48 protein-coding genes and 2 riboswitches (2 of these 50 only partly in view) are annotated in these 57,671 nt (G+C 57.8%); of the genes, 15 read left to right on the top strand and 33 right to left on the bottom strand.

Translation table 11 applies throughout. The annotated features are described in order from the left end of the window. The 7 genes from C7123_RS11195 to ligA all read right to left on the bottom strand — a co-directional run. On the bottom strand, nucleotides 1-752 hold the 5' portion of the coding sequence (locus C7123_RS11195) for a bile acid:sodium symporter family protein (protein ID WP_069175090.1). Its footprint begins 100 nt before the window's first position; only the first 752 of its 852 coding nucleotides appear in the window; its start codon is at nucleotides 750-752; its stop codon lies off the left edge, out of view. After that, entirely contained in the window at nucleotides 749-1,789 is a 1,041-nt protein-coding gene (locus C7123_RS11190; protein WP_069175089.1) for an asparaginase, read from the bottom strand. The genes C7123_RS11195 and C7123_RS11190 overlap by 4 nt, the downstream gene beginning before the upstream one ends. 15 nt (nucleotides 1,790-1,804) lie before the next feature. Further along, nucleotides 1,805-2,926 carry a universal stress protein gene (locus C7123_RS11185; RefSeq protein ID WP_069175088.1) on the bottom strand — a complete coding sequence of 374 codons (1,122 nt, stop codon included), beginning with the start codon at nucleotides 2,924-2,926 and terminating at the stop codon, nucleotides 1,805-1,807. A gap of 896 nt (nucleotides 2,927-3,822) precedes the next feature. Continuing rightward, nucleotides 3,823-4,077, bottom strand: coding sequence for a hypothetical protein (locus C7123_RS11175; protein WP_037982754.1), 255 nt, complete (start codon nucleotides 4,075-4,077; stop codon nucleotides 3,823-3,825). 89 nt (nucleotides 4,078-4,166) lie between these two features. Then, complete coding sequence (dapA, locus tag C7123_RS11170) at nucleotides 4,167-5,057, bottom strand: 4-hydroxy-tetrahydrodipicolinate synthase (RefSeq protein ID WP_037982755.1); 891 nt, start codon at nucleotides 5,055-5,057, stop codon at nucleotides 4,167-4,169. A 27-nt stretch (nucleotides 5,058-5,084) separates the two neighbouring features. Further along, on the bottom strand, nucleotides 5,085-5,627 hold the full coding sequence (locus C7123_RS11165; RefSeq protein WP_037982756.1) for a DUF6913 domain-containing protein: 543 nt from the start codon (nucleotides 5,625-5,627) through the stop codon (nucleotides 5,085-5,087). Beyond that, nucleotides 5,624-7,624, bottom strand: coding sequence for an NAD-dependent DNA ligase LigA (ligA, locus tag C7123_RS11160; RefSeq protein ID WP_069175086.1), 2,001 nt, complete (start codon nucleotides 7,622-7,624; stop codon nucleotides 5,624-5,626). Before ligA ends, C7123_RS11165 begins: the two co-directional genes overlap by 4 nt. Nucleotides 7,625-7,998: 374 nt before the next feature. Between ligA and C7123_RS11150 the strand changes: the two genes are divergently transcribed. The 3 genes from C7123_RS11150 to obgE are packed head-to-tail and all read left to right on the top strand — an operon-like array spanning nucleotide 7,999 to nucleotide 10,273. Beyond that, nucleotides 7,999-8,541 carry a phosphoribosyltransferase gene (locus C7123_RS11150; protein ID WP_037982758.1) on the top strand — a complete coding sequence of 181 codons (543 nt, stop codon included), beginning with the start codon at nucleotides 7,999-8,001 and terminating at the stop codon, nucleotides 8,539-8,541. Between the two features lie 13 nt (nucleotides 8,542-8,554). Then, nucleotides 8,555-9,133 (top strand): adenylate kinase, encoded by a 579-nt coding sequence (locus tag C7123_RS11145; protein ID WP_037985344.1) that lies wholly within the window; start codon nucleotides 8,555-8,557, stop codon nucleotides 9,131-9,133. Continuing rightward, the gene (gene obgE, locus C7123_RS11140; RefSeq protein WP_069175084.1) at nucleotides 9,134-10,273 is read left to right on the top strand and encodes a GTPase ObgE; all 1,140 of its coding nucleotides are present in this window, start codon (nucleotides 9,134-9,136) and stop codon (nucleotides 10,271-10,273) included. Nucleotides 10,274-10,377: 104 nt separating this feature from the next. Here the strand turns inward: obgE and C7123_RS11135 are convergent, their stop codons facing one another. The 3 genes from C7123_RS11135 to C7123_RS11125 are packed head-to-tail and all read right to left on the bottom strand — an operon-like array spanning nucleotide 10,378 to nucleotide 13,381. After that, the gene (locus C7123_RS11135) at nucleotides 10,378-11,058 is read right to left on the bottom strand and encodes an ATP-binding cassette domain-containing protein (protein ID WP_069175083.1); all 681 of its coding nucleotides are present in this window, start codon (nucleotides 11,056-11,058) and stop codon (nucleotides 10,378-10,380) included. After that, nucleotides 11,043-12,050 (bottom strand): hypothetical protein, encoded by a 1,008-nt coding sequence (locus C7123_RS11130; RefSeq protein ID WP_069175082.1) that lies wholly within the window; start codon nucleotides 12,048-12,050, stop codon nucleotides 11,043-11,045. The genes C7123_RS11135 and C7123_RS11130 overlap by 16 nt, the downstream gene beginning before the upstream one ends. After that, nucleotides 12,047-13,381 (bottom strand): CPBP family intramembrane glutamic endopeptidase, encoded by a 1,335-nt coding sequence (locus C7123_RS11125; RefSeq protein ID WP_159049913.1) that lies wholly within the window; start codon nucleotides 13,379-13,381, stop codon nucleotides 12,047-12,049. The genes C7123_RS11130 and C7123_RS11125 overlap by 4 nt, the downstream gene beginning before the upstream one ends. 295 nt (nucleotides 13,382-13,676) lie before the next feature. On the opposite strand from C7123_RS11125, the gene lon reads away from it, so the two are divergent. Then, a complete protein-coding gene (gene lon / locus C7123_RS11120; RefSeq protein WP_069175078.1) occupies nucleotides 13,677-16,130 on the top strand; it encodes an endopeptidase La in 2,454 nt (817 codons plus the stop codon). Nucleotides 16,131-16,562: 432 nt separating this feature from the next. Here lon and mazG read toward each other — a convergent pair whose 3' ends face one another. The 6 genes from mazG to C7123_RS11090 all read right to left on the bottom strand — a co-directional run bounded on the left by mazG (nucleotide 16,563) and on the right by C7123_RS11090 (nucleotide 26,245). Next, nucleotides 16,563-17,351, bottom strand: a complete 789-nt coding sequence (mazG, locus tag C7123_RS11115; protein ID WP_069175077.1) for a nucleoside triphosphate pyrophosphohydrolase — start codon at nucleotides 17,349-17,351, stop codon at nucleotides 16,563-16,565. 113 nt (nucleotides 17,352-17,464) lie between these two features. Beyond that, nucleotides 17,465-19,579 carry a protein-disulfide reductase DsbD family protein gene (locus tag C7123_RS11110; protein ID WP_069175076.1) on the bottom strand — a complete coding sequence of 705 codons (2,115 nt, stop codon included), beginning with the start codon at nucleotides 19,577-19,579 and terminating at the stop codon, nucleotides 17,465-17,467. Between the two features lie 155 nt (nucleotides 19,580-19,734). After that, nucleotides 19,735-20,301, bottom strand: coding sequence for an alkyl hydroperoxide reductase subunit C (gene ahpC / locus C7123_RS11105; protein ID WP_069175075.1), 567 nt, complete (start codon nucleotides 20,299-20,301; stop codon nucleotides 19,735-19,737). A 1,121-nt stretch (nucleotides 20,302-21,422) separates the two neighbouring features. Then, nucleotides 21,423-22,607 carry a MalY/PatB family protein gene (locus C7123_RS11100; RefSeq protein ID WP_069175074.1) on the bottom strand — a complete coding sequence of 395 codons (1,185 nt, stop codon included), beginning with the start codon at nucleotides 22,605-22,607 and terminating at the stop codon, nucleotides 21,423-21,425. A 64-nt stretch (nucleotides 22,608-22,671) separates the two neighbouring features. Further along, nucleotides 22,672-23,847 (bottom strand): trans-sulfuration enzyme family protein, encoded by a 1,176-nt coding sequence (locus C7123_RS11095; RefSeq protein WP_069175073.1) that lies wholly within the window; start codon nucleotides 23,845-23,847, stop codon nucleotides 22,672-22,674. Nucleotides 23,848-24,076: 229 nt separating this feature from the next. After that, nucleotides 24,077-26,245 carry a tetratricopeptide repeat protein gene (locus C7123_RS11090; protein WP_069175072.1) on the bottom strand — a complete coding sequence of 723 codons (2,169 nt, stop codon included), beginning with the start codon at nucleotides 26,243-26,245 and terminating at the stop codon, nucleotides 24,077-24,079. Nucleotides 26,246-26,412: 167 nt separating this feature from the next. Here C7123_RS11090 and C7123_RS11085 point away from each other — a divergent pair, with 167 nt between their 5' ends. The 7 genes from C7123_RS11085 to C7123_RS11055 all read left to right on the top strand — a co-directional run bounded on the left by C7123_RS11085 (nucleotide 26,413) and on the right by C7123_RS11055 (nucleotide 32,438). After that, nucleotides 26,413-26,604 carry a hypothetical protein gene (locus tag C7123_RS11085; RefSeq protein WP_069175071.1) on the top strand — a complete coding sequence of 64 codons (192 nt, stop codon included), beginning with the start codon at nucleotides 26,413-26,415 and terminating at the stop codon, nucleotides 26,602-26,604. A gap of 6 nt (nucleotides 26,605-26,610) precedes the next feature. Continuing rightward, on the top strand, nucleotides 26,611-27,024 hold the full coding sequence (locus C7123_RS11080; protein ID WP_069175070.1) for a type II toxin-antitoxin system VapC family toxin: 414 nt from the start codon (nucleotides 26,611-26,613) through the stop codon (nucleotides 27,022-27,024). Between the two features lie 200 nt (nucleotides 27,025-27,224). Next, nucleotides 27,225-27,893: an inorganic pyrophosphatase gene (locus tag C7123_RS11075; protein ID WP_038000002.1), complete on the top strand. Its 669-nt coding sequence runs from the start codon at nucleotides 27,225-27,227 to the stop codon at nucleotides 27,891-27,893. A gap of 12 nt (nucleotides 27,894-27,905) precedes the next feature. Then, complete coding sequence (gene pncB / locus C7123_RS11070; protein ID WP_069175069.1) at nucleotides 27,906-29,066, top strand: nicotinate phosphoribosyltransferase; 1,161 nt, start codon at nucleotides 27,906-27,908, stop codon at nucleotides 29,064-29,066. 306 nt (nucleotides 29,067-29,372) lie between these two features. Continuing rightward, nucleotides 29,373-29,915, top strand: coding sequence for a DUF4924 family protein (locus tag C7123_RS11065; RefSeq protein WP_069175068.1), 543 nt, complete (start codon nucleotides 29,373-29,375; stop codon nucleotides 29,913-29,915). A gap of 27 nt (nucleotides 29,916-29,942) precedes the next feature. Further along, on the top strand, nucleotides 29,943-30,815 hold the full coding sequence (gene rfbD, locus C7123_RS11060; RefSeq protein ID WP_069176350.1) for a dTDP-4-dehydrorhamnose reductase: 873 nt from the start codon (nucleotides 29,943-29,945) through the stop codon (nucleotides 30,813-30,815). Between the two features lie 45 nt (nucleotides 30,816-30,860). Further along, a complete protein-coding gene (locus C7123_RS11055) occupies nucleotides 30,861-32,438 on the top strand; it encodes a peptide chain release factor 3 (protein WP_069175067.1) in 1,578 nt (525 codons plus the stop codon). Nucleotides 32,439-32,620: 182 nt separating this feature from the next. Here the strand turns inward: C7123_RS11055 and C7123_RS13020 are convergent, their stop codons facing one another. Further along, nucleotides 32,621-32,791 carry a hypothetical protein gene (locus tag C7123_RS13020; RefSeq protein ID WP_159049911.1) on the bottom strand — a complete coding sequence of 57 codons (171 nt, stop codon included), beginning with the start codon at nucleotides 32,789-32,791 and terminating at the stop codon, nucleotides 32,621-32,623. A gap of 935 nt (nucleotides 32,792-33,726) precedes the next feature. Next, nucleotides 33,727-33,952: riboswitch (cobalamin riboswitch) on the top strand. A 59-nt stretch (nucleotides 33,953-34,011) separates the two neighbouring features. Here C7123_RS13020 and C7123_RS11045 point away from each other — a divergent pair. Genes C7123_RS11045 through C7123_RS11035 form a run of 3 tightly spaced genes read left to right on the top strand, consistent with a single transcriptional unit; the run spans nucleotide 34,012 to nucleotide 39,468 of the window. Further along, complete coding sequence (locus C7123_RS11045; RefSeq protein ID WP_069175065.1) at nucleotides 34,012-36,186, top strand: TonB-dependent receptor; 2,175 nt, start codon at nucleotides 34,012-34,014, stop codon at nucleotides 36,184-36,186. Beyond that, on the top strand, nucleotides 36,183-38,387 hold the full coding sequence (locus C7123_RS11040) for a TonB-dependent receptor plug domain-containing protein (RefSeq protein WP_237269315.1): 2,205 nt from the start codon (nucleotides 36,183-36,185) through the stop codon (nucleotides 38,385-38,387). Before C7123_RS11045 ends, C7123_RS11040 begins: the two co-directional genes overlap by 4 nt. Further along, a complete protein-coding gene (locus C7123_RS11035) occupies nucleotides 38,374-39,468 on the top strand; it encodes a sirohydrochlorin cobaltochelatase (protein WP_069175064.1) in 1,095 nt (364 codons plus the stop codon). Before C7123_RS11040 ends, C7123_RS11035 begins: the two co-directional genes overlap by 14 nt. Nucleotides 39,469-40,666: 1,198 nt before the next feature. Here the strand turns inward: C7123_RS11035 and C7123_RS13015 are convergent. The 4 genes from C7123_RS13015 to C7123_RS11020 form a co-directional block, all read right to left on the bottom strand. After that, nucleotides 40,667-40,876 carry a hypothetical protein gene (locus C7123_RS13015; RefSeq protein ID WP_159049910.1) on the bottom strand — a complete coding sequence of 70 codons (210 nt, stop codon included), beginning with the start codon at nucleotides 40,874-40,876 and terminating at the stop codon, nucleotides 40,667-40,669. A gap of 410 nt (nucleotides 40,877-41,286) precedes the next feature. Beyond that, the gene (locus C7123_RS11030) at nucleotides 41,287-42,396 is read right to left on the bottom strand and encodes an ABC transporter substrate-binding protein (RefSeq protein WP_069175063.1); all 1,110 of its coding nucleotides are present in this window, start codon (nucleotides 42,394-42,396) and stop codon (nucleotides 41,287-41,289) included. A gap of 94 nt (nucleotides 42,397-42,490) precedes the next feature. Further along, complete coding sequence (locus tag C7123_RS11025) at nucleotides 42,491-43,579, bottom strand: YncE family protein (RefSeq protein ID WP_037985314.1); 1,089 nt, start codon at nucleotides 43,577-43,579, stop codon at nucleotides 42,491-42,493. A gap of 38 nt (nucleotides 43,580-43,617) precedes the next feature. Further along, nucleotides 43,618-45,636 carry a TonB-dependent receptor plug domain-containing protein gene (locus C7123_RS11020; RefSeq protein ID WP_069175062.1) on the bottom strand — a complete coding sequence of 673 codons (2,019 nt, stop codon included), beginning with the start codon at nucleotides 45,634-45,636 and terminating at the stop codon, nucleotides 43,618-43,620. Between the two features lie 47 nt (nucleotides 45,637-45,683). After that, a riboswitch (cobalamin riboswitch) is annotated at nucleotides 45,684-45,892 on the bottom strand. A 104-nt stretch (nucleotides 45,893-45,996) separates the two neighbouring features. On the opposite strand from C7123_RS11020, the gene C7123_RS11015 reads away from it, so the two are divergent. After that, the gene (locus C7123_RS11015) at nucleotides 45,997-46,755 is read left to right on the top strand and encodes an RNA methyltransferase (protein ID WP_069175061.1); all 759 of its coding nucleotides are present in this window, start codon (nucleotides 45,997-45,999) and stop codon (nucleotides 46,753-46,755) included. Nucleotides 46,756-46,875: 120 nt separating this feature from the next. Here C7123_RS11015 and eno read toward each other — a convergent pair whose 3' ends face one another. The 12 genes from eno to hutI form a co-directional block, all read right to left on the bottom strand. Beyond that, nucleotides 46,876-48,156: a phosphopyruvate hydratase gene (gene eno / locus C7123_RS11010; protein WP_037978732.1), complete on the bottom strand. Its 1,281-nt coding sequence runs from the start codon at nucleotides 48,154-48,156 to the stop codon at nucleotides 46,876-46,878. Nucleotides 48,157-48,740: 584 nt separating this feature from the next. Then, entirely contained in the window at nucleotides 48,741-49,109 is a 369-nt protein-coding gene (locus tag C7123_RS11005) for a DUF2023 family protein (protein WP_037978729.1), read from the bottom strand. A gap of 12 nt (nucleotides 49,110-49,121) precedes the next feature. Continuing rightward, nucleotides 49,122-49,613, bottom strand: coding sequence for a flavodoxin FldA (gene fldA / locus C7123_RS11000; protein WP_037978724.1), 492 nt, complete (start codon nucleotides 49,611-49,613; stop codon nucleotides 49,122-49,124). A gap of 123 nt (nucleotides 49,614-49,736) precedes the next feature. Further along, nucleotides 49,737-50,264 (bottom strand): alpha-ribazole phosphatase, encoded by a 528-nt coding sequence (gene cobC, locus C7123_RS10995; RefSeq protein ID WP_069175060.1) that lies wholly within the window; start codon nucleotides 50,262-50,264, stop codon nucleotides 49,737-49,739. Further along, nucleotides 50,249-51,046 (bottom strand): adenosylcobinamide-GDP ribazoletransferase, encoded by a 798-nt coding sequence (locus C7123_RS10990; RefSeq protein WP_069175059.1) that lies wholly within the window; start codon nucleotides 51,044-51,046, stop codon nucleotides 50,249-50,251. The genes cobC and C7123_RS10990 overlap by 16 nt, the downstream gene beginning before the upstream one ends. Before the next feature lie 140 nt (nucleotides 51,047-51,186). After that, nucleotides 51,187-51,591, bottom strand: a complete 405-nt coding sequence (locus C7123_RS10980) for a DoxX family protein (RefSeq protein ID WP_069175058.1) — start codon at nucleotides 51,589-51,591, stop codon at nucleotides 51,187-51,189. A gap of 58 nt (nucleotides 51,592-51,649) precedes the next feature. Next, nucleotides 51,650-52,696: a nicotinate-nucleotide--dimethylbenzimidazole phosphoribosyltransferase gene (cobT, locus tag C7123_RS10975; RefSeq protein WP_069175057.1), complete on the bottom strand. Its 1,047-nt coding sequence runs from the start codon at nucleotides 52,694-52,696 to the stop codon at nucleotides 51,650-51,652. 27 nt (nucleotides 52,697-52,723) lie between these two features. Beyond that, entirely contained in the window at nucleotides 52,724-53,233 is a 510-nt protein-coding gene (gene cobU / locus C7123_RS10970) for a bifunctional adenosylcobinamide kinase/adenosylcobinamide-phosphate guanylyltransferase (protein ID WP_069175056.1), read from the bottom strand. A 621-nt stretch (nucleotides 53,234-53,854) separates the two neighbouring features. Then, a complete protein-coding gene (gene hutH / locus C7123_RS10965) occupies nucleotides 53,855-55,354 on the bottom strand; it encodes a histidine ammonia-lyase (RefSeq protein WP_069176348.1) in 1,500 nt (499 codons plus the stop codon). A 13-nt stretch (nucleotides 55,355-55,367) separates the two neighbouring features. Next, entirely contained in the window at nucleotides 55,368-56,000 is a 633-nt protein-coding gene (locus tag C7123_RS10960) for a cyclodeaminase/cyclohydrolase family protein (RefSeq protein ID WP_069175055.1), read from the bottom strand. A gap of 47 nt (nucleotides 56,001-56,047) precedes the next feature. Continuing rightward, nucleotides 56,048-56,407 (bottom strand): four helix bundle protein, encoded by a 360-nt coding sequence (locus C7123_RS10955; protein ID WP_069175054.1) that lies wholly within the window; start codon nucleotides 56,405-56,407, stop codon nucleotides 56,048-56,050. 118 nt (nucleotides 56,408-56,525) lie between these two features. After that, a protein-coding gene (gene hutI / locus C7123_RS10950; RefSeq protein WP_069175053.1) for an imidazolonepropionase crosses the window boundary here: on the bottom strand, nucleotides 56,526-57,671 show its 3' portion. Its footprint extends 114 nt past the window's final position; 1,146 of the gene's 1,260 nt are visible here — the last part of the coding sequence; its start codon lies beyond the right edge, outside the window; the stop codon is at nucleotides 56,526-56,528.

Raw genomic sequence — 57,671 nt, 5'->3', positions numbered from 1 at the left:
ATGAGAGGGCTGGAGGCGACGGCGATGGCTTGCGCAGCGTTCTGCATGCCGACCTCGATGACGATCGTGCGCGTCTCGCGACGCTCAAGGTGCATCAGCCGCGAGAGGGCGGCACCGGCCAAGATAGCCGTGAGGATCATCGCCGTAATGCATGCGCCGAGGCCCGTGAAGTGCTCCATGATCGTGGCCCGGTGTTGAATAAAAAAGAGGACGGCCAGGAGGATGAGCGCAGGGAAGGCTACACGCGATAGGACACGGTCGATGGCCGCAGCGGCGCGCACAAAACGAAGGCGCACGAAGACACCCACCGCAATGGGCAGCAGCATCAGCAGCAGGTTTTGCACGAAGAGTCGGCCGACGGGCAGGTGGATGTCCGAGGCTTCGGCACCGGAGACTCCGACGGCCAACTGCATGATGGGCGGAATGGTCAGGAGCGTGATGACGCTGCTCAAAGCCGTGAGCGTGACGGACAGCGCTACGTCGCCACCGGCTAACTTGGAAAAGATGTTCGACGAGCTGCCACCGGGCGAGCAGGCGATAAGCACCAGTCCGACGAAGAAGACGGGCGGCAACGCAAAGGCCATGCCCAGCGCGAAAGCCACAGCCGGTAAAACGACAATCTGCCCCACCAATCCGACGGCCACTGCGCGCGGCCGCCGGCGGAAGAGCAGAAAGTCAGCGGGCTGGAGCGTCAGCCCGAGGTCGAACATCAGTAGGGTGAGTATCGGCAGTACGATCAGGATCGGGTTCATAGCGTCACCTCACCAATCAACGAGCACTGCATATGCTCCCGAATCTCCTTCGGCGTCAGCTCCTGCCCGAGCAGGAACATGAGCTTGGCCACGGCACACTCCGAGGTGCTGTCGAAGCCGCTCAGCACGCCACACTCCAACAGTTTACGGCCCACCTCGTAGCGGTGCATCTCGACGCAGCCACCGGTGCACTGCGTGACGTTAACCACGACTATGCCGCGCTCCGTGGCCTCGCGAAACTGCTTGAGGAACCACTCGTCAGTAGGAGCGTTGCCACTACCGAAGGTCTCAAGCACAACGCCGCGCAGGCCGGGTGTGTGAAGCACGGACGAGACGACGGCCTCGGTGATGCCGGGGAAGAGCTTGAGGATAACCACGTTCTTGTCGCACGCGTAGTGCGGCTTGAGTGGGCGGACAAGCTGCGGCCGATAGATGAGCTTCTCATCGTAGCGGATCGTGACGCCAGCGCGTGCCAGAGGCGGATAGTTGAAGGAGTGGAAGGCGTTGAAGTCGTCGGCATTGATCTTCGAGGTGCGGTTACCGCGCATGAGCTGGTTCTCGAAGAAGATGCAGACTTCAGGCACAATGGGCTTACCCGACCCATCCTTCGCGGCGGCTATCTCGACAGCGGTGATCAGGTTCTCCTTACCATCCGTCCGCAGCATGTTGATCGGCAGTTGCGACCCGGTCAGGATGACCGGCTTATTCAAGTTCTCGAGCATGAAGCTGAGGGCTGAGGCGGTGAAGGCCATCGTGTCCGTGCCGTGCAGGACGACGAAGCCGTCGTAGGCGTCGTAGTTGTCGGCAATGAGACGAACGATCTTGGCCCAGGAGTCGGGCCCGATGTCGGACGAATCCATCGGCGGATCGAAGGAGATGCTCGCCGTCTTATGCCCCAGCCGCTTCAGCTCGGGGATGTGCTCCTGAATATGCCGGAAATTGAAGGGCTCCAGCGCGCCCGTTTCGGGGTTTTCCACCATACCGATGGTGCCCCCGGTGTAAATCAACAGGACGGATGATTTGCTCTTAGATGCCATGTTGCGATGCGGTTATCAAATAGGAATCACCAGCAGGGGGGTGTTGCCGTGGAAGATCATCTTACGGGCTATGCTGGGGTTAAAGATGCGTGTGATCATGCTGCGACGGTAGGTGCTGAAGGCGATCATGTCGATGCGCTTCTCCTCGACGAACGTCTGGATGGAGTCGAGCAGATCGCCGTCGTGCAACACGGTGTGCTCGATATTGAGGCCCGGATGTTGCTTGGTGAGGTACTCGTCCATGCCGGCCAGACGGATCTCGTTCCACTCGTTGTGGCTGGTGGAGATGTTGAACAGCTCGATCTGCACGGGGTATTCCTTGAAAATGGTGACAAAGCGCCCAAAGGCTTCGATGTCGCGCTTGTTGAACGACGTGGCGAAGGCTACGCGGCGACACTCGCCCAGGTCGCTGTAAGGGACATGCTCCGGGATGGCCAAGAGCGGCGTCTGGGTCTGCTCGATCACTTCGCCCGTGACGCTACCGATCAGGTCGATATTCTTCTGGTTCTTGCCGCGCGTGCCCATCACCATGAGCGTCGGGCGATACTCCTTGGCGTACTCCAGGATCTCCTCCTCAGGCACGCCTTCCTTGAGGATGTAGTTGTACTTCACCCGGGGCCACTCGCCGCTTTCCATCTTGCGATTGATCAGCGTGCACATGTTTTCGATGTCGGTCTGGACGCGCTTATAGACGGCTTGGATGGACTCGTTGCCGGCCGTTCCGGTCACGATCGGATCACGCGTGGCGAAGGGTAGCGCCGAGGGGATGTAGGCGCTGAAGTAGGCGTGCAGGAGCATGACTTCGGCGTCAATGCGGGCGGCGTGGCGGATGCCCGTCTCGCAGGCCTTGATGGAGTAGTCCGAGAAGTCGATGGGGATAAGCACCTTCTTGGGAGCGTTCTCGTCGGCGCCCTGCTCGTCGGTCGCCTCGCTCAGACACTGCGTGTCCTCGATGATGCGTAGGGCGTGCGGCAGGTCTTTCTCGTTGATCCGCACACGCACACCGGCCGAGATGACGGGCTGGATCTGATTCACGTTGTGGATGTACGCCTCGATGCCTTCGGCCTCGAGCAGCGTCTTGAGGATTTGAGCCTTTTCATACGTATGAATGGCCAGGGTGACTAATTGCTTTTCCATGTCTATGGTCCTCCTTTTGAATGATTGATGCGTAGAGTAATGTGAGTGATTGGGGCGGGGTAGTCATTCGATCGTTGGCGCCCTTTCCTGACTCGGGAAATGACCTCTCCCGAAGGTTAGACCCATTTCCTGACTCGGGAAATGACCTCTCCCGAAGGTTAGACCCATTTCCTGACTCGGGAAATGGCCTCTCCCGAAGGTTAGACCCATTTCCTGACTCGGGAAATGGCCTCTCCCGAAGGTTAGACCCATTTCCTGACTCGGGAAATGACCTCTCCCGAAGGTTAGACCCATTTCCTGACTCGGGAAATGACCTCTCCCGAAGGTTGGCGTCATTTCCTGACTCGGGAAGTGGCCTCTCCCGAAGGTTGGACCCATTTCCTGACTCGGGAAATGGCCTCTCCCGAGGGTTGGGCCCATTTCCTGACTCGGGAAATGACCTCTCCCGAAGGTTGGACCCATTTCCTGACTCGGGAAATGGCCTCTCCCGAAGGTTGGATCCATTTCCGAGGCTCGGAAGTGACCTCTCCCGAGGGTTGGACCCATTTCCGAGGCTCGGGAGTGACCTCTCCCGAAGGTTGGGCCCATTTCCGAGGCTCGGAAGTGACCTCTCCCGAGGGTTGGACCCATTTCCGAGGCTCAGAAGTGACCTCTCCCGAAGGTTGGACCCATTTCCGAGGCTCGGAAATGACCTCTCCCGAAGGTTAGACCCATTTCCGAGGCTCGGAAGTGACCTCTCCCGAAGGTGGGACCCATTTCCGAGGCTCGGAAGGGGGATGGGCGAGGGGTAAAAAAGATCCCGGACATCGTGCTGACTTGCATTGCTGCCCGGGATCTTCGTGTCGTCATTCCGATCTCACTTTGGGTATGTGAGCATCTCAGGATCGTACGGCGATCTACACTTTCTGCATCCCGAGGATGTCCAGCGCGCGATCGAGAATGGCTGTGTCGTCGATCATGACGATGCCGCCATCAGGACCCGGCTCGATGTGCAGGCCGCAGCTCTTGCCGTCTTTGTAATTCTCACCACCGAAGTAGTTACGTACAGTCTCAACCGTCACGCCGAGATCTTCAGCGATGCGATGAATGGTACCATCAGGCAGACGGTCCTTGATTGACCGGAGCTCATTGAATGTGATTGTCCTTGTCATGGTTCGTTTCTGTTTTTATTAATCAATACTTGAATGAAATAACGGCCCGAAAATAGGGGCTATAATGGTTCTGGGCAAATCCCCGACGGCTATTTGTCTTGCAGTCGGTTCAGGATCTCTCGAATCTTCTCGTAAGTGGTCAGTCGCGTAGGTACGAGGGGCAGTCGTAAGCGATTCTCAATGAAGCCCATCATGTTGAGCATACTCTTGACACCGGCAGGGTTACCGTCGACGAAAAGCAGGTCGAAGAGCTCCATGAAACGCGAATGAATGACGCGCGCATTGTCATAATCGCCTTCGAGAGCCAGACGCACCATGCGACTAAATTCGCGAGGGAAGGCGTTGCCGATGACGGAGATGACGCCCACGGCACCAAGTGCAATAAGAGGATAGGTGATGCCGTCGTCACCGGAAATGACTTGGAAGTCGGCCGGCTTGTTTTTGATGATGTCGTTCATCTGTTTGATGTTCCCCGAGGCCTCCTTGACGGCGACGATGTTGCGAAAGGTGCGGGCCAGGCGTAGGGTCGTCTCGGCGGTCATGTTCGTGCCCGTACGTCCGGGGACGTTATAGAGGATCACGGGGCGCGTGGTGGCTTCGGCGATGGCTTCGTAGTGGCGGAAGATGCCCTCCTGCGAGGGTTTGTTGTAGTAGGGAACGACGGAGAGGATGGCGTCCACGTCCTGTAAGTCGGCCTGTCGGAGCGTATCGACAACGGCGCGTGTGCAGTTGCCACCCACGCCAAGGACGACGGGCACGCGTCGGCGCACTTGCGTCACGACCAGCCGCTTGATCTCCGCCTTTTCCGTCTCAGTCAGGGTGGGCGTCTCGGCCGTGGTGCCGAGCACGACGAGATAGTCCGTGCCGTTCTGCACCTGATATTCCACCAGCTTCACGAGCGCCTCATAATCCACACTGCCGTCCGCCTTGAACGGTGTCACCAGTGCGATCCCCATGCCTTTCAAATCAATCAGAGCCATGCCTTCTACGGTCTTTCAGTCCTTAGTTCATCCGGCCGATTTTGCCGATCGAATGGCCTCGAGGTAGGTCATAATGTGGCGGAAGAGGAAGGGAATGTCGTGCACATCGTCTTTCATAACGATGGAGAGGTCGAAGAGATCCATCCCCTGCTCGCGCTTGGCCCCGACCTTAAAGGCCGACGGGTGTTGGAGCATCAGGTAGCGCATGACGGGCACCTCCTCGCTCGTCAGGTCGAGCAGCAAGTCGACCGTGAGGTTGTTGAGCTGCGTACGCATGTTCTTGTCCGGGAAGCCCCACATGTCCACGTCCTTCCCCTCCTCGACGGGCAGGAAGGCGTAATCCCAGATCGGGGTGTCCTCGTCCTTGCGGGTGTAAACGCAGACGTGCACCGTCTTGCCCTTTTTCTTCAATGTATCAATGCACGGCTCGATGGCTTTCCAGTCGCGAGCCTCACACATGATGAGGACGTAGCGGATATCGTCCATCGAGCGATAGCAGTGCTCGCGTGTCGTGGCGTTCTTGGCCAGCGACCTTATTTTCTTGTTCAAAAAGTGTGTTGTAAGAATCATACCCCTATCAGTTTTAAGAATTCGTCTTCGTTGAGGAGTTTCACCCCTAATTTTTCGGCCTTAGCCAGTTTGGCCGGGCCCATATTTTCGCCTGCCAGCAGATAGTCCGTCTTGCCGGAGATGGACGATGCGTTCCGCCCGCCGTGACGCTCGATCAGCTGCTTGTACTCATCGCGCGAATGGAGGGCGAAGGTGCCACTGATCACGAACGTGAGTCCCTTCAGCTTGTCCGATCGGACGCCGTCGTCGTCGCTCTCAGCCACCGCCATTTGTAGGCCATGCGCCTTGAGCCGACTGACCATAGTCTGATTGCGCGCCTCGGCAAAGAAGTCCACCACACTGCGGGCGATCTTCTCGCCGATCTCGTCCGTCTGCATCAGCACCTCGACCGTGGCCTGCGCCAACGCGTCGATCGAGGGATGCGCGTAGGCCAACTTGGCCGCGATGTTCTCCCCCACGCCGCGTATCCCAAGGGCAAAAAGCACTCGGGCGTAAGGCACTTGCTTCGAGAGCTCCAGACTGTCACGATAGTTCTTCGCGCTCTTCTCGGCGAAGCGCTCGAGGCGCATCAGGTCGGCCGGAGTCACGTCGTACAGATCCGAGGCGTCGCGTACGAGGCCGGCGTCATAAAGTGCCTCGACCGTCTCGGGGCCGATGTTGATGTTCATGGCCCGACGGCTGACAAAGTGCACGATCCGCCCCTTCACCTGCGGCGGGCATCCCCACTCGTTCGGGCAGTAATGCGCCGCCTCACCCTCCACGCGCACCAACGGTGTACCGCACTCCGGACACTGGCTGATGAACGCGACCGGTGCGCCATCCATTGACTCCGACCGATCCACCCCGACGATCTTCGGAATGATCTCGCCACCCTTCTCCACATACACGCGGCAACCGAGATGCAGGTCAAGCCCCTCCATGATGTCAGCGTTATGTAGCGAGGCACGGCGGACGGTGGTCCCGGCCAGCAGCACCGGCTCGAGATTGGCCACCGGCGTCACCACGCCCGTACGGCCCACCTGATAGTCGACCGAAACGAGGCGCGTCTCCGCCCGCTCGGCCTGGAACTTATATGCGATGGCCCACCGCGGACTCTTCGCCGTGGCCCCGAGCGCACGCTGCTGCCGAAGGGCATTTACCTTGAGCACAATGCCGTCCGTAGCCACGGGCAGGCGGTGGCGCTCGGTGTCCCAATGCGCGATGTAAGCCATAATTTCCTCCGGCGTGTGGCAGACACGCATGGCGTCGGACGTTTTGAATCCCCACCGGCGTGCCGCTTGCAAATTGTCGTAATGATTGTCCGTGGGTAGGTTGTCGCCCAACATATAATATAGGTACGCATCGAGGCGTCGCAAAGCCACAATGCGCGGGTTCTGGAGCTTCAGTGTGCCCGAGGCGGCGTTACGCGGATTGGCAAAGAGGGGCTCCTCCTGCGCCTCACGCTCTCGATTGAGGCGCTCAAACTCGGCCCACGGCAGGAGCACCTCACCACGCATTTCGAGCCTTTCGGGCCACCCCTCGCCACGCAGTCGGAGGGGAATGGAGCGGATGGTGCGCACATTGGCCGTCACGTCGTCGCCACGCACGCCATCGCCGCGTGTCACGGCCGTCACGAGCCGCCCGCGTTCGTAAATGAGCGAGATCGATGTACCGTCATACTTCAGCTCGGCCACCACCTCGAAGGGCTCGCCGAGCGTGCGGGCGACGCGGTCGTAAAACTCCCGCACCTCGTCTTCGGAATACGTATTGCCCAGCGAAAGCATCGGGTATCGGTGCTCCACCTGCGTGAAGCCCTCCGTGAGGTCGCTGCCGACGCGCTGCGTAGGCGAATTGGGGTCGGCCAGCTCCGGGTGCGCAGCCTCAAGCTGTTGCAGCTCGCGCATCATCTCGTCATACGTATGATCGGAGATAATGGGCGCGGAAAGCACGTAGTAGGCATGGTTATGCTCATCCAGCGCCTCCCGCAGCCTCTCGATCCTGTTTTTTATGTCGTTCATTTACTCTAAAAAACCTTTGTCGGACGCAAAAGTAAACAGCCGGCCGAAATCTTTATCGGGCCTCTGCCCCGCAGCAATCCCTCTCTGCTCCCCCGAGAGTGCCTTTTGCGCCACCATAATGCCATCCTCAAAGCGCAACAACTTAGGGAAGGCAAACAGGCGCCTGTTTGGGGCACTCCAGTCTGCGCGAGAGTAAACAGGCAGCTGTTTAGGGCCCTGCATTTTGTGTAATGCCAAACAGGCGCCTGTTTGGTCAAGCTCCACTTTCCCCCAGCCTCGACAGAGGCCTTCCATGTCGCACTCACGCCTTATCTATCCAAAAAGCCCCTCGAATTATCGTCTATATTTGCCCGCCTTAACAACTGGATAACGTGATGAATAAACAGTTACGGCTAAAAGACAAAGCCTTCGAGCTTTATATCCCGGAGAGGGAAATTGTGGCGGCCATTGATCGTATGGCCGGAGAAATACGCCGCGATATGGAGGGTCGAGACCCGCTCTATGTGGGCATCCTCAACGGCGCATTCATGTTTGTATCTGAATTGGTGAGCCGACTCTCGCCCCAGTCTGAGCTGACGTTTGCCGCCTATTCGTCGTATCACGGCACCAAGTCCGACGGCATCGTCCGCGAACTGCTGCCCATACGCAACAAAGACACCGAGCGCCCGATTGTCCTCCTGGAGGACATCATCGACACGGGCTTGACCATGCAATACGTCACCCAGCGACTGCGCCAAGAGGGTGTCCGCGACGTACGCCTGGCCACCATGCTGCTTAAACCCGGATCGCTGCAGTGCGACCTCCGCCCGGATTACGTGGGTATGGAGATCGACAACGACTTCATCGTCGGCTTCGGGCTCGATTACGACGGGCGCGGACGCATGGCGCGTGACATCTATAAAATCGTAGAACTCTAATCTCTATAGCACTATGTTCAATATCGTAATATTCGGTGCACCCGGCTCAGGCAAAGGGACACAAAGCAAAATGATCGTCGAGCGTTACGGCTTCGACTATATCTCTACCGGCGACATGCTGCGCCAAGCCATCAGCCAGGGCAGCGAGCTGGGACGAACGGCTAAGGAATACATCGACCGCGGGCAACTCGTACCCGACGATCTGATCGTCCGTCTCATCGCTGACTTCCTCGATGGCAAGCACGGATCGAAGGGCGTCATCTTCGACGGCTTCCCCCGCACCCTGAAGCAGGCCGAGGCGCTCAAGACGATGCTCAACGAACGCGGCACAGACATCCACATCCTGCTCGACCTGCAGGTGGAGGACGACGAGCTGGTAGACCGACTCATCGAGCGCGGCAAGATCTCCGGCCGATCAGACGACAATCCGGAGACCATCAAGGCCCGACTCGACGTCTATCACACCCAGACGGCCCCCCTGGCTACGTATTACATCGGCGAAGGGAAGCACGTCGCCATCAAGGGCATCGGACGAATCGAGGAGATTTTCGAACGCATTGCTGAGGCCATCGACCGCGTCAAAGACAGATAAATGGCTGAATCGAATTTCGTTGACTACGTCAAGATCTATTGCCGCTCGGGCAAGGGCGGCGCCGGGTCGGCCCACTTCCGCCGCGAGAAGTACATCCCGCGCGGAGGGCCCGACGGCGGCGATGGCGGACGGGGCGGACACGTCTATCTGCGCGGCAATCGGAACTATTGGACGCTGCTGCACCTCAAGTTCGAGCGTCACGTGGTGGCCACCTCCGGCCGCAGCGGCGGCGCCAAACGCAGCACCGGGCGCGACGGCGAGGATCGCATCATCGAGGTGCCCTGCGGCACGGTGGCCTTCGACGCCGACACGGGCGAATACCTCTGCGACGTCACCGAGGACGGGCAGCAGGTGATGCTGCTCAAAGGCGGACGCGGCGGCGCTGGCAACACCCATTTCAAGACAGCCACGAATCAGGCGCCGCGCTACGCTCAGCCGGGCGAGCCGGCTCAGGAGCGTAAGGTGGTGCTGCAACTCAAACTCTTGGCCGACGTCGGGCTGGTGGGCTTCCCCAATGCAGGCAAATCGACGTTGCTGTCGGTCGTCTCAGCCGCCAAGCCGAAGATCGCCGACTATCCCTTTACCACGCTGGAGCCTAACCTGGGCATCGTCAGCTGGCGTGACAATCGCTCGTTCGTCATGGCCGACATCCCGGGGATTATCGAGGGCGCCAGCGACGGCCGCGGACTCGGGCTGCGCTTCCTCCGCCACATTGAACGCAACGCTTTGCTGCTGTTCATGGTGCCCGCCGATGCAGATGACATCCGTAAGGAGTACGAGATCTTGCTGCGAGAGCTGGAGCGCTACAACCCGGAGCTGATGGGCAAGAGTCGCATACTGGCCATCACCAAGAGCGACCTCCTCGACGAGGAGCTGACCGAGGCGCTGTCGGCCGACTTGCCGGACGACCTACCCTGTCGCTTCATCTCGTCCGTCACGGGGCAGGGCATCACCGAGCTGAAGGACCTGCTCTGGCAAGAGCTGAACCGCGAGACCTTCCACGACGCCGACGCCATCGTCCACCGCGACATGGATATGAGCCTCATGGCCGACGACGACGAAGCGTGGGACATCCCTCCCGAAGAGGAAGACGCCGACGACGCTGACGCCGATCTCGAGTTCGATTGGGAAGAAGAATAAGCCGCGGCCAACCGTAACATATACCGCAAGCGAAGAATGCCGGGTACATGTGGGAGAGAGTTCCCATCGTGTACCCGGCATTCTTTCTATTGATCGGCGACCATTCACAGCAGGTCGGCGCCTCGCACTCGCTCTGCGGCCTCACGGCGGATAGCCTGCCGTACGTCCTCAAACGCGGTGCGATCAGGATAGTACGTCATCGTGCCGCAGCGAAGCCAAGAGAGCGTGTCGGCGTAACTCAGCAGGTGATCCAGATCGTGCGAGGCCACGAAGACGGTCTGCCCCCGCCGCCGATACTCCGTGAGTAGGGCCGTGACGAAGGCCGAGGAGCGGAAGTCGAGACCGTTGAATGGCTCGTCAAGCAGCAGCACGGCGTTGTCCTGCAAAAGCAGCCCCATCAGATAGAGCTTTTTCAGCATCCCCGTGGAGTAGACTTCGGCGTACTCATCAAGCGGCAGCTCGAAGGCCGCATTGAGTCGCTCGAGCCGAGCGGCGTCATAGGGCAGGCCGCGAGCCGTGACGTAGAATCGCAGAAACTCCCGCCCAGTGATCATCGGATACATGTACAGCTCGGCAGGCAGGAACCCGACACGCGTCTCGGGCGAAAACATCGGCTCGCCCTCGAAGGGCAATCGGCCGGCCATGCACCGAAAGAGCGTCGTCTTGCCCGCGCCATTCTCGCCCAAGAAGCCGTGGATGCGGCCCGCGGCATAGTCTTGTCGGAGGTCGTGGAGTAAGGTCCGTCGGCCGTATTCCTGCCGGATGATGTTTAAGTGGTAGGACATAAGAAATGCTTCATATTATAGATGGACAATCCGTGCAGCCCCACGAGAATGACCGCCAACGAGGCGACGGCCACGCCGACAGGCACAACCGACAGCCACACGGCCGACCCCACGATCAACACGCCCGCCACTACAATAGACGTGAGCAGGTGAGGATAAAAGGCATAGGCGGCGTAAAGAAGCACCATCGCCACATAGACCGACAGGCCCGCAACGCCGGCCAACCATCCCGCGCGATCGGGGAAGGCTGCGACTGACAGCGGCAGACTCCAGCCGATCGGAATGAGCGTGCAGAGCGCACCCTCTGTGGCCTTGCGACGCACGAGGTACGCGGCGCTTCGGTAGACGCGCAGGAAGGGCGACGGATCCGGGTGCCTGTAATAGACCGTCAAGGCGGGTGCGCAAACCATCACGCCTATGGACACGCCGGCCATGTCTGCATTGCCATTCGCGAGAGCAAGGAGCAGCAGCGCACCCCCGATCAGGCCGGCCCACAGCGCCCCCGACCGATAGCCTGCGATCCACACGTAGGCCGCGGCAAGTGGCCCACCGAAACGCAGTCGCTGAAGGATCGCCCCTCCGTTCGCGGAAAGGTCGCGCAGACGATAGCACGACAGCATCGTCGTGACCGCCGTGCCCACCGTCGCAGCCAACAGCCCCGCCCACGCATCGAGCAGGAAGAAGGGCACGGACAGCAATAGGCAGCGACCGACGAAGACAAACGCGGGACGTATGCCCAGCTCGTCAAGCAGCGCCAGCTCCGTGCGCCCCATGCGACACACGCCCGTGCCAACGGCTACAAACACGCCTACCGCCCATCCCGCAGCCGACGCCTCATGAGGCAGCTCCGCCCGATGCAATCCGTAACCGACGGCTACGGCAATGGCCGCAAACAGCACCTTGGCCACCACAGGCAGCGCACCGAACAGCCGCGCCAAGGATCGCAGTCGCAGCCCGAGGTAGAGGCGGTAAGCCGTAAGAGCACGTTTCACAGGCTGAGGCTACACACGTAGAGTATCAACGACGCCACCGAATTATTCGCCGCATGAAACAGCCACGACGGTACGATGCTATTGCTCCTCACCGTCACATAGGCTCTGAACAGTCCGGAGACCACCTTGGGCACAATCGGCAACAGGTTGATCACTGCAAAGTGGTCGTGATTCATCAGATGTACGCAACCAAAGGCGATCGAGGAGGCATAGATCAACACACGCTTATGTCGGCCAATCAAGCCCAGCGTCCAATCGCGGGCTTTCCTGTTTACCAACATCGATCCGAGCCACAGCGCCACCAGTAGCATCAACGGATAACGCAACCACGGCAGCTCTCCGCACCAACTTTCTCCGAGCGAATAGGGAAGAAAGAGTATGGGCAGGGCGGCTATCACCACGTATTTCTTTTTGTGGAAAAGCAGGAAGCCTCGAAAGCCCAGCTCCTCAACTAAGGGGATCAGCAGGATGTACCGCAGCAGCTTCTCCGGGGTGAGCGCCACAAGGTTCGACGCATCGATCATTGGTTTTTGGGTAATCCACCCCTTCGAAAACACACACAGATAGGTCAGCAACTGGAGCACGGCAAACAGCCCGAGCGTCCCCCAGCGGTAAATGGTAGCACCCGCCGCATGCGGGTCTTTCAAAAACAGCAGGAAGTCCTGCCACACACTCCGCGCTACCGTCTGATTCAGTTGTTCATTATTCCTCATCTCTTTTTTGTTTGGGTTTAGTGGTCGCAAATGAACAACGCCCACGCCAAACGTTGCGCTGGGGACTCGCACGCCGTGCAAGGCCCCAAACTTGCCGGGTTTTACTACTCGCACGCCGTGCAAGGCCCAAAACTCGCCGGGTTTTACTACTCGCACGCCGTGCAAGGCCCAAAACTCGCCGGGTTTTACTACTCGCACGCCGTGCAAAGCCCCAAACTCGCCGGGTTTTACTACTCGCACGCCGTGCAAGGCCCAAAACTCACCGGGTTTTACTACTTGCACGCCGTGTAAAGCCCGAAACTCGCCGGGTTTTACTACTCGCACGCCGTGCAAGGCCCCAAACTCGCCGGGTTTTGCTACTTGCACGCCGTGCAAGGCCCAAAACTCATCGGGTTTTGCATCTCGCACACCGTGCAAGGCCCCAAACTCATCGGGTTTTGCATCTCGCACACCGTGCAAGGCCCCAAACTCGCCGGGTTTTACTACTCGCACGCCGTGCAAGCCCCGAAACTCGCCGGGTTTTACTACTCGCACGCCGTGCAAGGCCCCAAACTCGCCGGGTTTTGCATCTCGCATGCCGTGCAAGGCCCGAAACTTGCCGGGTTTTACTACTTGCACGCCGTGCAGGCCCCAAACTCGCCGGGTTTTACTACTCGCACGCCATGCAAGCCCCAAAACTCGCCGGGTTTTGCATCTCGCATGCCATGCAAGGGCAAAATGGGATCATCGAGAGAGATGGTTACCCGTGTTGCCCATAAAGATCTATCGCTGACATGAATCATGGCACGGGCTTTGTAATCCTCGCGGGCGCGCTGCGATGACATATAACTATATAATAGGTCGACGCTCCGGCCGTGATCGGGGCGCGGCGTTATCTTTGCCAGCCATTTTTACAGGAAAGAAAAGAACAAGGATGAGTAAGAAAGCAAGAGAGAGGTTATACATGTCGGACACGCACGACATAGACGAATCAATGGGCGCCGTGATGCCCATACTGATGGATTGCGATAAGGATGAAGATTTCTCGGAAGGTATGGACAAGGTGGGCGAGACGCTCCCCATCCTGCCGCTACGCAACATGGTGCTCTTCCCCGGCGTGGCCATGCCCATCTTCGTGGGGCGGCCGAAGTCGATGCGCCTGATCCGAGAGGCTTCACAGCGGAAGATCTTAGTCGGTGTCGTCTGCCAAAAAGATGCGGAGGTGGAGGAACCCGGCCTGGACGACCTCTACCCGATCGGCACCGTGGCCGAGGTGTTGCGTGTGCTGGAGATGCCCGACGGATCGACGACGGCCATCCTACAGGGACGCAAACGCATGGCCCTGCACAGCCTGGTCGACACGGAGCCTTACCTAAACGGCGCCATCTCGCTGCTCGACGATCAGCCCGCGGGCAAGGACGACCGCGAGTATGAAGCCCTCATCTCTACCATCAAGGATCTCACGATAAAGATGATCGAAGCGGCCGGCGATCCGCCCCGCGAGCTGGTCTTCTCCATCCGCAACATGCAGAACACGATGTACATGCTCGGCTTCGCCTGCTGCCACATCGTGGCTAACCCGGACGAGAAGCAGGAGCTGCTGGCCATCGGCGATGTGAAGAACCGCGCCTACCGCCTCCTTTTCATCCTCAACCGCGAATATCAGCTGATTGAACTCAAGACGTCGATCCAAATGAAGACGCATGAGGACATCAACAAGCAGCAGAAGGAGTACTTCCTGCAGCAGCAGATGAAGGCCATTCAGGAGGAGCTGGGCGGCAACATGAACGACATCGAGATCCGCGAGCTGCGCGCGCAAGCCAAGAAGAAAAAGTGGCCCAAGGAGGTCGGCGAGACATTCGAAAAGGAGCTGGCCAAGCTGGAGCGCATCCACCCACAGTCGCCCGACTACTCCATCCAGTCGCAATACGTGCAGACGATCGTCGGCCTGCCGTGGGGCACTTACAGCCGCGATAACTTCAGCCTCACGCACGCCCAACGTGTGCTCGACCGCGATCATTACGGCATGGAGAAGGTCAAGGAGCGCATCATCGAACATCTGGCTGTGCTCAAGCTCAAGCGCGACCTGCGCTCGCCCATCCTCTGCCTCTACGGCCCTCCGGGCGTCGGCAAGACGTCGCTCGGACGATCCGTGGCCGAAGCGCTGGGACGCAAATACGTGCGCGTCTCGCTGGGCGGCCTGCACGACGAGGCCGAGATCCGCGGCCACCGACGTACCTACATCGGCGCCATGATGGGCCGCATCCTGCAAAACCTGCAAAAGGCGGGCACCTCGAACCCCGTCTTCGTGCTCGACGAGGTGGACAAGGTGGGCAGCGACTTTAAGGGCGATCCGGCCTCGGCCCTCCTCGAGGTGCTCGACCCGGAGCAGAACACCACCTTCCACGACAACTATCTCGACATCGATTACGACCTGAGCAAGATCCTCTTCATCGCCACGGCCAACAACCTGAACACGATCTCGCAGCCCCTACTCGACCGCATGGAGCTGATCGAGGTCAGCGGCTACATCCTGGAGGAGAAGATCGAGATCGCCATGCGCCACCTGATCCCCAAACAGATGGAGGCACACGGCATCACGAAGGGCACCGTGCGCTTCCACCGAAACACGGTGCGCGCCATCATCGACTCCTACACGCGGGAGAGCGGCGTCAGGGCGTTGGAGAAGAAGATCGCCAAGATCATGCGGCGGCTGGCGCGCAAGATCGCCTCGGACGAGGCCGTGCCGGCGGTGCTCAAGGTGGACCACCTCCGGGAGTATCTCGGGCCGGTGGAGTACACCCGCGACAAGTATCAAGACAACCGTTACGCGGGCGTCGTCACGGGGTTGGCCTGGACAGCCGTCGGGGGCGAGATCCTCTTCGTGGAGTCGAGCTTGAGCCGCGGCAAAAGTGCCAAGCTCACCATCACGGGCAACCTGGGCGACGTGATGAAGGAGTCGGCCATCTTGGCCCTGGAATACGTCCACTCCCACGCCGCACAGCTCGGTATCGAGGAGTCGCTGTTTGAGAATTGGAACGTGCACATCCACGTACCCGAGGGCGCCATCCCGAAAGACGGCCCGAGCGCGGGAATCACCATGGTGACGTCGCTCGTCTCCACCTTCACGCGCCGCAAGGTGAAGAGTAACCTGGCCATGACGGGCGAGATCACGCTCCGCGGCAAGGTGCTACCCGTGGGCGGGATCAAGGAGAAGATCCTCGCAGCCAAGCGGGCCGGCATCCGCGAGATCGTGCTCTGCGAGGAGAATCGCAAAGACGTAGAGGAAATCAACCAGACCTACGTCGAGGGCTTGACGTTCCACTACGTGGCCGACATCATGCAAGTGATCGACACGGCACTGCTCGACGAGAAAGTGAAGGATTGATCAGGGTTTTCAGCCCCCTCCGCACTTTTGGAAATGCTTGCGGAACTTCCGCAAATCAAAAAACCACTTTTAATGGCTTGCGGAAGTTCCGCAAATCGAAAAAAGAATGTTTGGGCATTTGCGGAAGTTCCGCAAGCGAAAAAAAACGTTTTGGCATTTGCGGAAGTTCCGCAAATCGAAAAAAGAACGTTTTGGCATTTGCGGAAGTTCCGCAAGCGAAAAAAAAGCGTTTTGGCATTTGCGGAAGTTCCGCGGGGCATTTCCAAAACCTCTTCGGACACAAAAAAATCTCCGGGAGAGCCATTTATCGGTGCTCTCTCGGAGATTTTTTGGTTTCACGGGGTAAGGGTATGCCATACGCGCCCCGACCTTTCCTGTACTCGGTAAACTCTAAGGGGGGGCGGGGGCATTCCTGATACCCGTCCGGGGGACTTACATCCCCTGCCGCTTGGCCTCGTCCCAGATGGCGTCCATCTCGGCCAGCGTCATATCCTTGAGCGAGCGGCCGCGGCGGATGGTCTGCGCCTCGAGGTAGTCGAAGCGACGGCGGAACTTGGCGTTCGTGCGCTCCAGCGCATTGTCTGGGTTGATGCCGTAGAGGCGCGCGGCGTTGATGACGCTGAAGAGGAAGTCGCCCATCTCCGCCTCGGAGGCATCGGCGTCAGCGCGATCCAGCTCGGCGCGTAGCTCGCCCAGCTCCTCGCTGACCTTGTCCCACACCTGCTCGCGACGCTCCCAATCGAAGCCCACGTTGCGCGCCTTGTCCTGCATGCGGTAGGCCTTGATGAGCGCGGGCAGCGACGTCGGCACACCGTCCAGCACGGTGCGGTTGCCGTCCTTCTCCTTCAGCTTCAGCTGCTCCCAGTTCTGCTCCACGCGGTGCGTGCTGCCCTGGACGTCGGTCGTGCCATAGACGTGCGGATGGCGATAGATCAGCTTCTCGCAGAGTGCGTCGCAGACGTCCTTGATGTCGTACTGGCCTTTCTCCTGGCCGATCTTGGCGTAAAAAACGATGTGAAGCAGCAGGTCGCCCAGCTCCTTTTTGATCTCCTCGGGGTGATCTTTGAGGATGGCCTCGCTCAGTTCGAAGGTCTCCTCGATGGTGTTTGTGCGAAGGCTTTCGCGCGTCTGCTCGCGGTCCCACGGGCATTTCTCCCGCAGGTCGTCCATGATGTCGAGCAGGCGGCCGAAGGCCTCCATCTTTTCTTTTTTCGTATGCATGATGTGTGTGTCAATTGAAAATCTAAGAAGCTAAAAACGAAAAACGACCGGGTACCTGATGAGGTTGGTGGCGTGTACCCGGCCATTTTTCGTTGTTTGTTTTTAGCTGTTCGTTATTCGTTATTCGTTTCGCCTTGTTGTTTATACCGCGTCAGGCCGTCCTCAAGGAAGCGGACGTACTTCGAGGCATCCTCATCGAAGGCGTACGACGGGGCGAGCGGCCGACCCTCGTTGTCGAGGATCACGTAGAAAGGCTGCGCGTTGGCGCCAAACTTCGAGCGTTGCAGGTAGCTCCACTTGTCGCCGATCGTTTTCAGTCGGCGCTCCTTCTCGTTCTCCGTGATGGTGAGCGCTTCGGGCAGCTTCGTCTTGTCGTCCACCATGAGGGTGATCAAGACATACTTCTCTTCGAGCAACTTCTTCACCCGCGCATCCGTCCAGACGGCCGCCTCCATCTTCCGACAGTTCACACAGCCGTAGCCCGAGAAGTCAATCAGCACCGGCTTCTTCACGCGTTTGGCGTAAGCCATACCCGCCTCGTAATCCTCAAACACGGCGTGCACCTCATCCTTATACAAGTTGAAATCCTGCGTGTAGAGCGGTGGAGCAAAGGCGCTGACAGCCTTCAGCGGCGCGCCCCAGAGGCCGGGGATCATGTAGACGGAAAAGGCGAGCGAGACGATGGCCATGAAGAGCCGCGGCACAGACACGTGGCGCAACTCGCTGTCGTGACTGAAGCGGATCTTGCCCAAGAGGTAGAACCCGAGCAGGGCGAAGATGACGATCCACAGCACGAGGAACACCTCACGGTCGAGCAACCGCCAACCGTAAGCCAGGTCGGCCACGGAGAGGAACTTCAGCGCCAGCGCCAGCTCCAGGAAGCCTAGCACCACCTTCACCGAGTTCAACCAGCCGCCCGACTTGGGCATGTTTTGCAGCATGTTCGGGAAGATGGCAAACAGCGCAAAGGGAATGGCCAGCGCCAGCGCGAAGCCAAACATCCCGACGGCCGGCCCGATCGTCTTGCCCTGCGATGCAGCCTCGACGAGCAATGTGCCAATGATCGGTCCCGTGCACGAGAACGACACAAGCGCCAGCGTGAAGGCCATGAAGAAGATGCTCAGGATGCCCGACGTAGAGTCCGCCTTGCTGTCCATGCGGTTCGTCCACGACGCCGGCAGCACCAGCTCAAACGCCCCGAAAAACGACACGGCAAACAGCACCAGCAGCGCGAAGAAGAGGATGTTGAACACCGCGTTCGTCGACAAGTCGTTCAGCGCGCTCGCCCCGAACACACCCGTGATGAGCAGCCCCATCGCGACGTATATGATGATGATCGAGGCACCGTAGATCAGCGCGTCGGCAATGGCTTTGCGGCGACTCTTGTTACGCTTGAGGAAGAAGCTGACCGTCATCGGAATCATCGGCCATACGCACGGCGTGAGTAGTGCGATGAGTCCGCCCGCAAGGCCAGCCAAGAAGATGTAGATCCACGACGTATCCGCGGCCGAAACGGTCGCGTCGCCGAAGGATTTCAGGTTGTCGATCACCGGCGTCCACCATTCCGGGCGATCCGTCAGCATCCCCTTGGGCGTCGTCGACTGCGATCCGCCTGATACGCTCCCCTCGGAACTGTCCGCGCTCGTGGCGTCGGATGAGGCATCGTCCGTAGCCGTGTCGGCGTTGTCCACATCCGAGCCAGCGTCCGTGTTGCCATCCGTCGCAGAGGGTTCGGCCGCCTGCTTGGTGCGCGCCACGTGTTTGCGATCGAAGGTGAACGACTCCGTCTCAGGCGGCAGGCACGACTCGTCGTTGCAGGCCATAAACTCCACTTCGCCCACCATCTTAAATGCCTTCGGGTCGGTCACGCGGATCTTCTGCGTGAACGTCACCGAATTGGAGTACCACCGCAACTCGAGGCCCGGGTACGACACCTCGTCGCGCGTCACGGTCGGACGCACCGAGGCCGTGGGCTTGCCCACCAGCTCGGCGCCCTTCAGCTTCTCGTATTTGATCGACGTGGAGATCGGCCCGCCCTTGGGCAGATTCATGTCATAAATGTGCCACCCCCGATTGATTGTAGCCGTGAAGGTCAACGTCTTCTCAGCCTCCTCGGAGTCTTCCAAATTGATTTTCCACTTCACCGGCGTCAGGATCTGCGCCTGCACCGATGCTGCGATAAGCATTAACAGTCCGAACCAGCGGACACTTCGTTTTATCTTTTCCATGCGATGAATGAATGTGTTTGTTTTTCCGGGGCACAAAACTAAACGTTTCGTTTTCACACAAAAATGCGCCGGAAAGGTGTGGAATCGAAATCCCTCCTACCCTCCGGCGCACATTCCCATGCGTAGCGCTGTGTGCGCTTTACTCCAGACCGGCCTTAAATCTTACCGACCAAGTCGATGCTCGGCTTGAGCGTCTTGTTGCCCTTCTTCCAGTTTGCAGGGCACACTTCGCCGTCGTGTCCGGCAACGAACTGCGCAGCCTCTACCTTGCGGAAGAGCTCCTCGGCGTTACGGCCGATGCTGTTGTCTTGGATCTCGGCCACTTTGATTTGGCCTTCGGGATTCACCACGAACGTGCCGCGGTAAGCCATGCCCGACTCCTCGATCATCACGCCGAAAGCGCGTGAGAGGGCGCCGGTCGTGTCGGCCAGCATCGGGTAGGTGATCTGACGGATGCTATCCGATGCGTCGTGCCATGCCTTGTGAACGAAGTGCGAGTCTGTGCTCACGGCGTACACCTCTACGCCAGCGGCCTTGAAGTCGTTATACTTGTTCTGCAGGTCGAGCAGCTCGGTGGGGCACACGAACGAGAAGTCGGCGGGATAGAAAAAGAATACGGCCCACTTGCCTTCGATGTCCTTGTTCGTCACTGTTTTGAACTCTCCGTTATGGAATGCCTGAACCTTAAATTCAGGTACTTGCTGATTGATGATAGGTAGCATGAAATATGACTGTTTTAATGATGTTTTACTTGTGGAAATTGTAACCGTTACAAATCCGACGCAAATGTAAGCGCATTTCTCAATTCTGCAATATCAAGATTGCAAAATCGAAGCCGCAAAGCCCTCTCGAGAAGTGGGTGAAAGGGATCGAGAGATGAGATCTGATGCCGGAAGTTGGGGTAACGCCATTGTTTTCAAGAGATGGCCTCACGCGATCGTCTGCGAGGCCTTTTTCGAGTGGAGAAGCATTCATCGCCTATCGAACGGACGAATTGTCCCTGAGAGAGGGCTTCGATTCATTCTCCGCGGAGCTATTTCTCACCCGAGATCCTTTCTCGGCCTTCAAATGGAGGGTAGAATCAATCGAGGAAAGAATGTCGGGGAGCATTTTTAGTTCTTCGTGCTGTCACATGAATCTAATCAATCTGTCATACATAGATTCGTGCATGCACATAGATATATAAACGCCTTATTGAATAAGCCCTCCATGTACATAGATACATAATTACTGCTTATATATAATCCTGCACACACGTGAATATGGATAACTAATCCATCATATTTTCGTGCACACATGTATATATGAAAGATATACGCATCTGATCCATCTTATCCTGCGTACAGGTAAGAGCTTATACGATTATCCGTTATACGTGCAAGCAATAAATCATAAGATCATCTATTTCATATCGAAATGTATGGATGTAATAGAGAAAACAATCTTATACACCTCTTTCTGCGTCCACATGGATAAGTACAAGTATATTTCAGATGATCATTCGCGCACATCCTCTTGAAATAAGTATGTACTATTATCAGTGCATGCACATTATTGCTTGAATATAACTGATCTATTTTTCGTGCACACACGAAAATCCAAACAAAACACCGGAGAGGGGTTTGCTACGTGTTTCGGAGATGCCGAGAAAGGCGGCGGGAGCTTTGCGAGGTGTTTCTTGTACGCTTCGATATGAAAAGGGCCTCGAGCGATCTGTTTCTTGTCGCAACAGAAAGCCCGAGGCCTGTTTGTATCCTTCTTTTCTTGCCTTGATGCAAGAAAAGAAGCAAAAGAAAATCAAGGCGTCAGGGACGCCGGCCGATTTTGTCGGGTGCCCGATAGATCATTGACCGTCTACGGCGTGGCGGAGGCGCTCGAGGGCCTCGCTGAGGATGGCGCGGGGGGTGCCGACGTTGATGCGCATGTAGCCTTCGCCACCGGGGCCGAACATCTGGCCGTCGTTGAGGGCGAGGTGAGCGCGGCGGACGAAGAGGTCGATGAGGGCGTCGTGATCGAGGTTGAGGCCGCGGCAGTCGAGCCAAACGAGGAACGAGGCTTCGGGACGCAGCGGGCGGATGGCGGGCAGGTGGCGCGCGAAGTAGTCGATCAGGTAGTCGATGTTGGCCTCCACGTAGCCGAGCATGGCGCGGCGCCAGGGTTCGCCGTAGCGATAGGCGGCGATGGTGGCGATGGGCGCGAAGAGGGTCGGCTCGTCAAGCTCGTTGGCCGAGAGCCAGCGGTAGAAGCGGCGGCGGAGGGTGTCGTTCGGCACGATGGCGTAGGAGCTGACGATGCCGGCGATGTTGAACGTCTTCGAGGGGGCGCCGAAGGTGATGCTGCACGCCGCGGCCGCGTCGGAGACGGTGGCGAAGGGCGTGTGGCGGTGGCCGTAGAGGGTCATGTCAGCGTGGATCTCGTCGGAGATGACGAGGACGCCGCGGCGGTGGCAGATGTCGGCCAAGCGGCGGAGTGTCTCGGGGCTCCAGACGATGCCGGCGGGGTTGTGCGGATTACTGAGCAGGAGCATGCGGCACTTGGGATCGGTGTCTAAGAGACGGTCCAGGCCGTCGAGGTCCATGGCGTAACGACCATCCTCGAGCGGGAGGAGTGGGTTGTGGACCACCTCGCGGTCGTTGCCCTCGGGGGTGAGGCGGAAGGGATGGTAGACGGGCGGCTGGATGACGACTTTCTCGTCGGGTCGGAGGAAGACGTTGATGGCCATACCGATGCCCTTGACGATGCCGGGGATGTAGGCGAGCCACTCAGGGCGAACGTCCCAGTGGTGGTGCTCGTTGATCCAGCGGATGATGGTGGGGCGATAGTCGGGCGGCTCGACGGTGTAGCCGAAGAGGGAGTGCTCGAGGCGCCGGCGGAGGGCGTCGGTGATGAAGTGCGGGTTCTCGAAGTCCATGTCGGCCACCCAAAGGGGCAGCAGGTGGGCGTTGCCGTAGCGCGGTTGGAGGGCTTCGAGTTTGAGTGCGCCGGTACCACGGCGGTCGATGACTTTGTCGAAATTATAGGTGGACATCTGTTACGAGTTATAAGTTACGAGTGAGGGCGGATCACCCAGTGTCCGCTCGTTGAGTTATTAGTTAGTCGGACACGGCTTGCTTGAGATCGTCGAAAAGGTCGTCGGGGTCTTCGAGGCCGATGGAGAGGCGGATGAGGTCCTCCTTGATGTCCATGTCGCGGCGTTGCGCTTCGGTGAAGTTGCCGAAGATGGTGCTGGCCGGGTGGATGGCGAGCGATTTATTGTCGAAGAGGTTCGTGGCGCGGCGGACGAGCTGGAGGCGGTCGATGAAGCGGAAGCAGGCGTCGCGGTCGGCGAGCTCGATGGTGAGCATGGCCCCGGCGGTGTCGCCAAACTGCTGGCGAGCCAGGTCGTGGTAGGGGTTGTCGGGCAGACCGACGTAGTTCACGGCGCGGACGGCAGGAAGCTCGCGGAGGCGCTCGGCCAGACGGAGGGCGCTGGCGGCCTGGATGCGATAACGGGCGTCGAGCGTCTCGAGTCCGATGGTCTGCATGTAGGCTACGTGAGGCGTCATGTAGGCGCCGAAGTTGAAGAGCATCTCGGTGCGCATGCGGCGGCCAAAGTCGGGCGTGGTGCCATAGTCAGCCACGAGTCCGCCGATGGAGGTGGCGCCGCCGGAGAGGTATTTGGTGGTGGAGACGATCTCGACGTCAATGCCGAGTGCGCGGGCGTCGAAGCAGGTGAAGGGGATGAGCGTGGTGTCGGCCATGAGAGGCACGCCACGGCTACGGGTGATGCGCGAGAGGGCGCGGAGGTCGGCCACCTCCATCTGCGGATTGGTGATGATCTCGAGGAAGAGGGCGCAGGTGCGGTCGTCGATGGCCTGCTCCACGGCGCGGAGGTCGGTCAGGTCGCAGAGCACGGGCTCGATGCCAAACCGCCGGAGTGTGCCGGTGATGAGGGAGTAGGTGTTTCCGAAAAGATGGCGCGAGGTGACGATCTTCTGTCCAGCCTCGGCGACAGCCAAGAGGGCGTTGCTGATGGCGGCCATGCCGGAGCTGAGCGCGATGACGTCGGTGGCGCCGGTGAGTGCGCGGACCTTATTCTCGAAGAAGGTCACGGTGGGGTTCATGACGCGCGAATAGTCCGGGTCGTCGGTACGACCACAGAAGGCATCGGTCATGCTGAGGGCGTCGCCAAACTCGTAGGCTGCGGTGTGATAGACGGGCATGCTCAGGGAGCTGTAGGCGTCCGGGCGCTGAAATTGGGTGTGGATAGCTTGGGTTTGCTTCTTCATTCTTCGTTTACTGTATATGTATATGCGTTCGTTCTTGAAAACGGCGCAAAAGTAGATATAAAGAAGAGAGAAAGCCGGCGATGCAGTGTATCTACTGACATCGTCGGCTTCGATTTAGAATAATCTTCTGCTTAGGGGGCTATTCTCCGACTATAAGAGGCATGCAGCCCCTGCTTCGGGCGGGCAGCGCAGGATGGCGGTTCTGCGCAGCTTCCTCTTAATGGTCGGGTTACATCTCTTCCTCAGGAAGGACGAACTGCATCTCATCGCGCATGAGGGCGATCTCCTCGAGGTCTATACCGGCGCGGAGCAATGCGGATCGATCGGCGTCGAAGAGGTTGGCGAAGAAGCCGAAGTCCTTACCTGCGGCGGCTTGCAAGTAGTAGGCGTAGGCCTCCTTGACGTGGCCCGAAGCCCACTCGGTATGGCCGGCATTGAGATAGTCCTCCGGCTGCGGCTGCTCGGCGATGAGCTTGCGATAGCTGGCGCGCGCCTGATCGTACTTGCCAAGAACGAATGAGCACCAAGCCACACCGCGCCCTCCCTTGGCGTTGGTCGGGTCGAGGTAGTCGACCTTGAAATAGTATTTCAGCGCCTCGTCGTACATCTTCTGCTCCAGGTAGCAGTGGCCGATGTGGAGCAGTACGGACAGGTTGTCAGGCTCCAGCCGCTCGTGGCGGAGCAGGAACTCGAGGGCACGGGCGGGCTGCTTGAGGGCGCGATAGCAGGCAGCGATACGTCGGAGGAGCCATTTGCTGTCGGGATTGATCAGCTCGGCGCGGAGGTATTCGCGCAGGGCGCCATCCACGTCGCCGATCGACTGGAGACAGTAGCCGAGCTTCTGGTGGAGCATCTCGCTGTCGCCCTCGCCTCGCTGAAGCAACTCCTCGTAGATAGGTCGGGCGTCGTCGGGGTATCCCTTGCGGAGGTAGACCTCGGCGATGCGGAGGAGCGTCTCGGCGTCGCTGAGATAGGGCCGAAGGATGGGGAGGCGGTGGAAGTCGAGGCCGCGCTCGAAGATGTCGTCGAAGTCGCCACGGCCGGGATGGAGCTTATAGAAACGGTAGAGGTTACGGATGTAGAGGCCGATGAGTCGCTCCTCGTGCTTCCCGCGATCGCCCAGTTCGGCGGCTTCCTGCTCTCGGAGTTGGGAGAAGTCGCCACGGAGCTGTTCGCCCAGTGCGCGCCGTTGTGCGTCGGGCAGGTGAAGTATGCTGAAGCAGAAGGAATACTTGTCAGAGTCGCACATAAAGGCGGCCAAGCTCAGTATGCCGTCGGCAAAGCTGTCTCCGTTGTGGTCGCGGAGGGCCGTGTGGCGAGGGGTGAAAGGCAGGAACCAGTTGCCCGTCTCGTGGAAGAAGGGGAAGCGCTTGAGCGGTCCGAAGGTGGTGTGAAGCATGTCGATACCCTCCTCTTGCAACTCGCCATATTCACGCATCCAGGCTGACAGCTTGTCGCTCCGCCCAACCATGCGCTCCATCCATTCGGGGTTCATCTCCTCGCCGGCAATCTCCTTGAGGAAGTCCGTCGTAGGACCCTTGCCGCCTTGTGTGGTCAGCTTCATGATCTCGGGCAGGATCTCGTCTTTGAGTCGATGGGCCACCTTCTCCGTTTCGCGGGTGAGGATGAAGCGGACGATGACGGAGGAGAGTCGGCGGCGGAAGTCGGGCATCTCGGCCAGCATCTCGAGTCGCTCCTGCACCTCGGGATAGAGGTCGAGGCGCGTGCTGTACGTGTAGAGCGTGAGGCAGATGGCCACGAGCGCTTGCAGACTGACGTTGACCGTGTCGGCCTCAGAGAGTGCGGCGGCGTCAAAGAGTAAGCGCATCTTCTCTCGATCGAACGACGCTTGCAAGCCGAGCAGGAGGGCAGAGACGAGAAGCGTCTTCACGTCGGTGGGAAACGAGTGACTGCACAGTGCTTCACGTATAGCAGACGCGGTGTCGGCGTCGATAAATTCAGTTGTCCAGAGCGCATCGAAGAGACGATTGGCCGCGGGCTCGCCGTGCTCACGGTCGCCGGCCTCGGCGTAAAGCGCCACCTGCCGCAGGATGGACGTGATGCCAATGCCTGCATAACGGACGGAGCGACGGACGGAGTAATAAGTAGCGGGCGAGATGTCGCCAAAAGCTGCGTGACGGACGGCGTCGGCCAGCTCATAGGCGCGGCGACGAATGTCGGCACGGATGCGGTGACGCGTCGGGTCGTTGGAGCCTTCGACGTAGTAGTGCAACATATATTTATACGTGTTCTGTAGCTCCTCGACTCGGGAGGTGAAGGCGTGTTGGCCGGTGACCGTGATGAAATGAGTGAGCAGGTCGAAAGCCTCTTTCATCTGGCCGTTGTCGATTCGCCTGACGAGATTTTTATAGGTGTTGGTAAGCTCTTGGAGAGTCATTGGTTGGGGGTCTATATTGGAGTGATGGGGTATTTCGTGTGAAATAAAATGCCAGTTGATTTTACAAATGCCATGCCAAAAGGCGGATAAACATCTCACCTCCAGACATGGCTCGAGGCCATCGGCCGCGCATATCTTTGCGGCGTAAATCATAAGCGAGTCATACAATGAAGCGTAAGTTGAAAAAGAACAAGATCGTCATGCGTACGATTATCGTAAAGAAGAAGCCCACGCAGCCGCGGTGGGTGATCGACTCGGAAACGGGAGAGAAGATCTCAAGAACAGGCCTTGCGATGCGAGAATGTCGGAGACGCGGCGGACTGCTCGAGGTTGTCGATATGGATGCCGTGTTAAAGTGAAGCGCCGTGAGATACTTGTTGGATACGAACATCTTGGTTTTTTTGGCATTGGATCAAGAGGAACTATCTCGAGAAGTCCGTGATATTGTAGAGAACTACTCCAATACACTTTGCACAAGCGCGATCTGTATGGTTGAGCTACTCCAGCTCTATCGCATTGGCAAGATCCGCTCAAAGCATAAAACGATCGATGCCATACTCCGCATTCTGATTGACCAGTTCTCGTTAGAGGTTTTGCCTTTTGGAGATAGGCAGATAAAGACGTTGAAAAATCTGCACATCGCCAACGACCACAACGACCCGTTCGACCACATGGTAATCTCACACGCCATCACGGATCGACTGATTCTGATTAGTTCCGACAGGAAGTTCGAACGATACGCATCCCAGCGGCTCGATTTTGTCTTCAATGTGAGATGAGGAGATGAATGGAAGCCGTGAGGAGCAATGATCGTCGGGGAACTTACTTGAGATAGGTTCTCCGACGTTCGTTTTTCGCGCCTTCATTTTCCGCTTTTCCCATTCGGCCTACTTTTGTCGCGCGTTGGAGAGGAGAGATTCCCCCTCAACGAACGAAAGTGGTATCCAAGTGTTTTTTATCCCTATTTATTTCGACAGATATGTACAACAAACTGAACGACACCATCACCAGACTGATGGGGCTGCGCTACCGCTCGCATCCGTGGCACGGCATTGAGGTGGGCAAGGAGGCCCCGCAAGTGATCACGGCATTTATTGAAATGGTGCCCACGGACACGGTGAAGTATGAGCTGAACAAGGTGAACGGCTTCCTCTGCATCGACCGTCCGCAGCGCTACTCGAACGTCGTGCCGGCGCTCTACGGCTTCATTCCGCAGAGTTATTGCGGAGAGGGCTTTGCCAAGTACTGCATGGACCAGCTCAAGCGAGAGAATATCATGGGCGACCATGACCCCTTGGACATCTGTATCCTGACCGAGAAGGACATCGCCCACGGCGACATCATCGCCTCCGTGCGACCCATCGGCGGGCTGCGCATGCTGGACGGTAACGCGGCGGACGACAAGATCATCGCCGTGCTGCAAAACGACGCTACGTATGATTCATACAACGACATCGGCGACCTGCCCAAGATTGTCCTGGAGCGACTCAAGCACTACTTCCTTACCTACAAGGACATGCCGGGCGAGAAGAAAAAGAACGTCGAGATAGCCAACGAATACGGCCGCGAGGAGGCTTACGAGGTGATCCGACACTGCCTCGAGGACTACAAGATCTACCTCGACGAAATGCACGACATCTTACGATAAAAGACTACAGACATGATCATTCGCGATTTTACGGACAACGATCTGTACAAATTCAGCGTCATGAACGCCATCCAAAAGAAGTTCCCCGACGCGGAGGTCGTCTATCGCTTCGTCAACCGTGGCGAGACGCCCTTCCCCGAGGGCTTCGGCGAGGCCCTGCGCCGCGAGGTGGACGCCATGCGCACGCTCTTCTTGACGGACACGGCCGAGGCCTTCATGCGCCGCCGATGCTACTACTTCGACAATGTCTTTTTCGACCTCCTCAAGGGCTTCCGCTTCAACCCCGCCGAAGTCACGGTGGTGCAAGAAGGCGGGCGACTGGAGGTCGAAGTGCGCGGACTGTGGTATCGCACGGTACTCTGGGAGGTGCCCCTCATGGCCATGATCTCCGAGCTCTATTACCGCATGACGGGCGCCACGCCCGCGGCCGACGCCGACGATCGCGCACGCGCCAAAGCGCGTCGCTTCGAGGAGCTGGGCGCTGAGCTGTCGGAGTTCGGCACCCGAAGGCGCTTCTCGTTCGAGGTGCAAGACCGCGTCATCGGCATCCTCAAGGAGTGCATGCCGCGCGTGCTCAACGGCACATCGAACGTCTACCTGGCCATGCTTCACGACCTCATCCCCATGGGCACCCACCCGCACGAATGGTTCATGTATCACGGCGCCCACTACGGCTACCGCGTGGCCAACGAGATGGCGATGGAGAACTGGGTCGACGTCTACGACGGTTACCTCGGCATCGCCCTGCCCGACACCTTCACCTCTACCGACTTCTTCAAGAGCTTCTCCACCAAATACGCCAAGCTCTTCGACGGCCTGCGCTGCGACAGCGGCGACCCCTTCGAGTTCACCGAGCGCGCCCTCAGCTACTATGAGCGCCACCGCATCGACCCGAAAAAGAAGACCGTCGTCTACAGCGACAGCCTCGACCTCGAAGCCATCGCCCGCATCAAGGGCTACGTGGCCGGCCGCCTGCACGACGTCTACGGCGTCGGCACCTTCCTCACCAACGACGTCGGCGTGCAGCCCCTCAACATCGTCATCAAGCTCTTCGAGGTCAAGCCCAAGGGCGAAACGGACTTCCTGCCCGTGGTCAAGCTCTCCGACTCACCCGGCAAGCACACCGGCGACCCGGACGAGATCGACCTCTGCAAGCGCATGCTGAAACTCTGATCTGATGCGCGCCGCAGACCCCGAATCGCCTTCCCCAACGAGTGATTTTTGCTGGTGCATGAGTGATTTTTGCTCAAGCACCAGCTTTTTTTGCTCGCACACGAGCTTTTTTTGCTCGTCCACGAGTGATTTTTACTCGTCCGCGAGTTTTTTTTGCTCGAGCACGAGCTTTTTTCACTCGAGCATGAGCTTTTTTTACTCGTCCATGAGCAAAAAAAGCTCGTCCGTCGGTGCCCCATCCCGGTTCATCACCCCCACGTTTCGCCGCGAAACGCCTCAACCCCCAACCCCCATTTCCCCGCAGATATGATCGTAGCCGAACAGAAGAGACAAGAGAACATCGTCGAGTACCTTTTATATATGTGGCAGGTGGAAGACCTGATCCGAGCCAACGCCCTCGACAGCGACCGCATCCGCCGCACCCTCGTGGCCCGTTACGACGTGGCCGACGATGTGCGCGAACGCATCGCCCAGTGGTATGACAATCTGGCAGACATGATGCGCAGTGAAGGCGTCGCCGAGCATGGGCACCTGCAGATCAACCGCAACGTCGTCATCCTCCTCAACGACCTCCACCTCTCCCTCCTCCGCAATCCGCAGGAAGCCACCTACGGCGCGCTCTATTACAAGGCCCTGCCCTCCATCGTCCGCCTCCGCGCCAAGTCTGGCGGCGCCGAGATGACCGAGATCGAGACCTGCCTCACCGCCCTCTACGGCTACCTCCTGCTCCGCCTCCAAGGCGCACCCGTCAGCCCCGAGACGCTCGAGGCTGTCCGCGAAATCAACCTCATGCTCACCTTCCTGGCAGAGAAATACAAGGAGGAGCGCGACATCACTCACCCTCATTAATCATTCACTATGAATCATTCACTCGACATGATCCCCGTACTCGTCACCGGCGCCCGCGGCCAGTTGGGCGACGCCATCCGCCGCCGCATCTACCGCCACCCGAACTACGCCTTCACCCTGACCGACATCGACGAACTCGACCTCTGCGACAGCAACGCCGTCGCCGACTTTGTCCGCCGCGGTCGCTACGCCTACATCATCAATTGCGCCGCCTACACCGCCGTCGATCGCGCCGAGAGCGACGCCGAACGCTGCCTCCAGATCAACCGCGACGCCGTCGGCCACCTCGCCACGGCCGCCCGCGAAGTCGGCTCACGCATGATTCACATCTCCACCGATTACGTCTTCGACGGCCGCGCCCATCGCCCCTACCGCGAGGACGACACCCCGTCGCCCACCTCCGTCTACGGCCGCACGAAGCTCGCCGGCGAGCACGTCCTGCTCGAGGCACTACCCACCGACGCCGCCATCCTCCGCACCGCGTGGCTCTACTCCGAAGTCGGCAACAACTTCGTCAAGACCATGCTCCGCCTCGGCGCCGAGCGCCCCGAGATCCGCGTCGTGAACGATCAAATCGGCTCGCCCACCTACGCCGGCGACCTGGCCGAGGCCGTGCTCCACATCCTCACCGCGCCCACCTTCCACCCCGGCGTCTATCATTACACCAACGAGGGCACCTGCAGCTGGTACGACTTCGCCTGCCACATCCTCCGCGTCGCCCACCTCACGTGCATCGTCCTCCCCATCTCCACGGCGGACTATCCCACGCCCGCCGCGCGCCCCGCCTACAGTGTCCTCGACAAGACCCGGATCTGCACCGTCTACGGCCTGTCCATCCCCCGCTGGCAAGACAGCCTCGACCGCTGCCTCCATCATTTCATGGACGCCGCCTCCCGCTAACTACTACTCACTTCCTCTGACTACTTCAAACTCCCCTCTCCCCTTATGACCCTCCAAGACGAAATCCGCCGCCGCCGCACCTTCGCCATCATCAGCCACCCCGACGCCGGCAAAACCACCCTCACCGAGAAGCTCCTCCTCTTCGGTGGCGCCATCCACGTAGCCGGCGCCGTAAAGTCGAACAAAATCCGCCGCACCGCCACCTCCGACTGGATGGAGATCGAGAAGCAGCGCGGCATCTCCGTGGCCACCTCCGCCATGGCCTTCGATTATGAAGGCTACAAGATCAACATCCTCGACACCCCCGGCCACCAAGACTTCGCCGAGGACACTTATCGCACCCTCACGGCCGTCGATAGCGTCATCATCGTCATCGACGCCGCCAAAGGTGTCGAGACACAGACCCGCAAACTGATGGAAGTCTGCCGCATGCGCAAGACACCCGTCATCGTCTTCGTCAATAAGCTCGACCGTGAAGGCAAAGCCCCCTTCGACCTCCTCGACGAGATCGAGAGCGAGCTTCAAATCACCGTCCGCCCCTTGAGCTGGCCCATCGAAATGGGCGACCGCTTCAAAGGCGTCTACAACCTCTACGAGCGCAAGCTCGATCTCTACCGCCCCGACAAGCAGGTGGTCACGGAGAGCGTAGCCTTCAGCGACCTCACCGATCCCGACCTCGAGCGCCGCATCGGCGAGTCGTCCGCCGCGCAGCTCCGCGAAGACATCGAGCTGATTGAGGGCGTCTATCCCCCGCTCGACGTCCAGACCTACCTCAGTGGCGACGTCGCCCCGGTCTTCTTCGGCTCCGCGCTGAACAACTTTGGCGTCCGCGAGCTGCTCAACTGCTTCGTCCGCATCGCTCCGCCACCCCAACCCGTGCAGACCGTCGAGCGACTCGTCCAGCCGGAGGAGCCCACGTTCACCGGCTTCGTCTTCAAGATTCACGCGAACATGGACCCCAATCACCGCAGCTGCATCGCCTTCGTCAAGGTCTGCTCCGGCCGCTTCGAACGCAACGCCAACTATCGCCACGTCCGCCTCGATAAGATGATGCGCTTCAGCAGTCCCACGGCTTTCATGGCCCAGAAGAAGGAGGTCGTCGACGAAGCCTTCGCCGGCGACATCGTCGGCCTACCGGACACGGGCAACTTCAAGATCGGCGACAGCCTGACCGAGGGCGAGCTGCTCCAGTTCAAGGGCCTCCCACGCTTCTCGCCCGAGCTTTTCAAATACATCGAAAACGCCGACCCTATGCGCGCCAAGCAGCTGAACAAAGGCATCGATCAGCTGATGGACGAGGGCGTGGCGCAACTCTTCACCAACCGTTTCAACGGTCGCAAGATCATCGGCGCCGTCGGGCAATTGCAGTTCGAGGTCATCCAGTACCGCCTGCTGCACGAGTACGGCGCGCAGTGTCGCTGGGATCCGCTCCCCCTCTACAAAGCCTGCTGGATCGAGAGCGACGACAAGGCTGCGCTCGACAGCTTCATGCGCCGCAAGGCCCAATACATGGCCTCCGATCACGAGGGCCGCGACGTCTACCTGGCCGACTCGGCCTACGTCCTCACCATGGCGCAGCAGGACTTTCCCGACGTGCGTTTCCACTTCACCTCCGAGTTCTGATCACGCCCCGACACTTCTCCCGATAGACACCCCCAGAAAAAACGCGGGGTTTGCGTCCGAACTAAGCGAGACGCAAACCCCGTAAAATGACAGCAGCGGAAAGGATTACTCCCTCCGCTGCTTCTCGATAACCACTTTTACAATCACTTATACCCCGCATGTTTCATCAGGGCTATGTCTTCTCAATTTTTGTCACTGTTGGCCAGCTGTTCCCGTATTTTGCGGATCCGCGAATACAGGTGCTGGGTCATAAAGCCATTGCCTGCCAGACGGTACCTTTCTGCCTGATATTGCAGCATGGCCAATTCACGTAAGCACTGCTTATCTGCAATCATTCTCATAAACTCCTTCATTGAATAACCGCCGCAAAGATAGAGCTACTCCCCGAAAACATGTTGTAGAACATGCTTTCAACCCTGTTCTCAGTTCATTTTTAACAGAAACAGGCATGTTTACGCCCCATTTCTAACGTTTTCACACAGGAAATCGCCTGCGAAGAATGGATTCTCTGCGGTGCGTTTTCAGACACAGAATCCCTTGAATGACGACACCCCGCGCGCTCCCAACTACGGGCTACATCCGTCGGAAAATCTCCGTGCGCTGCCCCCTGATGGCAAACTGCGATCTGCCGCCATGCTGGATAGGGTCAGATGGCAAGTAATCTTACCCGATACCATTCCCTCTCCCCTTATTATGCAGAACCTATGCATTAAAGCAATTCTGATTTACACCGTATGGCGTGCAATCTGATGTAAATCAATTTTGTTTTGCATCGGATTGCACGACATCTGAACTGAATCAAAATTGATTTTCTCCATATGTCGTGCAATCTGGAGCGAATCAATTTTGTTTTGCATCGGATTGCACGGCATCTCATGTGAAACAAATTGGATTTGCTTCGTATGGTATGCAATCTGGCGTGAATCCATTTTGTATTGCTTCAGATTGCACGGCATTTCATGTGAAACAGATTTGATTTACTCCGCATGGCGTGAAATCTGAAACGAATCAATTTTGAATTGCATCGGATTGCACGAAATCTGATCTGAATCAAAATTGACTCACTTCGTATGGCGTACAATCTGATGTGAATCCATTTTGTATTGCTTCGGATTGCAGGGCATTTTGTATCAAACAAATTGGATTCGCACTGTATTTCATGCGATCTGATAAAAAACACAATCTGCCCTACTAAGATTTCCAGATCAAAGACCAGCCGACGGACGGGGGCCGACCGTAAACGCGAATCGATGTGAGGGTGCGGTATGGGAATTATAAAAACAGCGCCTAATTTTGCCCGCGTTTTGGTGATGCAGCGATCGGCGTCCGTCGCGCTGCATGAAAAGGGAATCCGGTGAGAGTCCGGAACAGTGCCCGCTACTGTAACCCCCCTCGTTCAAAGCAAAAAGAAGAGCCATCCGCAATGCCACTGTCGGCGTGCACAGACACGCGATGGGAAGGCCCTCGGTTCTTTAGGGGGAAGTCAGGAAACCTGCCAGGACACAGCTTGATGTCGCACGCCCCGGGGCCAGGGCGGCGGAGGACTGACGATGGATATATTCAATAGTCACATATGAAGAAAAAGTACATAGGAATGCTCCTCGCATGGCTGTGCGGGGTGATGACGCTCAGCGCACAAACGGGCGTGAGTGGACGAGTGATTAATGCCGACACGAACGAGCCTGTGGTAGGCGCCAACATCCGCGTGGACCACAGTCTGACGGGCGACGTGACCAATACGCGCGGCGAGTTTACGATCAGCAACCTGCCCGAGGGCACGCACACGCTGAACGTGTCACACCTGAACTATACGACCGAAGCGCGCGAGGTGCGGAGCGGCGAAACGGGCGTCGTGATCCGCATGCGCGAGAGTATGGTGCAGCTTGGGCAGGTGGTGGTGACGGGCACCGGAACGCATCACCTGATGAAGAATAGCCCCGTGCCCGTGAACGTGATCACGTCGCGCGAACTGAGCAACGCCGGCATCTCAACCCTCGACGAAGCCCTGCAAAAACTGACCCCCTCCTTCTCGAACATGACCAACGGTATGGGCACGACGCTCAGCCTGAACGGGCTGCCGGAGAAATACTTCGTCTTCCTCGAAAACGGTCGCCGGATAGGTGGCGACAACACCTACGAACGCATCGACGTCTCGCGTATCAAGCGCATTGAGATCCTCAGCGGCGCCTCCTCGGCGCTCTACGGCACGAACGCTGTCGGCGGCGTGGTGAACATCATCACGAACGACGTAAAGCATGCCGTCAACCTCTCTTCCGACACGCGTTACACGTCGCACGGACGCTTCACTCAGTCGATCGCGGCCGACGTCAACACGGGCCGATTCGGCTCCTACACCTCCTATCGCCGCAGCCAAGCCGAAAGCTGGCAACTCAGTCCGTACGAGCGAAACAAGAAGGACAGCCTTGTGGAGACGCAGAAGGTAGCCTCCGCCGGCTTTCACTCCGACAACGTCAACCAACGATTCACCTACGACGCCACCGATCGCCTCTCCTTCCAGCTGCGAGGCGGCTACTTCCGCAACATCACGCGTCGGCCCGCCGCAGCGTACGATTACGACCTCCAGCACCGCACCTACTCCTGGGGCGCAGGCGTCAAATACCTCCTCTCGCCCGATGCCTACATCACGGCGGACTATCAGGCCGACTTCTTTTCGTCGCGCTACAACTTCCTGAACGCAAGCAAGACGTACAAGACCCAGCCAGGCGACGAATTGGTGCGCAAACGCACGCGCAATCAGCAGGCCAACGTGAAGGGGATCTTCAACCTGGGCGAACGGAATAAGGTATCGGTCGGGGTGGAGTACTTGGCCGACATGCTCAGCAGTCCCACGGAGAACATCAGCCACAAAACGGCCTACACCGCGGCCCTCTTCGCACAAGATGAGATCACGATCACCCGCCAACTGCGAGCCTTAGCTGGGGTGCGTTACCTCTACCACGAATTTTTCAAGAGCTACGCCACGCCAAACGTCGCCCTCATGTATGGCCAGGGAGGTCTGAACCTCCGAGCCTCCTATGCCGCTGGATTTCGCGCTCCCACACTCTCGGAACTGTACGCCTCCGAGACGACCAAGTCAGTCGACCGCATTACGATCGGCAACCTCAACCTCAAACCCGAGAAGAGCGACTATTTCTCCCTCAATGCCGAGTACGCCCACAGCCGCTTCACGGTGAGCACGAACTTCTTCTACAATCGCATCCGTGATATGATCGATTATCGTACCATCGCCACGGGTGAAGAGGCCAAACAGAAGTACGGACACGAGGAAGTGCGCCAGCGCGACAACGTCTACAAGGCGGAAGTCCGCGGCATCAACGTGGCGGCCCAAGCCTACCTCGGAGCAGGCTTCCGCATCGGCGCGGGATACACTCACCTCGACACGAAAGACGATGAAACGGGCCGACCCATCGACAAGAGTCTCCGGAATGCCGCCAACGTCAACGCGCAATGGACACGCACATGGGGCGGATACACGATGAACGTCTACCTGAACGGTCGCATCAACAGCGAACGCTTCTCCAAGACCTACGGTTACGCTCCCGCCTACCAAGTTTGGGATCTCAACACCCGCCACACGTTCTCTCTCCGTTCTGTGATCCTCGAACCGGGCGTGGGCATCGAAAACCTCTTCAATTACACCGACGACAGGCCCTACAATTTCAACTACGCCACGCTGACACCCGGCCGCTCGGTCTACGTAAGCCTATCCATCAAGTTTAGAGGATGAAACGGAGACACTTGCATCACATCACATCGGCACCACGCTGCAAAGTCGCCGGACGGATGGCCCTTGCCACCGCCTTACTTTGGGTAGCGCAGGCCGTTTCGGCACAAGATTCGACGATGAGGCGCCCCAACGAGGCGATGAAGAACATTGCACTCGACGAGGTAGTCGTCACCGCAACGGGTACGGAACATACATTGAAGTCTGTACCCGTACAGACGGAGATTATCTCGGGCCGGGCGCTCAAGAACTTCGCCGGACGGAGCATCGAGGACATCTTATCGGGATTGACCGCCTCCTTCGCCTTTGGTGAGGACGACATGGGCAGCCATATCCAGATGAATGGCTTGGGCAATAACTACATCCTGATCCTGATCGACGGAAAACGTATTCACGGCGATGTCGGCGGGCAAAATGAGCTCTCGCTCATCGATCCGAACAACATCGAGCGGGTGGAGATCGTCCGCGGCGCCTCGTCCGCGCTCTATGGGAGCGATGCAATGGCCGGCGTGATCAACATCATCACCAAAAAGCACGATGAAGGGGTCTTACTCGAAAATACTTCGCGCTTCGGGTCGTATGGAGATGTCCGCCAACACACCGGCGTGGGCTTCAACATCGGCCGATTCAGCAGCTGGACCAACTTTCAGCTTCAGCACTCCGATGGATGGCAGAACACGTCTGTCGAGGACCCCAACCAAACGGAATTTCTCATCACCGACTCCCGCAATAAGACAGTCAACAGGAACACGAACTGGCAACTGTCCGAGCGACTCGGCTTCTCTCCGACGCGCGACCTCGAACTCTACGCCGCCGGAAGCATCTATGGCAAACGCATCTACCGCCCGAGCGGGAAATACCCCTCCGTAGACGTGAAGACCTACGATCTTCAGTACGGCAACGCCTCCGCAGCCGTCGGGGGTAAATGGAAGCTGAACCGAACGGACCTCCTCACGCTCGACGTGAGCTGGGATCGCCACGCTTACTACTACAATTTCACTGACACCACCCTCATCGATGGCTATATCAATGGTCGATATACGCCGTACTACCCTTATTTCCCCGGGCAGACGGATCTGCAGAGCGATCAGCAGCGCACCTTGGCCGCGCTGAAGGGTGTCTTCCGCTTACCCTTCGAAAACACGCTCAGTGCGGGCCTTGAATGGCGCTACGACTGGCTCAAGGCGCCGATGCGCGTCATTGACGGTAAGGCGTCAGACCAAACCGCGGCCGTTTTCGTACAAGATGAGTTCGGGCTGCTCGATCCGCTGCAAATCACGGCGGGTCTACGCGTAGATCGTAACGCCCGCTTCGGGCGGTTCAAGCTCACACCGAAAATTGCTGCCATGCTCAGCCTCGGAGACTACCGCCTGCGCGCGGTATGGAGTCGCGGATTCAAAACGCCCACTCCCAAGGAACTTTTCTACCGTTACATCCGCGAGATGGCCGGCACCCACCTCTATTTAGGTAACACCGACCTCCGTCCGCAGACCTCCGACTACTTTTCTCTCGGTGCCGAATATCTGGGAAGCCGTGGCCTCTCCCTGTCAGTCACCGGATACTTCAACCGACTGGACCACATGATCACCTTAGTCACCATCCCCACCTCGCAAGCCCCTGGTGACCTGGTGGCGAGGTACGACCCCGTCAAAGTGCGCCAGTACAAGAACCTCGAAAGCGCCAAAACGTACGGCGTAGACATTAGTCTTCGATATGCAGTCCGCGCCTTTACCATCGGCGCCGGATACAGCTACCTCAATACCGACGCCAATCTCTACGACGCCACTCACGACCGCATGAAATCCGTCATCATCGACGGGACAGCCCACCACAAGGCCAATGCATTCGTCACCTGGAGCCACGATTTCTCTCCCGCCTATCATTTTACCGCCGGACTTTACGGACGCGCCTCATCCAAGCGATATTATCAGATCAACGGCGACGGGAAAGGCTTCCAAATCTGGCGACTTTCTACCACCCACGACCTCGGACGCGCACGTCATATGACTTATCGTCTCGAAGCTGGCGTGGATAACCTCTTCAATTATTGCGACCGTACCCCGCACGGCCTCCATTTGGGCACCATGACGCCCGGGCGCACCGTTTACGCCTCGCTCACCGTACGCTTTGCTAAAGGCAAGAAGGTGAAGCACGAAAAAGACACGATTACCAACCTAAATAGTAACGATTATGAAGAGAATTAAGACATGGATCTTGGCTGCAATGGCCATCGTCCTCGCAGTGAGCCTCAACTCCTGCGACAAGAGTGAAGAACCCATCACGAACGTGGAGCGCTACCAACAATCGGTAGACAACACCGTCAAGACGGGTAAGAAACACGACAAAGTGATCCTGCTCGTGGCCTTCGGGTCCACATGGCAGCGCGCCTTTCTGGCCTTCGACAACACCGTAGCCGAATACAAGAAGGCATTCCCCGACTACGACGTCTTCCTGTCCTTCTCCTCCGCCATTTGCATCAACCGCGCCGCCGCGGGCGAGCACGCCAAGGACGAGGGAGAGGCCAAAGCCGAGGTGCGTCACTACTACTCGCCCAACTTTTGGCTCGAAGCCTTCGGACGCGTACAGTACAGCGAGATTATTGTCCAGTCTCTGCAAGTGATTCCGGGCGAAGAGTACGGCCGAGTGATCAACTACATGAAGGATTTCGCTAACAACAGTCTGGGAGACCTCGACGACGCCTATTTGAAGAAGGTCACCCTCCGTTTAGGCCTTCCCCTCATGGCCGACGCCGATAAGGACGTCAAGGCACTCGCCAAAGCGCTTGATGCGAACTACGCTAACTACGCCAAGCAGGGCATCGTAGCCTTCATGGGCCACGGTAACCCCGATTCATACGACATCTACAAGGCGAACATCCGTTACACGCAGCTGGAACAGGCGCTCCAGAAGATCAACAAAAACTACTACGTCGGTACGGTCGACATGAAGGACAACTTCAAGACCTTCGTTCGCGAAAGAATGGTCAAAGCAGGCGTCAGCAAGGGCCGCGTCTACTGCACACCCCTCATGTCCATCTCCGGCGACCATGCCCACAACGATATGGCTGGCAACGACGTCGCCAAGACCCCATTCCAGCCCAATGAAGAGGGTGAAGTGGAAGACACGAGCTGGAAAATGTACTTCAAGACCATGGGCTACGACTGCTCAGACGAGACTCAGATCATGAATGGCCTCCTCGAGCGCGAAAATGTCCGTCAATTGTGGATGAACCACACCAAGAACGCCGAGAAGGTAGACTACTATCACTCAAAGAACCCCGAATAAGGCGAGTCTGTCCCACGTACATCTGTTGCGTGAGGCAAGCCTCACCCCTTTAGGAACTCCCTCTCAGAGAGAAGATTAAACACGCTCTTTTTTCATAACTATTTCTGACTGTGGACGGCCCGCCCGTCCGAATGACTGTGCAGCCCGGCATGTGTAAACGTGTCGGGCTGTTTCGTTTTGGGGGTATCCGGTGGAGACCAGCCGCAAACGCGGCGCGTTTCGATCCTCATAGATCGGGGCAGGTCGAATATTTTCGAGGTATCCGGACAATTTGGCCGGAAGCCTCTACCGAGGCAGGGAAGTTTGCCTGATACATCACAAAAATATCTACCTCATCTATCAGGTACCCGGACAATTTGGCCGGCGTCCCTGACGCCTTGATTTTCTTTTGCCTCCTTTTCTTTCATCAAGGAAAGAAAAGGAGATGAAGAACAGACCATCACTTAGAAACATCCTCCAAACTCATCAATAAAAACACCTCCTACTAAGTAGCAACACCTAAACGCGGCGCGTTTTGTACTTCCTACCTAGTAACAACACCTAAACGCGCCGCGTTTTGTACTTTCTATCTAGTAGCAACACCTAAACGCGGCGCGTTTTGTACTTCCTACCTAGTAGCAACATCGAAATGCGGCGCGTTTTGTACTTCCTACTTAGTAGCAACACCTAAACGCGGCGCGTTTTGTACTTCCTACTTAGTAGCAACACTAAAACGTGCTGCGTTTTCATCTTCCCAAGTAGGGGCGTATTGCATACGCCCCACAAACGGCCCTTTGGGCCGAAAATCATCTTACACATTTGATCATCGAAGGCCTTTCTTTTACCCCTAATGGGGTATCTGTAGGGCGTATGCAATACGCCCCTACATGGAGACACCCAAACGCGGCGCGTATTCATCTTCCCAAGTAGGAGCGTATTGCATACGCCCCACAAACGGCCCTTTGGGCCGAAAATCATCTTACACATTTGATCATAGAAGGCCTTTCTTTTACCCCTAACGGGGTATCTGTGGGGCGTATACAATACGCCCCTACATGGGGACATCCAAACGCGGCACGTATTCATCTTCCCAAGTAGGGGCGTATTGCATACGCCCCACAAACGGCCCTTCGGGCCGAAAATCATCTTACACATTTGATCATCGAAGGTCTTTCTTTTACCCCTAACGGGGTATATGTGGGGCGTATGCAATACGCCCCTACATGGAGACACCCAAACGCGGCGCGTTTTGTACTTCCATCTTAGGTGGGACACTAAAACGCGGCGCGTTTTGTACTTCCATCTTAGGTGGGACACCGAAACGCGGCGCGTTTTGCACTTTCATCTTAGGTGAAACACCGAAACGCGGCGCGTTTTGCACTTCCATCTTAGGTGGAACACCGAAACGCGGCGCGTTTTGCACTTCCATCTTAGATGGACGTTTTGAATCGCTTGCATTTTTCGGATGATTCCTTAATGTGGTCTAAAAATGCATCTCGGGAGGGAAGCGTATGCTGCTACGAATAAAAAATCCCTCAAAACGAAGGGCTTCCATGCGTCCTTCATTTTGAGGGATGATCTATTTTGGGGAATGGATGAATGTTTCTGTCGTCAGAGGCGGCGCTTTGCTCCTACCCTATTCTTCTTTTCTTGCCTTGATGCAAGAAAAGAAGCAAAAGAAAATCAAGGTGCCAGGGGCACCGGCCAAGTTGGCCGGGTACATGATAGATGGACTGGAGGCTTTGGCCAAGTTGGCCGGGTACATGATTGGAGAGGTCCAGATTTGTGCCATGTACCAGGCAAACTTCCCTGCCTCGGCAGAGGTCTTTGGCCGCGTTTTTACTCTCCTAACGGTGCGAAGTAGTGGAGCTTATGGCCGGGTAGGAGTCTGGGGTGGATGATGGCGATGAGATCGCTCAGGAGACGGTCTGGATGGAGGGGGATCTCTTCGTAATAGTGCGAATTGTGGGTGTTGCAGCCGTAGATATGTCTACCCGCGAAGGCGTCGAAGCTCGCATAAGGTGTGTATTCGGCTCGGAGCGACCCGTAGGTCATATTCACATCGGCATTATACTGAATAAGCCATAAATCAGCATGTTGCGCACGGTCGATAACGGCCTCAAACGTCAGCGGAGTGCTTCCCGAGCCGGGCAGATCACGAAAAACATAGTCCGCACCCGCATCTTGGTACATGCGAGCCATGTAACTCGCCCCGTTAGGCACATGCCAGGCGGAACCGTATTTCTTCCCCACCAAAAGCGTGGGGCGCTTCGAAATAGTGTCCGTCAGCGCGCGCACGCGGAGGTATGCTGCTTCGGTGGAGCGGAAAAGACTGTCGGCTGTGGCCTCTCTATCGGTCAGGAGTCCGAGAAAACGGATCCATTCGGCCCTTCCTAACGGGTCGGCCTCCATATAATCGGCACATTCGATGATCGGAAGACCGATTTTTTCGGCTGGCCCATAGCCGGCGTTCTGAAATGGCGAGGCGAGGATGGCGTCCGCGCCAATGCGGATCATCCCTTCGATGTCGGGTGAGGTAGCCTCGCCCAAGTCGGCCACTGTACCGTTGCGCAATCCGTTAAGCACGGGCTCGACGTGCACATATTGGGCCTCGCATACGCCCGCGATGCCGTCGGAGGCCCCTAATTCGTTGAGAAGTGCGCAATGGACGGACGTATAGACCACCATACGGCGGAGAGGAGTGCGTACCACGGTGCCCTCAGGCATTCCTTCAGGCAACGCAGCTGCGGAACGCGGCACGAGCAGGTAACGATGCAACAACCGACCCTCGTTCCAAGGATCGCGCAGCTCTACTACGGTAAAATCAGTGTGGCGCGTGATGGTGAGACCCCTTGCATAGCGCAGGGAGTCCACTGACGCGCCGGCGTCGGAAGCCTGAGGCATAGAAGAGCGCTGCCCCACGTTACAGCTGAACGTGAGGCAGAGCATGAACCATGCAAATAGGCAGAAGAAAGTGCGTATCACAGGTTTTTATGTAACTCTTGGGGACAAGAAGCGGCTTATCCCCAAGAGGGAAGGGACATCAATTGAAAAAGACGGCGTTGTTCGGGTTAATACCTCCGGAGCTGAACTTTTCGATGAGCTTACCATTACGATCGAAGCGGTAGATGTCGCCGTTGGTCTTATAATCAGACGTTCCGATGTAGATGTCTCCGTTGTTGGGGTTCACTTCCATCATGTAGACACTCGTTGAGCCGAGCGCGTCGGGCATATTGTTCAAGAAGTTACTGCTGTTCAACGTGCCAGTGCGGACATCATAGCTGGAGAAGGTGTTGGTCGTCTTGTAAGTCTTCCAATCCGTGTCGCTGTAAACCATATAAATCGTGCCGCGATACTCACAAAAGTTCGTAGCCTTGGCTATGGTCTTGACGGCACCAGTAGAAATGTCAACGAGCTGCACAGGATAGGTGTAGTTGGGATAACTACCGCCGTATCCCTGCACAAAGAATTTGCCTTCGGAGACAAGCACCTTCTCCGGGTTCTGTGCCACGGTGATGTTGTTCGTTACAAGCATGGAATTAGCGTCAATAATGGTCACGGTGGTGCCTTTTCCCATCCCAGAGTTGGCTACGCAGAGATAGCCGTTGGCATAAGCAATGCCTTCAGGGTTTTCGCCCACGTTGGCATAGCCTTCAATGGTCAATGTTTCTGCGTCCACCTTGGCCACCTTGCCACTGTAGAGGGTGACATAGAGCTTTCCATCGAGGGCAAAGAGGTGTCTCGGCAATCCATCCTCCTTATTGAAGGCGAGTCGCTTCTGCTCCACGCCAGCAGTATTGAGCTTGAGCAGCAGACCCGAGTTGTAGACGGTTACATAGATGTAATCGCCGTGGATAATCATGTCCTGCCCTGTATCACCCAGGCCCTTCTCGTTCTGCATCCTATATACATCAGCGATGAAGCTGCCATCCTTGTTCGGGGCATAGAAGGTAATGCCGGCATTGTTCTGTTTGAACGAGCCTTCGTTAAGAATAAAGACGCGAGAAGCGGGCAACGTGAGTTTGGTGCCGTCATCATTGGGCTTCGGATCGTCGTCTTTGCTACACGCGGTGAATGCCAACGCGATGGCAAGCATACACCATACACTGAAAAGAGATTGTTTGATTTTCATTTCTGTCTTGTTTTATTGGGGTTAGTACTTCAAAATGTTTAGAGTGTGACCGCCACGGTGGCGCGGAAGCTCCGACCGGGCATGGGGTAGTATTTGATGATGTCGTATTGTGTATCCATCCAATTGACACACTCCGCCTGCACGCGGATGCGACATCCATCGGGGTGATGTATATGAAACGTACGCGAGAGAGCAATCGTATGTTCGGCGTAACCGTTGACGCGATTTTCGGGTAGATTTTGGCTCATGTAGTAACGATCGCCCACGGCCACGACGGTATAAGCCGCATCGATCCAAGGCGTGCGCAGGGCCGCGGAGCCACTCCCCGAATGGAGGGGAGTGTAGGGAATTTGGTCGCGGTAGTTCTTTGCTTCGGGTGAAGTCACATCCGTGGCGCGCTGATAGGTGTAATTGGCCTGAAGATCGACGCGCACGCCGTGGGTAAGGGGTACACCGGCCGTGAGAGCGACGTCGAAGCCGAAGATGCGTACCCGTCCGAAGTTGACCATCCGCCACACGTACGTGGAGGGGAAAGCCACGATCTTGTCACGCACTTCATTGTAATATCCATCCCATGTAAGCGTGATTTGGTCGATCAGGCGAGCGGGCGCGGCAGTCCATGTGAGGCCGATGTTGTATTCGTCGGCCAGTTCAGGCCTTAGTCCGGTGTTACCTATGCGGAGGTAGTACAGATCGTTGAACGTAGGCACGCGGAAGGTCTTCTTGTAGAGCGCGCGGAGGTTGAGGTCAAGATCAGATAGGGGTCGGTAGGTCAGGGAGAAAGAGGGTGTGAATTGACTTCGGTCGGCGGGGCGATCGCCACGCTTGACACGCTCCGTGATCAGCGTAGCCAGGGCCGTTCCGACCATGGTAACACGTCCGAGTCGGTACCGCGCGCGCAGGGCCGTGAGGGAAGTGAATCGGATGGGCGCGGGATTGTCGTTTACGTTATTGTTCAGCGTATTGATGGCGCCATCTTGGGCCAGCGAGAGCTTGAATCGGTCCGTGATCTGGCCCATTGCGGCAAGAGAGGCATAATATTCATGTTGGGTGTTGAGATCCGTCTGGCGGCCGCCCTCATATTTCGGATCGGTGTCCTCATATTTATTCCAAGAGTAGTTGTATTTACCTTGCGCCTGTACGGTCCATCGATCGTTGGCCTTCCATCGATAATTAGCTTGGGCAAAGAAATTTTCATCCCACAATCGTTCACTATTTCCTGTGCGATAGAGGACGACGCTACCAGGCAATCCACGTTCGGATCGGAAAGCGTAGACTTTGGCGCGAAGCTCACTGCGATCTGTGGTGCGATAGAGGTTGGCCTCGGAGTGCCAAGAACGAATGTCTGAGTTATACCGTTTTTCTCGGGTACGCTCAGAGCCATTGACTAACGTAAACGGATAGACGCCATCAGCTCGGAGCAGATTAGCGTCGACCGAGAGCGCGGTATGGGCATTCCATCGAGTGGCAAGTCGCAGGTAAGGGTTGATGAAGCCAAAAGATCCAGCTCGGATGTGGGCTTGCAGACTGTGGCGGCGCTTGGATGTGAATTGAGGTACCTCGGTGCGGATGCTGAGCACAGCTGCTGACGCTGACATGCGGGCGGATTGCAGCAGATCCTCCTCCTGACCGACTGAGAGGGTGAGCATGGCCACGTTATCGAGGGATAAACGACCGATATCTATCTGTCCGGCCTGCGTGTTGCTCATTGCCACTTGGTCGTAACTGATCGCCGTGTGATGGGCGCCGAGGCTACGCACGGAGACTGTTTTCATGCCGCCAATTCCGCCGTAGTCACGGACGGTGGTTCCTGCAAAACGGCGTACGGCATCGGCCATATTTTGCAATCCAAGGGTACGAATGGCCTCGCCCGTGACTACTTGTACGGGGATAGTGGCTGTCAGTCGCCGTGGCGTAGGTGTAGCGGTGACGGTAACCTCATCGATGCGACGTTCTAAGGTTGTATCGCGCTCCTGAGCCGTGACCACGACAACGGAGGCCCATGCGCAGAGCATGAGTGTCGTAGTCTTACGTATGTAGATAGATCCGATAGACATTTGAGTACATATCTGAGCCCTCGTCTTCACCCGAGACCGTGAGGGAAGATTAAAATTTGACGTCGGCAGGTCTTCCGGCTCGTTCCTCCTTTTCGTAGGCAGCCTTCCCAGCTCATGCGAGCCAGTGGCAAGTGTGTAGATGGCCAAGGATACAGAACATACGGCTGCGGGTACAGCGCCGGCCTTTCACCGGCTTCCCTTTTACTAACCGAGAAGCGGTTGCCCCACCGGTTAGACCGAAATCGCGGACAAAAATAGAAGCAGCTTCTGAACTTTCGGCGGGAGTAATCGCGTGTGGAAGGGCCTCCATCCCCACGCACAGACTACTTTTGCCCGTATAAATGGCAACAAACCGAAAAGATGTTGAGTAAAGCGAAGATCAAACAGGTGCACGCGCTGGAGTTGAAGAAACACCGCGACGAGCAACAGGCTTTCGTGGCCGAGGGAACCAAAACCGTAATCGATCTCATGGGCACTTTCGCCTGCGAATGGATAGCTGCACGACCGGAATGGTTTGATGCGCACGCCGATCAGCTATCCGACGGCGAACGAATCGAGGCCGATCGCGACGAACTGCATCGTGCCAGCCTATTAAAGTCGCCGCCCGAGGTGATTGCCATCTTCCACCGCCGTGAAGACGATCTCCGTGGCGCCGATCCCACTCAGGAGTGGGTGATTGCCCTCGACGGCGTGCAAGATCCCGGTAACCTCGGCACCGTGATCCGCACCGCCGACTGGTTAGGCTACACGCACCTCGTTTGCAGCCCTGACACGGCCGACGCATTCGGTCCCAAGGCCATCCAATCCGCAATGGGCTCCACGGCACGCATCCACATCCACTACACAGACCTCCCCGCCTTTATCCGCAGCCACTCCGAGGCCATGATATACGGCACCTTTGCCGACGGCACGCCTCTCTACGACCTACCGTCACCCCTCACGACTGGCTTACTCGTAATGGGCAGCGAAGGACGTGGCATCCGTTCCGAAGTAGCAGCACTCGTCACTCATCGAATCGGTATCCCCCGCTATCCCACCGACCGCTACGGCGCTGAATCGCTCAACGTGGCCGTGGCCACGGCTATCGTCTGCGCTGAGATTCGTCGCCGCGCCCACTGATTCCGACGCATCACCGCCCACTTTCGCCCGAAAAAAAGAGGCGCCCCCATCCTATGGGGACACCTCTCTCGAATTACCTATAACAGCGGCTCCGACCGACAATCCGATCGGGAGCCATTCTCACTTCACGCGCTTGTAGCCATATACAGCCAGTGCGCCCAACTCCTCTTCGATACGAAGCAGCTGATTGTACTTGGCCATGCGGTCGCTACGGCTGAGCGAACCGGTTTTGATCTGTCCACTGTTGGTAGCCACGGCGATGTCAGCGATCGTAGCGTCCTCTGTCTCGCCCGAGCGGTGGCTTGTAACGGTCGTGTAACCGTGGCGATGGGCCATTTCGATCGCATCAAGCGTTTCGCTCAGCGATCCGATCTGGTTAACCTTGATCAAGATCGAGTTGGCGCAACCTTGCGCGATACCCTTGGAGAGGAACTCCACATTGGTCACGAAAAGATCGTCGCCCACCAGCTGGCAACGGTTGCCGATGCGCTCGGTGAGCTTCTTCCAGCCCTCCCAATCGTTCTCGCTCATACCGTCCTCGATCGAGTCGATAGGATATTTGCTGATCAGCTCCTCGAGATAAGCGATTTGCTCGTCTGCCGTACGCTTCTTGCCCTTGGCGCCCTCGAACTTGGTATAATCATAGACGCCGTCCTTGTAAAACTCTGACGAAGCGCAGTCCATACCGATACGGATGTCCTTACCCGGTTCGTAGCCAGCAGCTTTAATGGCGGCAAGAATCGAATCGAGTGCGTCCTCGGTGCCATTCAGTGCGGGGGCAAAGCCTCCCTCGTCACCGACGGCGGTGCTCAGTCCGCGATCATGCAGCACTTTCTTCAGCGCATGGAAAACCTCCGCGCCCATCCGCAAACCTTCGCGGAAAGAAGGAGCGCCCACGGGACGGATCATGAACTCTTGGAAAGCGATCGGGGCATCACTGTGCGAGCCTCCGTTGATGATGTTCATCATCGGCACCGGCATGACATAAGTGTTCGTGCCGCCGATGTAGCGATAGAGGGGCAGCTCCAGATAGTTAGCGGCGGCCTTGGCTACGGCCAGCGATACGCCGAGGATGGCGTTAGCACCGAGCTTCGACTTAGTCGGTGTACCGTCGAGGGCGAGCATCTTATGATCGATGGCACGCTGTTCGAGTGCAGACATACCGATCAAGGCGGGAGCGATCACATTGTTGACATTCTCCACGGCCTTGAGCACGCCTTTGCCACCATAGCGCTTCTTGTCTCCATCGCGCAATTCGAGGGCTTCATGCTCACCAGTCGAGGCGCCCGAAGGCACACTGGCACGTCCAACAAATCCAGATTCTAATCTCACATCCACCTCAACGGTGGGGTTGCCACGCGAGTCCAATACCTCGCGGGCGGTAATCTTTTCTATTTTCATATTGACTTGATTAATGGGTTCTTCAACCGGGGCCAAAGGTCGGAATTTATGCCAACCTGCAAAGGCGGAGCCTGCGTTGAGAGCAGCCTCCTGTGGATAGGAAGATAAAAGCGTGTGCTTGCGCTGTGTCACTTATTTCCGTATTCCCGGCATGCGACATGCCAGCGGCACTTTCGATCCAGCGGCCTCAGCATGCGACATGCCAGTGTCACTTTCGATCCAGCGGCCGCGGCATGCGACACGCCAGCGTTACTTTTGATCCAGCGGCCGCGGCATGCGACATGCTAGCAACACTTTTGATCCAGCGGCCGCGGCATGCGACACGCCAGCGTTACTTTTAATCCAGCGGCCGCGGCATGCGACACGCCAGCGTCACTTTTGAGCCAGCGGCCCTGGCATGCGACATGCCAGCATTACTTTTGATCCAGCGGCCTCGGCAAGCGACTTGCCAGCCGACTTTTGAGTCAGCGGACCGAAAAACAACTTGCCACAGAGCCGAAAAACGAGATTTACTTACGCAGAGAACTCACGAAAAAAAGGAGGTGCCTCCTTTTTGGGGGAGACACCTCTCTTTTTGGGGGGCGTTAAGCTCGGCAAGCGGTCTTCTTCTTTGTGCAGAAGCGCTTGCACTGTTCGCAAATGTTGTATCCCAATAGTGCACCGAGGATGAAATCCTCTTCAGGCGTAAGCGTATTCAGTGGTCGGGAGACGAAACTTCGGATCGTTTCGATGCATTCCGGTTGTCCGAAGTAGATATTGATGTTGTTCTTTCCCGCGCGCTGAATGAGGTAGGGGATACGCTGCTTGTCCAATCGCTCACAGGCGTGGGACACATATTGCTCGTTCAACGTGTAAAGGATCAGGTTTCGAACGCCTTTCTTGTACTCATAGATGTGATTGTACAAGACTTTGATCTCGGCCGATCCCACTATCTGCTTCGTCTCGGCGACCATGACGCTATCTCATTAAAGCGATGCTACCCAGTTGCTGATGCGCTCGTCGGTTTTGTCCGACTCGTTCACCTCGTCGATCGGGAGACCAACGAACTGTCCGTCAACAACGGCGTCAGAGCCGTCGAAGGTGTAGTCCGACGGATCTACGCTGCCTACGAACGTGGCGCCCGAATCCTTCAGGTCGTTGTAGATCGTTCCCAGCGCGCTGCAGAAGGTGTCAGAGTAAGAGGATGAATCGCCGCAGCCAAAGAGGGCGATCTTCTTACCGGCCAAGTCGGCACCCTTGAGGGTCTCAATGCCGTCGTACCAGTCGTCCTGCAGGTCGCCGCTGCCCCAAGTGGAGCTACCCAGCAGCAGGGTGTCGTAGCCGGCTACGGTGTCGGCGGTAACTTTAGAGATCTCGTAAATGTCTCCTTGAGCGATATTCAATTTCGAGGCGATGCGGCCTGCGATGTCTTCGGTCGTACCCGTGGTCGAACCGTAAATGATGGCTGTCTTTCCCATTTCTTTCTTGTATTAAAAAATTTGCGGGGGCAAAAGTAGGAGCGGGCTGAGGCGAGGGCAATCCCTAATACTATGGATAAAAAGAAGGCATGAGTCCCCATTAGTTGGGAATTTCCGACGGGTTTACAGGGTGATACGGATGATGCCGCCGAAGGGTGTGAGCTGACGGAGTGCCTCAGCGGGAGGAAGCTGGCCGGCGTGTACACGAGCGCACATCAGCACACCACCGTGGGCAAAGAGGGCTACTCGGCTGTGACCCGTCTCCCGTAGCTCGTCGAGAAAGGCGGAGATGCGGCGCTGCATGTCGGGGTAGGATTCGCCCCCGGTGGGCGCCACATGCAGATAGTCGTCGTACCACTCCTGAATGCGGGGGTCGGTGATGGCGTCAAAGAGCTGCATTTCCCACTCGCCCATATTCATCTCTTTCAGCCGATCGTCGCGGAGGGCGTCTGGATAGCCGCAATAGGCAGCCAAGCGTGTGCAACGGCTGAGCGGACTGGTGTAGACCGCATCGAAAGTGTAGGCGTCGAGCTGTTGCTTGACACGGGCGGCCTCCTCAGGGAAAGTCGGGCGGAGGGCTACGTCGGTATGACCGTAGCAGGTGCCTGACGGCACATCCACAGAGGTGTGGCGAATCAGAAAAACATCCATACGATATTCAGCATGAAAAGGAAAGAGAGTTCGCAGAGTAGGAAGGTAGCGCCACAACAGTCGCCCGTGTAACCGCCGAGGCGATGTCGCATGTACCACACGAGCAACAGCATGGTGCCCACCGAGGCTGCCGCAGTCACCCAGAGTCCGCCGATGAGGAACTCGAAGCCTTCCCAGAAAAGCCATGCCGATCCGGCCATCAGTGGCACAAAGGCGAAAAGCAGCCCGGCGGTGAGAGAGGCGGTAGACATGGGATCGTAGACGGCTCGGATCTTGCATTCATCCTCACGGCGGACGTAAGGCAGGAGGTTGATCACCTGCGAGGCGCACCATTTGGCCCAGATGTCGCCGAGGAAGAGAACGAAGAAGAGATACCCCTCCATGTAGTCGGCCAAGATCGTGGCCGTGCAGAGCCAGAGAGCGACGTAGACAATGAGGCTCAGCACGCCATAAGTGCCGATGTGGGAGTCTTTCATAATGGCCAGCGTGCGCTCACGGGTACGACCGCCACCGAAGCCGTCGATGAAGTCAGCCAGACCGTCCTCGTGCAGGGCGCCGGTGAGGAGCAGACGTGCGGCCAAGGCGCAGATGAGGCCGAAGATGAAGGGCAGGTCGGCGGTGGCGATCAGCCAAAAGACGCCAGCCATCACGCCGCCTGTGATCCATCCGGTAAGGGGCCAGTAGGCGACGAGCCGCTTGAAACTGTCGGCGGGCACGCGATGTATCCGCCACCACGGCAGCCGCGTGAAGAACGTCAGCGCCGCAAACATGTCATCTATCATAATCTAAAAGCTAAAAACGAACAACGAACAACGAACAACGAACAACGAACAACGAACAACGAACAATGGGCAACGAACAATGGGCAACGAACAACGAACAACGAACAATGGGCAACTCTCCGACTGCATGGGAGATGGTGTTAGTCCCACCGGCTGCGGGTGGAGAGGGCGAACTTGCCACCGCCGGTGAAGAAGAGGCCCAGCGCACCGAAGAGGAAAAGGCCGGGCAACTCGGGCGCCCAACCGCCGTGGGGCGTGAGACTGAAGAGGCTGTCGGCGTAGGCCAAGAAGAGCACAAAGAGGCCCGTGCCAACCATGACGAGCGCGCCGAGGCGAGTGCGGTAGCCGAGGGCCACCATGAGCGGGGCGAGGATCTCGCCCAGGTAGACGCCGTAGCCCAGGGCGGTGGGCAGGCCGCGCTCCGTGAGCAGCGACACGATGTAGCCGAAGGCCTCGGCGTTGGCCAGCTTGCTGATTCCGTGCGGCAACATGAGCAGACCCACGGAGAGGCGGATGATGAGTAGTCCTAAATCTCGATTCTTCATATTTATAAGGGGGGGTAGTTACGCGGCTTTACCGCAAGGGGGATGTGTATAGAGGTTCTTACTTGAAATACTTCGTGACGCGTCCGCCTTCGAAGGTGTCCATCTCGTTGATCATGCGGACGGCGGAGTCGACAATCGGATAGGCGCAGATGGCACCGGTGCCCTCGCCGAGCCGCATGCCGAGGTTGAGCAGCGGACGCGCATGGAGGGCGTCAAGGACGAGCTGATGCCCCGACTCGCCGCCGCAATGGCCGAAGATGGCGTATGCCATCACGTCTGGGCAGAGCGCACGGGCGGCCAGCATGCAGTTGGTGAGGATGAATCCGTCGACGAGGATGAGCATACCCAGCTCGGCCGCTTGCAGGATGGCCCCGACGGCGGCCACCATCTCGTAGCCCCCAAAATGGCGCATGACGCTCCGTGGATCCGTCCGATCGCCGGTGTAATGGTCCAAAGCGCGGCTGAGGACACTGAGCTTGCGGCGCACGCCCTCGTCCGAGAGGCCCGATCCGGCGCCCACGCAGCGCTCCAGGGGGATGCCCGCGAGGCAGGCCATCCATATCGACGACGCAGAGGTGTTGCCGATGCCCATCTCGCCCAAGCTGACAACGTTGCAACCCTCCTCGTGGACGGCCCGGACGGCTTCGGCACCGTGCGCTATACAAGCGTCCATTTCGTCGGTCGTCATGGCCGGCTCGTGGAGGAAGTTGCGTGTGCCGCGGCCCACCTTCCGGGGGATGATGGGGAGTTCGGGCGGGAAATCATAGTCCACGCCGACGTCGATAATGCGGAGCGTGAAGCCGTGTTGCCGGCAGAGGTAGTTGACGCCGCCTCCGGTCGAGGTGGCGAAGTGGATGCACTGCTGCCACGTCACTTCGCGCGGCGAGAAGCTGACGCCCTCGGCCGTGATGCCGTGGTCGGCAGCGAAAATGAGGTTGTGCGGATGGCTGAGCGAGGGGCTGAGGGTTTGCTGTATAAGCCCGATTTGTAGGGCCAGCTCCTCAAGCCGCCCAAGCGCTCCCTTGGGCTTGGTCAGGTTGTCAATCTTTTGTTGCAGCGCCGGGCGGATCGCGTCGTCCGGCTTTCGGATATCGAAAGGATGCATATATATAAATGTGTAGTGTCGGGGGGATTATTTCACCTTCACGGGGATGCCGCTGACCATGAGGACCACCTCGTCGGCCCGCTCGGCGATGTATTGGTTCATCCAGCCTTGCAGATCGGTGAAGCGGCGTTGGATCTTGTTTTCTGACACGCCGCCAAGGCCGATCTCGTTGGTGACGAAGAGGAAGGTGGCGTCTTGCGCCGTGAGCCGGTCGAACTCCTCGCGGGCGGCGGCCAGGGCGGCCTTGACGTCGGAATCGAGGTCGAAAAAGAAGTTGGTGCACCAAAGCGTGACGCAGTCCACAACGACGACGCGCCCCGCGACATCGTGCCGACTGAGCGCCTTTTCCTCTTCGATATTCGTCCACTGTGGCCCGCGCGAGGCCTGATGTCGCTCCACCCGCCGGCGGAACTCATCGTCCCACACGCGCGCCGTGGCCATATAAACAGGACGAGCGGACAGCGATAGCGCCACCCGCTCTGCGTAACTGCTTTTCCCGGACCGTTGTCCGCCTGTGATCAATGTAATATGTGTCATCTCGCGGGCAAAAGTAGGCCTTTTGGGCGGCTGTGGGCGTTGGCACGCCGGGGGCGTCTGCGGCTGCCGGCGAAGTTGGACAAGGGCCTCCTGTGAGGCCTCATCCTTCCCGCGGCGGGGGCGGCGGCTTCTTGAAAATGCTCTTCCCGCGGCGGAAAGCGTTTTTCGGCAAAAAAGCCCCATTTCCCGTGGCGGGAAACCGATCTCCAGAAAATTTTACCGCCTTCCCGCCGCGGGAAACCGTTTTTCGAGCGATTTTTCCCCTTTCCCGCGGCGGGAAACCGTTTTTCTGAGATTTTTTTCCATTTCCCGCCGCGGGAAGGCGTTTTTCGGAGATTTTTCCCCATTTCCCGCCGCGGGAAGGCGTTTTTCGAAAGTTTTGATCGGTTTCCCGCGGCGGGAAGGCGTTTTTGAAGGTCAGCGATCGGTTTCCCGTCTCATTTTGGCGTTTCAGAAATCCCGAGATCGGTTTCGTGTCTCATTTTTGCGATACAGAAATCCGGCGATTGGTTTCGCGCCGTAAGATGACGTTTACGGCTACCCGTTCCCCAAAAAAAATCCCCCGAGCGGCGGACTTGCGGTCCGTACCCGGGGGATGTTTCGTGAGGGGCGACGGGGGATTTACAGATTGTCCACCTTCATCCGCTTGAGGAAGGCGACCGTCTTGTGGATCTCTTTGTACATCACCACATCATCGCCGATGAAGGGCACCTCCTTGCGATAGTCATGCAGCACTTGCTCCAGTACGGGCGACGTCTTCAGCGGTCGGCGGAACTCGATGCCCTGCGCGGCGTTCATCAACTCGATGGCCAGGATCAGCTCCAGGTTGTTCATCACCTTATAGAGCTTCGTGGCGGCGTTGGCGCCCATGCTGACGTGGTCCTCCTGCCCGTTCGACGAGACGATGGAGTCGCTCGAAGCCGAGAAACAGTACATCTTGTTCTGGTTCACCATCGACGCCGCAGCGTATTGCGGGATCATGAAGCCAGAGTTCAGACCCGGGTTGGCCACGAGGAACTCAGGCAGCCCGCGCAAGCCCATGATGAGCTGCGCCACGCGTCGTTCGGAGATGTTGCCCAGCTCAGCCAGCCCGATGGCAAGGAAGTCGTAGGCTACGGCCAGCGGTTGCCCGTGGAAGTTGCCACCGGAGATGATCATGTCCTCGTCTGGGAAGATGGTCGGGTTGTCCGTCACGGAGTTGATCTCGGTCAGGAGCACAGAGGCGACATAGCGGATCGTGTCCTTCGTGGCCCCATGCACCTGCGGCACACAACGGAACGAGTACGGATCCTGCACATGCTTCTTGGGCTGGGCGATGATCTCGCTGCCCTCGAGCAGACGGCGGAAAGCCTCGCCCGTCTCGATCTGGCCCTTGTGCGGGCGGATACGGTGCAGGCAGTCCATGAAGGGCTCGATGCGGCCGTCGAAGGCCTCGAGCGAAAGGGCGGCGATGAGGTCGGCCTTCTTCGAGAGGCGGAAGGCGCGCAGGAGGGCAAAGACGCCGTTGGCGCTCATGAATTGTGTGCCGTTGAGCAGGGCCAAGCCCTCTTTGCTCATCAGCTTAACAGGCGACCAGCCAAACTCGTCGAGCACACTGATGGCCTCGCACTTCTTGCCTTTATAATAGACGTCGCCGACGCCGATGAGCGGCAGGAAGAGGTTGGCCAGCGGGGCCAAGTCGCCCGAGGCACCCAGCGAGCCGCGGTCGTAGACGATAGGCATGACGTCGTTGTTGAAGAAGTCGAGGATACGCTGCACGGTGATCACCTGCACGCCACTGTGACCCAGCGACAGGGCGTGGGCCTTGAGCAGCATCATCAGCTTGACTACGACGGGCTGAATCTCCTCGCCTACACTGCAGGCGTGACTCTTGATCAGGTTTTCCTGAAGTGCGCCCAGTTCGTCGAGCGAGATGTTCTTGTTGCAGAGCGACCCGAAGCCGGTGGTGATACCGTAGAGTGGGTCGGGCGAAGAGGCGATCTTGGCGTCTAAGTAGTCGCGGCATTTCTGGATGCGTTCGCGCGCCTCGGGAGCCAGCTCCAGCTTCAAGTTCTCGTTGATGATGCGTTCGATGATCTCGAACGTCAGCTCGCCGGAGCCGATCTGATATACATTCTTCACGACCGTCTGCTGCTTAGTTGAACGCATGGGCTTTGACATACTCCAGCAGCTTGTGTTCGGCCTCCACGGCAGCGGCCTCTAGGCGGTCGGCCTCTTCCGTCATGGTTTTGACGAAAGCCTCATCCGTGATCGAGGTGAGGTTGATACGGACGTTCAGCAGGGCACCGATGACAGCCGTGCGGGCACACATCATGGCCACTGTGGCGTCGGTCACGGCGTTGCTATTGCCACGACGCGCGGCGGCGTCAATCATCGGCAACAACGCGCTGGCTGTGCGGGCTACCTCCATCGGCACCTCGGCGGCATACTTCGTCTCGCGTTGGATGGCCTCCTTACGCACGGCCTTCTCTTCGTCGGTCTCTTTGGGCAACTTGAAGGCGGCAAAGACGCGGTCGTACGCCTCGGCGTCACGATCTACGTCGGCCAACAGCTTTGCTGACTGCTCTGTCATACGGGCAGAGATCTGCTCCATCTCGTCGTTCACCTCGGCGTACTTCTTACGGCCTACGGTGAGATTGGCTACCATGGCCGCCAGCGATGCCGCCAGCGAACCGTTCAATGCGGAAACGCTTCCGCCTCCCGGCACGGGATCGTTGCCGGTCACTTTGTCAATAAATTCCTTTACGGATAAACTCTTGAGTTCCATATGAACTAAAATCTAAAAACTAAAATCTAAAAATGACGGGGACAATCCTATTGCTGCATGTTTCTCTTCGCAGTCTTCACGGTTGACACCAACATTGCCAAAAGCTCTCGACAATCTCCCATTATGGATGCGGCCATGCGTTTGTTTATATAGCCAGTATCCAAAAGCAGCGACAGCCAATACATTGTCTCGTTCGCCTCCTTCAGAGAGATTCTCATCTTATGGATGAAATCCAACCGGCTCTCACTGAACTCAGCCTCCCGAATGGAAGCCCCGATGGCTGTACCGCTTCTTTTTACCTGATTGCTCAAGACAAACTCTCTCTTTTCACGTTCGAGATACTGGACAAGTCGGATAATCCTGATTGCAAAGGCATAACTCTTCGATTGCAAGACATTGTCCCTCATCTTTTATTCTTTCTCGTTAATTCACTTCTTGAATAGGTCTAAAGGCTAAAAACCTAATCGTCCTCCGGCTGAGCGGGCTGACATTCTCGGCCTCTCCTGCCGGCAGGACTTTTAGTTTTTAGCTTTTAGTTTCTCCGTTCTTTACGACCACCTCTCCCTGCTTGATCACCGTGTCGACGATGTTCATACCCACGTGATAGGGCAAGAACTTGTACGACGGGAATTGCAGCAGCACGAGGTCGCCCTGCTTGCCGACGTCGATCGAACCGATGCGGTCGGCACGGTCGATGGCCGCGGCGCTGTTGATGGTGAAGGCTGTAACGGCCTCCTCGGGCGATAGCTTCATATAGATGCATGCCAGCGCGAACAGCAGCGGGACGGACGCGGAGAAGGAGCTGCCCGGATTGAGGTCCGTGGCCAGTGCCACCATGCAACCGGCGTCGATCATCTCCCGACCGCGGGCGAATGTCTCCCGAAGCGAGAAGGCCGTAAGCGGAAGCAATGTGGCTACTACGCCAGCGTCGGCCATCGCGCGGATGCCCGCGTCGGAGGCTTGCAGCAGGTGGTCGGCAGAGATGCAGTGTAGCTCGCCTGCCAGTTCGGCGCCGCCAAACTGCACGATCTCGTCAGCATGGATCTTCAGCTTGAAGCCTTGCTCGCGAGCGGCCTGCAGGTAACGCCGCGATTGCTCGATGGTGAAGACGTCCTTCTCGCAGAAGATGTCGGCAAACTCGGCCAACCCTTCCTTAGCAACCAGCGGGAACATCTCGCGGATGTTGAAATCGATGAACGCGTCCTCGCGCCCCTTCCATTCGGCCGGTGTGGCGTGGGCGCCCATGAAGGTGGGGACGACGTCGGCGGGGTGCGCCTCGTTCAGCCGACGCATGACGCGCAGCTGCTTCATCTCCGTGTCGCGATCGAGGCCGTAGCCGCTCTTGCCCTCCACGGTGGTGATGCCGAGGCGCAGCATGGCGTCGAGTCGGCGGCGTCCAACCTCGAACAGCTCGTCCTCCGATGCCTCACGCGTGGCCCGCGTGGTGTTGACAATGCCGCCGCCGCGGTTCATGATCTCCATATAGCTGTCGCCGCGCATGCGCCACGAGAACTCCTCCTCGCGGTATCCGCCGAAGACGAAGTGCGTGTGCGGATCGACGAAGCCAGGCAGCAAGGCCTTGCCCGTGGCGTCGATGACGGTATAGCGTTTCTTCTCAACAGGCAGTTCTTCACCCGCGCGAAGCACATGCGAGATGCGGCCTTCGGTCAC

The organism is Tannerella serpentiformis (assembly GCF_003033925.1).
In the GTDB taxonomy this organism is placed as follows: Bacteria; Bacteroidota; Bacteroidia; order Bacteroidales; family Tannerellaceae; genus Tannerella; species Tannerella serpentiformis.
This window is presented reverse-complemented; position numbering and strand designations above follow the sequence as displayed.

What these genes read in the sequence shown, in the direction of transcription:
- C7123_RS11090 (WP_069175072.1), bottom strand. Translation starts at nt 26,245, where the DNA reads ATGACTCTCCAAGAGCTTACCAACACCTATAAAAATCTCGTCAGGCGA.
- C7123_RS11005 (WP_037978729.1), bottom strand. Translation starts at nt 49,109, where the DNA reads ATGGTCGCCGAGACGAAGCAGATAGTGGGATCGGCCGAGATCAAAGTC.
- cobU (WP_069175056.1), bottom strand. Translation starts at nt 53,233, where the DNA reads ATGACACATATTACATTGATCACAGGCGGACAACGGTCCGGGAAAAGC.
- C7123_RS11035 (WP_069175064.1), top strand. Translation starts at nt 38,374, where the DNA reads ATGAAGAGAATTAAGACATGGATCTTGGCTGCAATGGCCATCGTCCTC.
- C7123_RS11075 (WP_038000002.1), top strand. Translation starts at nt 27,225, where the DNA reads ATGTACAACAAACTGAACGACACCATCACCAGACTGATGGGGCTGCGC.
- eno (WP_037978732.1), bottom strand. Translation starts at nt 48,156, where the DNA reads ATGAAAATAGAAAAGATTACCGCCCGCGAGGTATTGGACTCGCGTGGC.
- rfbD (WP_069176350.1), top strand. Translation starts at nt 29,943, where the DNA reads ATGATCCCCGTACTCGTCACCGGCGCCCGCGGCCAGTTGGGCGACGCC.
- C7123_RS11055 (WP_069175067.1), top strand. Translation starts at nt 30,861, where the DNA reads ATGACCCTCCAAGACGAAATCCGCCGCCGCCGCACCTTCGCCATCATC.
- C7123_RS13015 (WP_159049910.1), bottom strand. Translation starts at nt 40,876, where the DNA reads ATGGAAGTGCAAAACGCGCCGCGTTTCGGTGTTCCACCTAAGATGGAA.
- C7123_RS11145 (WP_037985344.1), top strand. Translation starts at nt 8,555, where the DNA reads ATGTTCAATATCGTAATATTCGGTGCACCCGGCTCAGGCAAAGGGACA.
- obgE (WP_069175084.1), top strand. Translation starts at nt 9,134, where the DNA reads ATGGCTGAATCGAATTTCGTTGACTACGTCAAGATCTATTGCCGCTCG.
- cobT (WP_069175057.1), bottom strand. Translation starts at nt 52,696, where the DNA reads ATGCATCCTTTCGATATCCGAAAGCCGGACGACGCGATCCGCCCGGCG.
- ahpC (WP_069175075.1), bottom strand. Translation starts at nt 20,301, where the DNA reads ATGCTACCTATCATCAATCAGCAAGTACCTGAATTTAAGGTTCAGGCA.
- dapA (WP_037982755.1), bottom strand. Translation starts at nt 5,057, where the DNA reads ATGGCTCTGATTGATTTGAAAGGCATGGGGATCGCACTGGTGACACCG.
- C7123_RS13020 (WP_159049911.1), bottom strand. Translation starts at nt 32,791, where the DNA reads ATGAAGGAGTTTATGAGAATGATTGCAGATAAGCAGTGCTTACGTGAA.
- ligA (WP_069175086.1), bottom strand. Translation starts at nt 7,624, where the DNA reads ATGAACGACATAAAAAACAGGATCGAGAGGCTGCGGGAGGCGCTGGAT.
- C7123_RS11095 (WP_069175073.1), bottom strand. Translation starts at nt 23,847, where the DNA reads ATGAAGAAGCAAACCCAAGCTATCCACACCCAATTTCAGCGCCCGGAC.
- C7123_RS11175 (WP_037982754.1), bottom strand. Translation starts at nt 4,077, where the DNA reads ATGACAAGGACAATCACATTCAATGAGCTCCGGTCAATCAAGGACCGT.
- C7123_RS11150 (WP_037982758.1), top strand. Translation starts at nt 7,999, where the DNA reads ATGAATAAACAGTTACGGCTAAAAGACAAAGCCTTCGAGCTTTATATC.
- C7123_RS10980 (WP_069175058.1), bottom strand. Translation starts at nt 51,591, where the DNA reads ATGAAGAATCGAGATTTAGGACTACTCATCATCCGCCTCTCCGTGGGT.
- C7123_RS10955 (WP_069175054.1), bottom strand. Translation starts at nt 56,407, where the DNA reads ATGAGGGACAATGTCTTGCAATCGAAGAGTTATGCCTTTGCAATCAGG.
- pncB (WP_069175069.1), top strand. Translation starts at nt 27,906, where the DNA reads ATGATCATTCGCGATTTTACGGACAACGATCTGTACAAATTCAGCGTC.
- C7123_RS11040 (WP_237269315.1), top strand. Translation starts at nt 36,183, where the DNA reads ATGAAACGGAGACACTTGCATCACATCACATCGGCACCACGCTGCAAA.
- C7123_RS11135 (WP_069175083.1), bottom strand. Translation starts at nt 11,058, where the DNA reads ATGTCCTACCACTTAAACATCATCCGGCAGGAATACGGCCGACGGACC.
- C7123_RS11045 (WP_069175065.1), top strand. Translation starts at nt 34,012, where the DNA reads ATGAAGAAAAAGTACATAGGAATGCTCCTCGCATGGCTGTGCGGGGTG.
- C7123_RS11085 (WP_069175071.1), top strand. Translation starts at nt 26,413, where the DNA reads ATGAAGCGTAAGTTGAAAAAGAACAAGATCGTCATGCGTACGATTATC.
- lon (WP_069175078.1), top strand. Translation starts at nt 13,677, where the DNA reads ATGAGTAAGAAAGCAAGAGAGAGGTTATACATGTCGGACACGCACGAC.
- cobC (WP_069175060.1), bottom strand. Translation starts at nt 50,264, where the DNA reads ATGGATGTTTTTCTGATTCGCCACACCTCTGTGGATGTGCCGTCAGGC.
- C7123_RS11185 (WP_069175088.1), bottom strand. Translation starts at nt 2,926, where the DNA reads ATGGAAAAGCAATTAGTCACCCTGGCCATTCATACGTATGAAAAGGCT.
- C7123_RS11065 (WP_069175068.1), top strand. Translation starts at nt 29,373, where the DNA reads ATGATCGTAGCCGAACAGAAGAGACAAGAGAACATCGTCGAGTACCTT.
- C7123_RS10960 (WP_069175055.1), bottom strand. Translation starts at nt 56,000, where the DNA reads ATGGAACTCAAGAGTTTATCCGTAAAGGAATTTATTGACAAAGTGACC.
- C7123_RS10990 (WP_069175059.1), bottom strand. Translation starts at nt 51,046, where the DNA reads ATGATAGATGACATGTTTGCGGCGCTGACGTTCTTCACGCGGCTGCCG.
- C7123_RS11190 (WP_069175089.1), bottom strand. Translation starts at nt 1,789, where the DNA reads ATGGCATCTAAGAGCAAATCATCCGTCCTGTTGATTTACACCGGGGGC.
- C7123_RS11025 (WP_037985314.1), bottom strand. Translation starts at nt 43,579, where the DNA reads ATGAAAATCAAACAATCTCTTTTCAGTGTATGGTGTATGCTTGCCATC.
- C7123_RS11100 (WP_069175074.1), bottom strand. Translation starts at nt 22,607, where the DNA reads ATGTCCACCTATAATTTCGACAAAGTCATCGACCGCCGTGGTACCGGC.
- C7123_RS11020 (WP_069175062.1), bottom strand. Translation starts at nt 45,636, where the DNA reads ATGTCTATCGGATCTATCTACATACGTAAGACTACGACACTCATGCTC.
- C7123_RS11015 (WP_069175061.1), top strand. Translation starts at nt 45,997, where the DNA reads ATGTTGAGTAAAGCGAAGATCAAACAGGTGCACGCGCTGGAGTTGAAG.
- C7123_RS11110 (WP_069175076.1), bottom strand. Translation starts at nt 19,579, where the DNA reads ATGGAAAAGATAAAACGAAGTGTCCGCTGGTTCGGACTGTTAATGCTT.
- fldA (WP_037978724.1), bottom strand. Translation starts at nt 49,613, where the DNA reads ATGGGAAAGACAGCCATCATTTACGGTTCGACCACGGGTACGACCGAA.
- C7123_RS11165 (WP_037982756.1), bottom strand. Translation starts at nt 5,627, where the DNA reads ATGATTCTTACAACACACTTTTTGAACAAGAAAATAAGGTCGCTGGCC.
- C7123_RS11030 (WP_069175063.1), bottom strand. Translation starts at nt 42,396, where the DNA reads ATGCTCTGCCTCACGTTCAGCTGTAACGTGGGGCAGCGCTCTTCTATG.
- mazG (WP_069175077.1), bottom strand. Translation starts at nt 17,351, where the DNA reads ATGCATACGAAAAAAGAAAAGATGGAGGCCTTCGGCCGCCTGCTCGAC.